We start from the raw sequence: 57,671 nt of genomic DNA, 5'->3' as shown, positions 1-57,671 counted from the left end.
TTCCTCATATGACAGTTGAACAAAATATTTCCTATGTCCCTCATTTACTTAATAAAAAAGATAAAGAAAAAACACATTTAGCTGTTTCTAAGTGGATGAAAATTGTTGGACTTGATGAAGAATTAAAAGAACGTTATCCTTTAGAACTTTCTGGTGGTCAACAACAAAGGGTTGGAATTGCTAGAGCTTTAGCTGCTTCACCAGATATCCTTTTAATGGATGAACCTTTTGGTGCAGTGGATGAAATTACACGTGGACAATTACAGATTGAATTAAAACAAATCTATGAAAAAACAGGAATTACAATCTTATTTGTTACTCATGATATTTCAGAGGCTTTGAAACTTGGGACAAAAGTTTTAGTCATTGATAAAGGAGTTATTCAACAATATGATACACCTCATGAACTTTTAGCTCATCCAGCATCTGATTTTGTAAAACAATTGGTAGAAAAAGAGCGTCATACTTGTCATTTACCTGATGATCAGTTGGTTGATTGTAAATATAGTGGGGCAAGTGGATATTCTAAGCATAGATAAAAAAATTCTGTAACATATAAAACGTTACAGATTTTTTATTTCATATTTTTTAACTTTGGAAAAATTGTTAATGTGACAGCAATATTCAAAAGAAACTCATATGAAAAGATAATAGTTATAACTTGATGAAAGCTTAAAGATAAACCAATGAGTAAGATTAATATTGGAATGCATAACCACATAATAAGAAAACCAATCTTTTTCTCTTTAATTAAAAGATAATAGCCTCCAAGTAAAATACAATCAATAATTAATTTTAAAATATAGAAAAAGGAAAAAGAACGCGATAAATCAATCAATGAAGAACTTCCAATGACAACCATAGCAATATAAATAAACATTATAGAAAAGCTTGTCCCTTTTTCATTCATAGAATCACCTTCTTCTTCATTATAACAAAAAAAGATGGTTTATCAAAATGATAAACCATCAATTTCTTTACTTTTCTTTTTTAGGATCTCTGGCAATTTCGGCAATTGAAGTGACAGCACTAGCTAAACCTTGTAATTCACTAGGAATAATAATCTTAGTTGCTTCACCTTCAGCTAATTTCTCTAAAGCTTTGAAACCTTCTAATGTAACATAAGCTTGTTTTGGAGAAGCTGAATTGATATATTCAATACCTTTAGCTTGCGCTTCATAAACTAATCTTAATGCTTCAGCTTCACCTTCAGCACGAGCAATTTGTGCTTCTTTTTCAGCACTTGCTTCAAGAATCATAGATTCTTTTTTACCTTCAGCAGTTAAAATTGCAGCTGTTTTCTTACCTTCAGCTTGTAAGATAGCTTCACGTCTTTCACGTTCTGCACGCATTTGTTTTTCCATGGCTTCTTGAATATCACGTGGTGGAATAATATTTTTAACTTCCACACGATGAATTTTAATTCCCCAAGGATCAGTTGCTTCATCAAGAATAGAACGCATTCTTGAATTGATAATATCTCTTGAAGTCAAAGTTTCATCTAATTCAAGGTCACCAATAATATTACGTAAAGTTGTTGCAGTTAAATTTTCAATTGCATTTAATGGTCTAACAACACCGTAAGTAAATAATCTAGGATCAGTAATTTGGAAATAGACAACTGTATCAATTTGCATTGTTACATTATCTTTAGTAATAACAGGTTGTGGAGCAAAGTCCATAACTTGTTCTTTTAAAGAGACTTTGTTGGCAATTCTATCCAATAAAGGAATAAGAATGTGTAAACCAACATTACATGTACGGTTATAAGCACCAATTCTTTCAACAACATAAGCATAAGATTGAGGAACAATACGAATTGTTCTTGCAATCACAATAATAGCTAATAAAATTAAAATCACAAGCCATAAATAATTCACTATAAAATCTAACATAATCTATCATCTCCCGTATTTATTTTTTTAACAATAAGATGAGCACCTTCAATAGAAATAACTTCTGCATATTCACCAGCTTTGATATATTCGTTATCTAAGCTTGTTGCACTCCATAAAGTTCCCATCACTTTGACTTCACCTTTATTATCGGCAGTAATTGTTTCAGTAACTAGACAATGTTTACCAATAACACGATCTAGATTGGTTTTTACTGTATTTCCTCTTAAATATTTTTTAGCAAGTGGTCGTGAAACAATAATACAAATAATTGAAACAATTGTAAATAAGACCATTTGAATAAAAGGACTTAAACCAAAGAACTCACCAATTAAAGCAGCAATTGCTCCAATACCAAACCAAATACTAACAAGGTCAATGGTAATCGCTTCGACAATAACTGAAATCACTAGGACAAGCGTCCAAATAAAAGTAATTGACATTGATTTCCCTCCCTCACAGTTGTGCAATCATAATTGAGTGCACTACATCATATGTGACTTTATACTTATAACATTGGTTGTTTTCAAAATCTAATCCAAATTCCTGACTGAGGTCATAAACAAACGATTTATTGGAAATTCGCCCATAACTTTTACCAAGAGAAATCCGATGAAGTTGACTTTCTGGATAAATCTGATCATCTATCTCTTGTTTTGAAACAGGTTTAATTCCAATTTGTCTAGCACTTTTATCAACTCCTAATAAAACATAATTGACATCTTCAAAATGTGTACATGCAGCTTTATTAAGAGTTAAATTTGTTTCATAAATTGTTAGAGTCATTGTTGCAATATCATTTGTTGACCATTCAAAGTTCATTCTTTCACCCTCCTTAATACCATTATATTATTAAAATTATTTTTTTGCAACAAAATTAGATAAATTTATTAAAAGTGTGAGGTATACAATCAAATCAAGATAGTTTATAATAGATAAAAAGGAGAAAAAGATGAAGAAAAAATTAGTCATATTATTATCAATCCTATTTTTATGGGGCTGTGAATCTGTGCCTACCAAGACTTTAAAACAACATGTTACACTTTTGTTCTTTTATATTGATACATGTAGTGAATGTAAAGCTTTTAAAAAAGAAGCGATACCTTATTTAGAAAAGACATTTGGTGATTCGTTGACAATTGATCAATATGATTTGGATGATGATGCAACTGCGCCTATTTATGATAAGGTCATTGATTCATTATCTGATTTTGATGAATCATTATATGGTAATGGACCATTTTATGCAGTTGAAGGATATTTTGCAAAACTAGGATATACTTCTGGAGATGAAGAATATTTAGTAGAAGATATTGAAAAGGCAGTTCTTCATCAAGAATTAGGACAAGAGCTTGGAGGTCTGAGATTCTTATATAAGGAGTCATAAATGAAAAAATTATTATTGGTTCTTTTGTTAGTATTAAGCGGTTGTGGTAAAACGCCACAATACTATTTATATGTTTATTATGCAAAAACTTGTCCAGTTTGCCGTTCTTTTATTGAAACAGTCATTCCTCAACTTGAAGAAAAATATGGCAGTTCAATGAAAATAACGAAAATGGATATAGATGAAGAATCTTCAATTGAAGCTTATGCAAAGACATGTAGCTTATTAGAAGATTATTATGCTGATGAAAATTCAGGAAGTGTACCATTTATTGTTTTAGATGGATACTTTGCAAAATTTGGTTATGAAATTGATGAAGATCAACTCATGATTGAAGCCATTGATGATGCCTTGCAGCATCGTCAAATACCATTAGATTTGAATGATGTTTATTATTTTCAGGAAGGAAAGACATTTCATTAAGGAGGAAATTTATTATGTCAACACCACACAATCAAGCACAAGTAGGAGAAATTGCTCAAACAGTTTTAATGCCAGGAGATCCTTTGCGTGCCAAATTTTTAGCTGAAACATATTTAGAAGATGTGCATCAATTTAATGCAGTAAGAAATATGTTAGGCTATACCGGAACTTATAAAGGCAAGAAAGTTTCTATTATGGGTTCAGGGATGGGGCAACCATCAATTGGGATTTATTCACATGAGTTATTTAGTCAATATGGTGTCGAAGCCATTATTCGTATTGGTTCATGTGGGGCTCTTATTGAGAATGTGCATTTAAGAGATGTTATTATTGCACAAGGAGCTTGTACTGATAGCAACTTTGCTCACCAATTTGAATTACCAGGAACATATTCAGCTATTAGTTCATATGATTTATTAGAAAAAGCCGTGGCTCATGCAAAAGAGAAGAATGTGAATTATCATGTTGGTAATATCATAGCATCAGATATTTTCTATCACTTCAATCAAGGAACAACACAAAAGTGGGCTTCAATGGGATGTTTAGGAGTTGAAATGGAATCTTATGCCCTTTTTGCAACGGCAGCTCGTCTTGGTAAAAAAGCTTTAACTTTATTAACTGTTTCTGATTCTTTGGTGACTGATGAACAAACAACCCCAGAAGAAAGAGAAAAAACATTTACTGCAATGATGGAAATTGCTTTGGAGATTGCTTAATGTTACAAAAAGTCGCTTTATTTGACTTTGATAATACTGTTGCTAGGGGTGATTCTATTGCTTTGTTATTGAAGCATGATCTTAAACATCATCCTTGGCATGCTTTATATTTTATCAAAGTAGGTATTTTATATTTATTGTTTTTACTTCATTTGATTTCATTTGAAAAAGCAAAATCAGCAATTTTATTTCCAATTGATGGAATGAATGATGAACAATTAAAAGTTTTTTATCAAAATGAAGTTGTTCCAACTTATTATTCACATGTTGTTGAAGAAATGAGACAAAAACAACAAGAAGGGTATTTTGTAATTTTATGTACAGCTTCTTGTGAAGCTTATATGCGATATAATGAACTACCTATTGATTGTTTATTAGGTACAAAAACATTAAGAAAAAATCAACATGAAACAAGTGAAATTATTGGGAAAAACTGCAAAGGGGAAGAAAAAATCAATCGTATTTTAGCTTGTTTAAAAGCTCAACATTTAGAAATTGATTATGAACAATCTTATGGTTATTCAGATTCTCGTTCAGATTTACCAATGTTGTCACTAGTAAAACATAAAAAAAGAATTTTATTAAAAACTGGACAAATCGTAGAATTTGAAGAATGAGACGGTATCCGTCTTTTTCTTATGGAGGAAAAAATGGAAGAAGTAGAATTTAAATTAGCAACAATGGATGATTTAAAAAGCATAAGTGCAATCTATGAACATATTCATGAAGCTTTTATGACAACTATTAATTATCCCAAATGGCCTAAAGGTTTATATCCCACAGAAGAATCAGCCTATGAAGCCATTGACAATCAAGAAATGTATATATACAAAATCAATGGTATGGTTGTTGGAAGTGTCATCTTAAATCATCAACAAGATTCTGGTTATGAAAACGCTCAATGGCAAATTCAAGCTAGAGATGAACAGGTTTTAGTTATCCATACCTTAGCTATTGATCCACTTTATCAACATAAGGGATATGCAAGTCAAATGTTAAAATGGATTAAAAAACAAGCTATTTTAAAAGGGTGTCTTGCATTACGTTTGGATATTACTGAAAATAACTTGCCAGCACGTTATTTATATCAAAAAAATGGTTTCTATTTTACTGGAATTACCTCTTTACATCGTGAAGAATCAGGTATTCGTTATAGTGAAATGTTTGAATACAACATTCAAAAACCAAGTGATCAATTAGAATTATTGATTAGTGTCATTGATGATTTTGTAACTCAAAGAGATTGGCATCAATATCATAGTGCTGATAATCTTTCAAAATCAATTATTATTGAAGCAGCTGAATTATTAGAATGTTTTCAATGGGATGATGAACATGATATCGTTCATGTTTGTGAAGAATTAGCAGATGTTATGATTTATAGTATTCAACTAGCCATTCATCTTGATGTTGATATCAAAGAAATTATTTTAGATAAGATGATCAAGAATGCTCAAAAATATCCTGTAAATAAAAAAGTTACCGTATAAATACGATAACTTTTTCTTATCCACGATCTAAATCAGTGAATAATAACATAATATTAATAATTCCGGCAATTCCGACAACCATATAAATAATAGCACTTAACAATGAATTTCCAAAAATGGCTTCAACAAGGTTAAAATTAAATAATCCAATCAAGCCCCAGTTGATAGCACCAATAATTGTAAAGACTAAAGCTATTTTTTGTATCATGTTCATAATTAACTCCTCCTAGTGATAGTATAACCAAAGATTGTTTCTTTATTCATAAAATTTGTAATTATTCATAAAATGTGTCGAGGAGGAAGAATGATGAATAAGAAATATATTGCGATTATTGCTGGTGTGGTGGTCTTACTCATTGGTATCTTTTGTTTTTTTAAATTTAAACCTTCATCATTAGATAAAGTTTTAAAAGAAGCGAATGCTTATAAAAGCTATGAATTGGTTTGTAATATGGAAATGTTAGAAAATGATGAGTTAAAATCTTATCAAGTCACTTCAACATTTGCTCATATTGGTGAAAAAGATTATTATAAGGTTGAACTCTATGATAAATCTTTAAATCAGGCTCAAGTCATTGTGAGAAATGATGATGGTGTATTTGTTTTAACACCTTCATTAAATCAAGCTTTCCAATTTAAAAGCGAATGGCCAAACAATTCGCCTAAACCATACATCTATCAATCATTATTATCATTTTTAAAAGATAATAAACCGGAAAAAGTCAAAGATGGATATTTAGTCAATGGGAATATGGCTTATGAAAATGATGATCGTGTTAAAACTCAAGAAGTGAAGTTTGATAAGAACTTAAAACCAATCTATGTGAATGTTTATGATAAAGATGGAACAGAAGTTATCAAATTAACAGCTAGTTCTTTTAAAGTGAATCAAGATTTAAAGAAAGATCAATTTGCTCAAGAGACAATTATGAAACAAACGCAAAATCAATATACCAGTGCATCTTCGGCTTTACCGCTTTATCCAGTTGCTTTGATGGGATCTACATTAGAAAATGAAAAAGTTTCACAAATTGATAATACAACAAATCATATTTTAAAATTCACGGGTGAGAAATCTTTTACAATTATTGAAAGTGCTCTTTCTAAACAAGATGCTATGAGTGTTCAAACAATTAGTGGAGATATGATTGATTTAGTTGATGGGATTGCTTTTCAAGATGACAATCAAATGACATATGTATCTTCGGGAATTGTTTGTTCATTATATTCTAATGATTTAACAAAAGAAGAAATGTTATCAGTTTTATCAAGTATGCAGGCAACAAATGTGAAATAGGGATGAATCCCTATTTTTTCTTGAAAAAGGAAGATGAATGGACTATACTAGAACATTGAAAAGGGGTGTTATTGTGACACATTATCGTGATACGTATGCACGAATTCAATTAGATTATTTAAAAGATAATGTGAATACGTTATATCAAAAAGTTAAAAAACCAATGATGGCTATTATTAAAGCCAATGCTTATGGTCATGGATATAAAGAAGTTGCGAATAGTTTAAAAGAAAACCCACATATTTCAATGTTTGGAGTAGCAACTTTAAAAGAAGCAATTGATTTAAGAAAATTAGGGATTCAACAAGATATCTTAGTATTAGGCGCTATTCCTTTAGAAAATTTAGATAAAGTTGTGAAATATGATATTAGTCTTTCTTTATTTTCATTGGATTATATGAAAGAAATACAAAGTCTGTTTCATCATCAAAAACCTATCAAAGTGCATATTGCTATTGATACTGGAATGAATCGAATTGGTTTGAAAAGCAAAGAGGAATTTGAAAAAGTTTTAAAACTTTGTTCAACTGATATTTTTCAAATTGATGGTGTCTTTACTCATTTTGCAACAGCAGATGATGATTTACAAAAAGCAGCCTATGAAAATCAATTATCAATGTTTTATGAAATATTAGGTGATCATCAATTTAAATATATCCATTGTCAAAACTCTGCTTCCATGATGTATCATCATGAAACGCGTTCAAATATTGCAAGAATTGGAATTGCTATGTATGGAGTGGATCCGGCGGGTGATGAATGTCTACAGTTAAAGCAGGTGATGTCACTTTATAGTAAAGTTGTCATGGTTAAAAAAGTGCATAAAGGTGAACATATTGGTTATGGCTTTACTTATCAGGCGGATGAAGATGAATACATTGCTACACTACCTATTGGTTATGCCGATGGTTTTGTTCGTGCTAATCAAGGAAGAAAGGTTTATATTAATGGACACTATTATCCAATTGTTGGACGTGTATGCATGGATCAAGTGATGGTCAAAGTGGATGAATCTGTTGCCTTACATGATTTAGTTGAAATCTTTGGAGAACATATTCCTTTGTCACAAATGGCAAAAGAACTTGATACCATTCCATATGAAATTGTTTGTTTAATTAGTGAACGTGTTGAACGTATTTATGAACCAGTCTTAGATAAAATTTATGTTAGTCAATAATAAAAATGTTGTGATAATTTATATCGCAACATTTTTTTAGCTCTTATTAGTGTTCATGTTATGAAAAGTTTTCTCTGATAAAATCATATAATGAATAATATTGTAAGCTACCTTCTTTTTGGGCAACAACTTCACCTTTTTTAATAATAAAAGTTGTAGGATAAGTTACATTTGTTTTAAAAGTCTTTTCTACATATTTTTCTAAATTATCAAAATCTTTTGTATCTAAATAGTAGAAAGGTGTCTTACGATTTTTAGTTGTATATTGTGTCATGATAGATTGATAACCTTGAACTGTTGCATCACTTGAATCACCTAATACAACAACAAAGTCTTTTTTATCCTCAACCATTTGAGTGAGTTCAGATTTCTTGATTGTTTTATAATCTTTAAATGTAGCTTGACGATAAAGAAAAAGACCTAAAAAAACAACAAGAACTAACCCAAAAACACTTAATTCTTTTGCAAATTTTTTAATAAATTTCATGCTCTATGCCTCCTAATGGTCTTATTTTAACAAATTTGCATAAATATGACAATAAGAAATATAATATGTGACGCTTTTCAAATAAGTAAAGTTGATAAACATATTTACTTTTATATAGAAAGCGATTACAATAAAGACAGGTGATAAAAATGGAGTTTCAAGAAATCATGCAACGTTTAGGAATAGACGCAAATCAAGTTCTAGAAGCAATTGTAACATCAGATATGCCATATGTTTTTGTATTTAAAGATATTCATAGTCGTATTCTTTATGTTAATCAACAATTTTACTCAAAACATCCTGAATTTAAAGATCAACCAGATTCAGTCATTGGAAAAACTGATTTTGATTTATTTCCTCTTTTTCCAAAGCATGCTAAACAAGCCTATGAAGATGAACAAAATGTTATAAAAACCAAGAAACCATTGCATATATTTGAAACCGAAGGACAGGATGCAAGAGGTTATACTAAAGTAGCCCATACACGCAAATATCCGCTTTTGAATGCTCAAAAAGAATGTGTAGGAGTTTTTGTTGTGACAGAAGATGTGTCACAAGATGTATCAATTGTAAGAGAGAATATTGAAAAGAATACATTACTGACAAAACTTAATCAAGAATTAACGATTGAAAACACTCAGGATGCATTGAGTGGTTTATATAATAAACGTTTTATTCGAGCACAATTAAATTCATTATATAATGAATATCAAAAAAATAAACAAGACTTTTCAATTATTCTTTTAGATTTAGATGATTTTAAAGTTATTAATGATACGTATGGTCATAATGTCGGTGATGAAGTCATTGTTTATGTTGGAAATATTTTAAAGAATATTCAACATCTTCTTTATACCAATATGTTACCATGTCGTTTTGGGGGAGATGAGTTTTTAGTTATTTTACCTCAATCTAACTATAATGAAGCCATTGAAATTGCCAAAAATATTAAAGAAGCTTTTGATAATCAAAAGATATTACTTGAGACATTTCATGATTCAGTCCATTTGAGTTTAGGCATTGCAACTATTCAGGATGAAACTATTCATGAATTGATTGAAAGATGTGATCATTATTTGTATAGTGCAAAAAAACAAGGAAAATGCCAAATATGTCATGGAGAGTAGCCATCAGGCTACTTTTTTCTTGTCACATATTTTGATTTCTTTTATAATGGGAAAAAGGGGTGAATGGGGATGAATGAACATGATCAAACAAAATATATTTTTGCTCAAAGTATTAAAGATTTAATGGCAAAACAACCTTTAGATAAAATAACAGTGACTGATATTGTTAAGCATAGTGGGATGACAAGACAAACTTTTTATCGTTATTTTCAAGATAAATATGATTTAGTTAATTGGTATTTTGAAAAACTAGCGGATAAATCTTTTCGTCAAATTGGTAATTCATCAACATTAAAAGAAGGGTTAGTTAAGAAGTTTACATTCTTGTTAAATGATCAAATCTTTTTTATGCAGGCTTTTCAATCTAAAGACTATAACAATGTTGAAAATTATGATTATCAATGTATCTTAGAATTTTATAAACAAATTATCCATAATAAAATTGGTGATATTCCAGAAGATATTATGTTTTTGCTTAAAATGTATTGTCATGGTTCTATTACTATGACTGTTGAATGGGCGATTCGAGGGATGAAAGAATCACCTGAAATGATTGCTGATTTATTAATTGATGCTTTACCACCAAAATTAGAAGATTTGTTATCGGATTTACGATGAAAAAGAAGAAAATACCGTTTTCAAAACGAAAAGTGATGGCTATAACTTGGATAAATGAAATTAATAAAGATGAATCAGTGAATATGATTAGAAGTTATAGAAAAAAATTTAAGGTGGATGGTTTAAAAGCTATTGATGAATTACAGAGTTTAGGTGTTCAACTTACACTAGAAGAAATTGAAAAAGAAAAAAGAAGGCTAAAAAAACATGAGGAAAGGCAAATTAAAAAGAAAAACAGAAATCATCAGGAGATGGAAGCTATTGAACAGAATGAATACTTTTATTATATTGCTGGATATACGAGCGGTGGAGCAGCGTATGGTATAACTTGGGAAGAAATGGGATTAGAACCTTTTGAAGATGAAAAGAAAGAATGATTTTAGAAAATGAATATCTGGCTTAAACAATAGAAATATTATGATATACAAATTAGTTAGATTAAAATAATTTTTATATAGTTATTTTTAACTGTTTTTCTAAATTATCTATTAAGGTTTTAGATATTAGAATGGCACAATAGCGATAGAAAAAGAATAGATTGTAAAGATATGTAAAAAAACTTATTATTGAAATGAAAGTTATATGTTTCTTGTACTGAATAAAGTAGTATAATATAAGAAAATGAAAGGCATATCATCATGAAAAAGATACCAATAGGAATAGAAAATGATGAACATAGAAAAGCAATTGGTTAAGGCATTGCGTTTTATAAAAAACGTTGTCAAATAACTCTTACAAACAAATAATGAATTTGAAAAGTGACAAATGGAAGTGTTTGTCACTTGTTTTTATTTTCACAAGAATCTAAAATAAATTTATAGAAATTCACAAATGGAGGAAAAAATATTATGGCAAACAGATTTATTTTAAATGAAACAAGTTATCATGGAAGTGGAGCAATTCAAGAAATCCCTAATGAAGTGAAAGCAAGAGGATTTCATAAAGCAATGGTATGTTCTGATCCTGATTTGATTAAATTTGGTGTGACAAAAAAAGTGACTGATTTATTAGATGAAGCTGGTTTAGAATATGTGATTTATTCTGATATTAAAGCCAATCCAACAATTGAAAATGTTCAACATGGTGTAAAATTTTTACAAGATGCGAAAGCTGATTATATGATTGCAATTGGTGGAGGTTCTTCAATGGATACTGCTAAAGCGATTGGAATTATTGATAAAAACCCTGAATTTGCTGATGTCAGAAGTCTTGAAGGGGTGGCTGATACTAAGAATCCTTGTACACCAATCTTAGCTGTACCAACAACTGCTGGAACTGCTGCTGAAGTAACAATTAACTATGTGATTACTGATGCTCAAAAAGATCGTAAAATGGTATGTGTAGATCCTCATGATTTACCAATCGTTGCATTTGTTGATCCAGATATGATGTCATCTATGCCTAAAGGATTAACTGCAGCAACTGGTATGGATGCATTAACTCATGCAATTGAAGGTTATATTACAGCTGGAGCTTGGGAAATGAGTGATATGTTCCATTTAAAAGCTATTGAATTAATTGCTAAACATTTAAGAGGAGCAGTTGAAAATACACCTGAAGGTAGAGAAGGTATGGCATTAGGTCAATATATTGCTGGAATGGGATTCTCTAATGTTGGATTAGGAATTGTTCACTCAATGGCTCATCCATTAGGAGCTTTATATGATACACCTCATGGTGTTGCTAATGCGATTATCTTACCAACAGTTATGGCCTACAATGCTCCTGCAACAGGAACAAAATATAAAGATATTGCTGAAGCTATGGGAGTTGATACAACTGGTATGGATCAAGAAACATATCGTCAAGCAGCTATTGATGCAGTAAAAAAATTATCTCAAGATGTTGGTATTCCAACTGACTTAAAAGATATTGTTAAAGCGGAAGATTTAGATTTCTTAAGTGAATCAGCTTATGCAGATGCTTGTCGTCCAGGAAACCCTAGAGAGACAAGTGTTGAAGAAATCAAAGAACTTTATCAATCATTATTATAATAGAGCTAACAGATAAGACATTGTCTTATCTGTTTTGCTTATTGGTAAAACTATGTTATAATACTTTCACAAAAGGAAGTGGAAGTATGGAACTCATTAATCAAACATTAATTATGGCTTTTTTAGGAATTATAGCTGCATGTAGTGTAACTTTTCCAATCTTATTTCTTGTACAAAGAAGAAAACAACATAAACAATTGATGGAAGTTTTAAGTCATCAAGAAGAAAAAACATCTGAGAATTAATCATCAGATGTTTTGTTTTGATCAATAAAATCAATAATCATATGAATAAATGTTTCTTGATAGTTCTTATCCATTCTTTCTGGATGCCATTGAACAGCAATAATTTGATGATTTTCAATGCCTTCAATAAAACCATCTTCACTGATTGCATTGATATGAAATAAAGGTGAAACATTATCAATGTTTTGGTGGTGGAAAGAATTGACTTGGGATTGATGAGGAAAATATTTTGCTAAAAAAGTCTTGTCTATAACTTTTATTTGATGATGGGTATGAGAATGATTGACGACTTGAGAAATTGAAGGGATATCTTGAAAGAGGGTTCCTTTAAAAAAGACATTGATGACTTGAATCCCTCGGCAAATCCCAATAATAGGTTTATGAGCATGATAGAATTGTTGTAATAAGGCAAAATCCATAGTTTCTATTAATGGATCTTCTATTGTGTTTGAGGGATGATTTTTTTGGTGATAATAAAATGGGTTGATATCATTACCACCACAAATCAATAATAAATCATTACGTTCAACAATATCTTTATATTGGTGATTACCTCTAGGAACAACAAGTTCAATATTAAAGTATGGTAATAACCAAAGAAAATAGGTTTGATTCATAAAGAAGGTCATATTATCATCCTTTTTTCGTAATGTTATGGCAATTTTTCGCATATTTCCTCCTAAAATTATTTTTGTTATTGATAAATCATAAAAATTGATTATACTATTATATATGTAATCGTATGAAGAATTTGACAATTCTTTCATTTTATATTAATATTGAATAAATTTAGATATAAGGAGAATTTTTATAGATGGACTCGAGTCAGATAGTTATGATTTTTTTATTTATTTTATTAATTGCTATGTCAGCGTTGTTTTCGATGAGTGAGACTGCGTTTATGGCAGTCAATAAAATCAGAGTCAGAACATTAGCTGAAGAAGATGATAATAAGAAAGCCAAGATTGTTGATGCTTTACTTGATGATCAAGAGCGTTTATTAAGCTCAATATTAGTGGGTAATAACTTGGTTAATATTGGTGCTTCATCATTAACAACTTCGTTTGTGATTTCTATTTTTGGTAATGAAGGGACAGGGGTTGCGATTGCAACTGGGATTGTCACTTTGGCTATTTTAATATTTGGGGAAATTACACCTAAATCATTAGCAACTAAAAATGCTGAATCGATTTCTTTTGGAGTTTGTCGTTTTATTAAACTTGTAACAATTATATGTACACCTGTTGTTGCGGTGTTAAATGTGATTTCTAGTGTCTTTATTCATTTGTTAGGTGGAGATAGTGATAATGGGCCAACAATGACAGAAGAAGATTTAAAAACGATTGTGACAGTTTCTCATGAAGAAGGTGTCTTGGAAGATGAAGAAAAAGAAATGATTCATAATGTGTTTGAATTTGGTGAAACTGAAATTAAGGAAATCATGACTCCAAGAATCCATGTTGTTAGTGTTGGTGATGATGTTTCTTATAATGATTTGATGAAAACTTTCAAAGAAAGTCAATTTTCGCGAATTCCTGTTCATTCAGAATCATATGATGAGATTATAGGAGTCTTGCATATTAAAGATTTAATGTTATCGAAGGTTGTTAAGTCTAAATTTGATGTGAAAGAGTTTATGCGTGAGACATTTGTTGTTTATGAATTTAATCATATTTCTGATGTCTTTGAAGCTATGCGTAAAGAACATGTTTCATTAGCGATTGTCTTAGATGAATATGGGGTTATGAGTGGGATTGTAACACTTGAGGATATTGTTGAAGAAATTGTTGGTGAAATTGATGATGAATATGATGAAGTTGAAAATTCGATTGTTGAATTGGAAGAAGGAATCTATCAAATTGATGGAAGTTTAAATATTGATGAAGTGAATGAAACTTGTGGAACAAAGTTTTCTTCTGAAGATTTTGAATCCATTGGTGGTCTTGTTTTAGGACAATGTAATGGAAGTCCAGAATTAAATCAAGTCTTAAAAATTGATAATGTTTTATTAACAATTCAAGAAATTGATAAGAATAGAATTGTATCGTTGAAATTAGAACTTTTAAATGAAGAAGAAAGTGAAGATGATGAAGTAGAGGAAAAGCATGATTAATGTTTTTCCTTTCTTAATCAATGGGAGGGTATCAAATTGTGAAGGCACTTTATGAAAAATGTGTAGATATTTATGATGATTATCGTTCTGTTGTACCACCGTATGCAGCAGCAGCCTTATCATTTTATTTGATTTTGATTTTAATACCAGCATTTTCATTAGTTGCAGTTGTAACATCGTTATTTAATATTAATATGGATATCATTGAAAAAATTATTAGTCAAGTCATTATGCCTCAATATTCATCCATGTTAATAGATGTTTTAGAATCTAAATCTGTTAATACAGTTGCCCTCATTACAATGATTGTATCAGTTTATACTGTTTCAAGAGGCGTTGGTAATATTTACGAAGTTTCAAAAAATATGTATCATCAAGATATTGAAGAAAGTATTATTGGCTATTATATTTATACTTTTAAGATCACTATTTTTATATTGCTGATTTTTATTGGAATTATTGCTGTGTTAGCACTTGGACCTTTGGCCTATATTTTTGATTTTTTATATCGTTTTTTTGGCATTAGGCATATTATCTTATATTTCTTATTGGTTTTTTGTTTGATGAGTATTTATTTGATTGTACCAAGAATTCGGATTCATTATAGTGATGCTTTTCAAGGGGCATTAGTTGCCAGTGCTTTGATGTTGGTTTTATATTATGGTTTAAATATTTATTTTCGTTTTGCTGATTTTGAATCAGTTTATGGTCCATTAGCGTTTATTGTTATGATATTATTTGTCTTTGATTGGGCGGCAGAGATCTTTTATATAGGAATGTACATTACAAATATTTTACACTTAAGGAGAATAGAAGATGAGAAAAGAACGTGTAGAGATTAAAAAGTTAGGAATCAATGGAGAGGGAATTGGATATATTAATAAGAAAATTTGTTTTATTAATAATGCTTTGCCTAATGAAATTGTTGATGTTGAAATTGTTGAAGAAAATAGAAAGTTTTTAAAAGGGAAAGTTGTGTCTTATATTCAAAAGTCAAAAGATCGTGTAGAGTCTATTTGTAAAGAAGATAAGAATTGTCAAGGTTGTTCTTTAACTGCACTTGACTATCAGCAACATGCTCCTTTTAAAAAAGGAATTTTAAAAGATGCTTTAAAAAAATATACTGAATTTGATGTTGATCATTTACCAATTCAACATGTAAGAGCATGTCAAGTTAGTAAAGGATATCGTAAAGTTGTATCTTTACCAATTACTTATTTTAAAGGAAAAGTGAATGTTGGGATTTATCAAAGAGAATCTAAATACTTAACTTTAATGAATAATTGTCCTATGCAAGATCCTCTTATTAATCAATGCTTAGTAAAAATTGAAGATATTTTAAATGAATGTAAAGCAAGAGATTATAATGATAAAGTGAAAAAAGGATTACGTTTTTTAAGATTAAGAAATATTGATGGACAGATTCAAGTATTATTTGTTACTGGACAAGATGGGTTAAAACCAGAAATTGTTGAAAAAATAAGTCAGATTGAAGAAGTCAAAAGTATTTGGTTTACAATCAATACAACAAGACATCAAGAATTTGAATTACAAGGATATAAGAAAGTCTATGGACAATCAACATTACCATTTCATTGCTTTGATCAACAATATCTTTATTCAGTGAAATCAGAATTTCCAATCAATCCAGAAATGGAAAAAACAAAGTTAGAAATCATTCGTTCAATGATTCCTGCACAGGCTACAGTTCTTTCATTAAATTGTGGTATTGGTTTATTAGAATTAGCAATTGATAATGAAGTTGTTGCTATTGATGAAAAGAATTATCATATTAAAGATGCTAAGGATAATGCGAAATTCTTACATAAGAGTGATGTCGAATTTTTATGTAAAAATATTGATGAAGCGACAATTGCGCAATGTAAAAAAAGAAAATTTGATGTTGTGATTGCAAGATGTGAAGAATTATCATTAGCGATTCAACAAAGTTTAATCTTATCTAAGGTGAAAGATGTTATTTTTGTAAGTGATCATCCTTCAGCATTAGCTAAGAATTTAGAAGATTTAAAGAAATACTATGATATTGAAACAATGATTCCATTAGATACATATCCTTATAGTGCTAAGATTGAAACAATAGTTAAACTCAAAAGAAAATAGTGATTAAAGCTTATTTAGAATAGAATTGTTTGTATGATTTGTTCTTTATATATTTTTTTAATGTTTAAAGAATCTTCAAGATGAGAAAAAGATTATGTGGAGAATATAAAAAAAGCCAGTAATGGCTTTTTTAATTTGAATGATTATGAACAATTAATTCATCTTTCGTGAGTTGTTTACCACATTTTTGACAAACATACACGATTTGAATCTGTCCATCACAATCCTTATGTTTTAGGCATTTGTAGCTTCTTGATAAATGACGATCACCCCAAATAATGAGGGCATTGTAGATATCATCAAGATCTTTACTTTTATCTGTTAAAGAATATTGATAACGTGGTGGATGTTGAGAGTAAAGTTCACATTTCAATAAATCATCTTCACATAAAGTCTTTAAACGATTGGATAATAGATTAGTCGGAATACCAGGTAGGTTTTCTTGCAATTCTTTATATGTTGTATATCCTGATTGGATAGCATGGAGAATTAAAAGTGTCCATTTATCACCAATTAAATTTAAAGTTTGAGCTATATTACATTCTATATCATATTGTTTTTTCAAACGGCATCCCTCATTTACAAAAATTTTATAGATTCATTATACCCTTTTTGTGATAAAAATTCTATCTCTATTATACAGCATTAAAGAGATCGTTAAGAGCTTCACTCATAGATGGATGAGTAAAGATGTGATTGGCTACATCTTGATATGTTAAATTTTGATTCATTGCAAGTTCAACAAAATTAATCATTTCTTCACTACGTTCACAAAGAAGGACACATCCTAATATTTGATCAGTATTTTTATCAATAATGGCTTTTAAAACACCTTCTGGTTTTCCATCAACATTAGCACGAGGAATAGAAGCAGTTGGAATTTTTGCGACTTTTATTTCATAACCTTGTTGTAAGGCTTCTTGTTCACTTAACCCAACACGTGAAAATGTAGGTGAGATAAAAACTGAGTAAGGAATATATCCACGATTATTGACAGTGCGTTCTTGTTTGCCAAAAAGATGATCTTTGACAATACGGTAATCATCTAAAGAAATATATGTGAATTGTAGTCCACCTTTGACATCACCCATGGCATAAATGTGAGGAACAGTCGTTTGTAAATAATCATTAACAATCACTTGACCTCTTTGATTCACTTTGACACCAGTGTTTTCTAAACCAAGTTCATCAGTATTGGCAATGCGTCCAGCTGCAAGCAATACAGCATCAAAATGATCAATATAACCAACATCATTTTGAGAGTATTGAATGATTACTTTTTCATTTTGGTTGCTGACTTCTTGAACTCGACTTGAAAATTTAAATTGAACCCCTTGATTTTCTAAGATATGTTGAATTTCTAAAGCAACATCTTCATCTTCACGCATTACTAAACGTTCATTGTATTCAAACACTGTAACCTTGCTGCCATATCTTGCATACATACTGGCAAACTCTAAACCAATATAACCACCACCAATAATAGCTAAATGTTGTGGAAGCTTTTCTTCTTTCATCATTGTGGCACTGTTATAGATATGTTTGGTTTCATTGATTCCTTTGATATGAGGAACAATTGGTGTTGAACCAGTATTGATAAAGATATAATTACCTTCAATCGTTTCTTGATTAATAATTTCAACTTGATGATCATTAACAAAGCGTGCTGTTCCATCAATAATATCAATATTATCAAATTGATTCAATTTATCATAATTCTTTTGACGTAATTGATAAACTAATTTCTCTTTTTATAAAATAGCTTCTTGATATGTTTTTTGATGAGCTTGAACAATTAATGATTTTGAAGGAATACATCCTTCATTTATACAAGTTCCACCATACATTTCCTGAGATTTTTCAATCATTGCAACTTTCTTGCCACGTTTAGCAAACTCTATTGCAAGAGTTTTACCACCTTTTCCAAATCCAATAATAATAGCATCATAATGTTTCATATGTACGACCTCCTTTGTCTACATTGTCACTCTATCATAGTAACTTTATAAAATCAAGTTATATGATTTTTTAAAGTTATAGAGTCCCAATATCTTTTTATGTGTTGCTTATGATATAATAAAATAAATAAAGGAGGTAACAAAAATGATTGTTTCGGCTTTACCATATTATTTAGATTATCAAGTTAAAGAAGATTTGGGACTTATTTATGCTTATGATGATAAGATGATGCTGACTAGAACTATTGAAGATAGTGTTTTAGAAGCACAACGTGTCTTGATGAAAAAGGCAGGGAAAGTAGGGGCAAATGCTATTTTAAATGTACATATGGAAGTTGGCGAAAAATCTCGTGTCTTTATTTGTGGAGAAGCGGTTGTTATTGAGAAAAAAGAAGTTATTTGAAGAAAATAACTTCTTTTCTTTACAGTTATTGGATAAATGATAAAAACTTGTTGGAAAATACATTTTTTTTATTTTCTAATTTAGAAATTAGGTTGTGAAAAGGTTCCCAAAATGAAAAGATAATGTTATAATGGTGAGGAATAAAATAAGATATGGAGGGATACAATGTCAATTTTATCTGGAAAAGGAAAAATTAAACTAGATGGACAAAAAGGTTTAACAAAAGATAAACCAATCTTGTCTATTGAAGCACCAGATGTTGTTTATATTCCCCTTGTTTTAGGAACAGCAACAGATTTTGATGTCCATGTAAAAGAAGGAGATCATGTTTGTATAGGTACAAAGTTGGCTACTCGTAAGAGTATGTATGTGCCAATTTATTCTTCTGTTTCGGGAACTGTTAAGGGAATTGAAAAACGTATGCATGCTTCAAAAAGATTACAGCAGCATATCGTCATTGAAAATGACCATAAGAACGAAAGAGTAAAAGCTTATGAAGTCAAAGATGCTGACCATATGAGTCAAGAAGAAGTCTTTAATGCCATTAAAGAATTAGGTATTGTTGGATTAGGAGGATCAGGATTCCCTACTTATGTGAAATATAGCAATCCAACAAATATTGAAACAATCTTGATTAATGGGGTAGAATGTGAACCATTTTTAACAAGTGATCATCTTGCGATGAAAAGAGATGTTAAAGCTTTATTTGATGGGGCTCACTTCTTAATCAAAGCTGCTGGAGCTAAGAATGCGATTATTGCGATTAAAGAACATAAACCTGATTTAATGGAATTATTAGTTGAAGAAGCAAAGAACTATGATAACATTGAACCACGTGAAGTACCTGATCGTTATCCAATGGGATGGGAAAGAGTTTTAGTGAATACTATCTTTAAAAAAGAATATGATAAATTACCTGCTGAAATTGGTGTTATTGTTAATAACTCATCAACAGCAATTGCTTTATCTAAAGGTATTAGAAAAGGTGAACCAATTACTCACCGTGTTGTCACTTTCTCTGGAAATGGATTAAAAAATCCACAAAACGTTGAAGTTGCAATTGGAACACCAGTTAACTATATTGTTGAAAAACTTGGTGGTTATATTGATGAAGATTGTGATGGATTCTTAGTTGGTGGTGGACCAATGATGGGTAAATCAGTCATGAATGATACATTTGTTATTTATAGTCATAACAATGCTATTACAGTCATGAAAAAAGAAGATATTAAACCTTTACCATGTTTAAAATGTGGTGAATGTACTTTACATTGTCCTGCTCATTTACAACCTGTGCGTATTATGCAAGGTGAAAAAGCAGCTAATGTTGAATTAATTGAAAAATTGGAAGTTGATCGTTGTATTGAATGTGGTATGTGTACTTATGTATGTCCAAGTAAGATTGAAGTGACAGACATGGTAGCAAAAGCAAAACGTCGTTATCAACTTGCACAAAAGAGAAAGAAAGCGTAGGGAGGGTGAAAATTAATGAAGATTACTTTACAAAGAACGTCACCAAACTATAGACAAAAACTCTCTACACATCGTATTATGAGAGATTTAACAATCGGATTATTGGTGATTGTTGCATATTCTTTATATCATTTCTATTATAACTACCCAACAAATGAACCATTGATTGCGGCAGCACTTATTTATGTGGTTTCAATTGTTGTGGGAGTTGCAACTGAAGCAGTGTGGGGACTTATCCATAAAACAAATGTATTAGAACAAATAAAAAATGGGTTTCCTTGGGTAACCGCAATTATTTTTGCCTTGACTTTACCTATTGGTACACCTTTATATGTTGTTGCGATTGGTTCATTTATTTCTATTTTCTTAGGAAAATTAGTTTTTGGTGGATTTGGTCAAAACATTTTTAACCCAGCATTAGTTGGACGTGTTCTTGTTCATTTATCATTTGGTGATAAATTATTACCATATGTTGAAGGAATGGGTGGTGTTCAAGGAATTGTTGATGTCACATCAACAGCAACACCAGCTACAATGCTTGCTGGTACTCATTGGATGGGTGGAACTGATTTTAGTTACACATTGATGGATTTAATTACAGGAAATCATGGTGGAACTTTAGGTGAAACTTGTATCTGGTTAATTTTATTAGTTGGAATTGTTTTAGCTTTTAGAAAAGTTTATGATGCAAGAATTCCAGTAGCTTATTTAGGAACTATTCTTATTTTAAGTGGTGTTTATGCATTAATGAATGGTCTTGATTTAGCAACTTATCCAGTGATGCATTTATGTATTGGTGGGGTAGCATTTGGAGCTATTTTCATGGCAACAGATCCGGTGACATCGCCTACAAGTCCACTTGGTAAGATTGTTTATGGTATTGGACTAGGATTTTTAACAATGATTATTCGTTTAAAAGCGAATTATCCTGAAGGTGTTTTATTCTCTATCTTATTGATGAATATGTTAACACCATTAATTGATTCATTTATTTTAGGTAGAACAAATACAAGAATTGCAAAACAATGGGCTACAATTGCTATTTGTTTAGGTGTGTCTATTGGTTGCGTTTATGGTGCTGGATATAGTATCCAAAGCGATATTGCTGCGGCTGAAGCAAAAGCTGCTGCTGATGCGAAGAAAAAAGAAGAAGCTGAAAAGAAAAAGGCTGAAGAAGAAGCGAATGCTTTCAATTGGAAGGTTGTTAAAGAAGTTGATGGTGGTTTTGTTATGGAAACAACTGGATATAATGCTGATCAACCAATGAAAATTGAAGTTAAAGTATCTGGTGACACAGTTAAATCTGTTAAAGTCTTAGAAGCTCCTGGTGAAACAGAATATTATGGTTCTGAAATTGTTCATGGAACAGAAGTAGCAACTGAAAAAGGTAAAGCATTCCATGATAAGTATTTAACTGGTGAATTTAAAACAAGTGAAGTTGATGGTATTGATACAAAGACTGGTGCGACAATGACAACAAAAGGTATCGTTAATGCAATTAAGGGTGCTATTATCATGTCTCAATTAGATCGTGAAGTCAAAGGTGACACTTATGTTTATACAATGAGTGAAGTTGGATACAATGCTGATCAACCAATGAAAATCAAAATTACTGTAGATAAAGCAAAACAAGTTGTGAAAAAGATTGAATTTATTGATGCATCTGGTGAAACAGAATACTATGGTGCTGAATTAGTTCATGGAACTCCAGTAGCAACAGAAAAAGGAAAAGCTTTCTATGACAAATACTTAGCAAGTGAATTTGGTTTTGCTGATATTGATGGAGTTGATACAAAAACTGGTGCAACAATGACAACGAAAGGAATTGTTACTGCAATTAAAAAAGCAATTGCAGCAACAAAATAAGGAGGAACATCTATGAAAATATTAAAATTAGCTCTTTTCCTTGCAGTCGTTGCTGGACTTTCAGGAGCAGCCTTATCATCAGTGTATGAAATGACTGATCCAGTGATTCAAGAAGCAAAAATTGCTAGTGAAAAAGAAAATTTAGTGAAGATTTATACTTCTGGTGAAGAATTCAAAGCTGTTGAAACAAATCTTTCAGATTATCCTGCTTTACAAGCTGTTTATGAAGCAAGTAGCGGTGGTAGTGTTAAAGGTTATGTTTATAAATGTAGTGTTACTGGTTATGGTGGAGCAAGTACACCAATCGTTTATCTTATTGCTTTAGATAAAGATGGAACTTATAAAGGTTATGAAGTTATTGATGCCAGTGGTGAAACAAATGGCTTTGGTTCAAAAGTTAAAGATCAACCATTTAAAGATGGTATCGTTGGTAAGAATATTGGCGATAGTATTGATACAATAAGTGGTGCAACTATTTCATCTTCAGCAGTTGTTGATGGAATTGAACAAGCTACTCAACATTATGAAGAAAATTTTAAATAAGGAGGGAACATAGATGAAAAAGTTTGATATTTTTAAAAAAGGTTTATTTATTGAAAACCCAATCTTTGTCTTATTGTTAGGTCTATGTTCAGCCTTAGCAATTACGACATCACTAACAAATGCGTTAGGGATGGGGATGGCAGTTATTTGTGTCTTAATTATGAGTAATGTGATTATTTCATTATTAAGAAATATTATTCCAAATGAAATCAGAATTCCTGTTTTCATCGTTATTATTGCAACACTAGTTAAATGTGTTCAAATGATTATGAATGCATATACACCTGCTTTATATGAGTCTTTAGGGGTATTCATTCCATTGATTGTTGTTAACTGTATTATTTTAGGGAGAGCTGAAAGCTTTGCTTCTAAAAATGGTGTTGTTGATTCATTCTTAGATGCTTTAGGAATGGGTCTAGGTTATACATTTGCAGTTTTAGTGATTTCATTCTTTAGAGAATTAATTGGAACTGGTGGATTATCTTTATTTAATCCATTTGATGCAAGTCAAGTGATTTTCCAATTTAGTGCTTTTAGTGAATATGCTGTTTCATTATTTACTCAACCTGCAGGTGCATTTATTACTTTAGGTTGTATCCTTGCTTTTATTCAATTCTTAAAAGTTAGAAAAGAAAAGAAAGCAAAGAATGCGGAGGTGAAATAGGATGGAATTAGTAAGTTTATTTATTGGGTTAACTTTTGTTAATAACGTTGTTTTAAGTAAATTCTATGCTGTTTGTCCATTACTTGGGGTTTCTAAGAAACCTAAGAATGCTTTAAACATGGGTTATGCTGTTACATTTGTTATTTTTGTAGCTTCTATTGTAACTTGGTTACTTTATAACTATGTATTGGTAAAATTAGAAATTACTTACTTAGATTTGATTACTTTTATCTTAGTTATTGCTTCTTTAGTTCAATTCGTTGAAATGTTCTTAAAGAAAACAAGTCCTGACATTTATAAAGCAATGGGTGTTTATTTACCATTAATTACAACAAACTGTGCGGTATTAGGGGTTGCATTAGATAATATCAGTGCTGGATATAACTTAATTGAAGCAGCAGTTGCTGGACTTGCAGTACCTATTGGATTTACAATTGTTATTTATGTCTTTGCAACAATTAGAGAAAGATTAGATATTGCGAACGTTCCTGAAAGTTTTAAAGGAACACCAATTGCACTAATTACTGCTGGGATTATGGCATGTGCTATTGCCGGAATCGCAGGTCTTGTCTAATGAGCATTTGGGCATTTGTATGGATGGCTGCATTGGTGGCTGTCTTTATTGGAACTTATTTAATGAATAAACATACTCCTAAACCAGAGGGGTGTGAAGATATGAGTGAATGTGGTGGTTGCAACAATATTGCTTGTACTCATCATAGTGCTCATCATGAGGATGAAGACAAAGATGAACATTAGTGCAGTTTTGGCATTAGTTGCGATTGGTGCAGTTCTTGGATGTGTTTTAGGAATTGCCAATAAATATCTTGTTGTTGAAGAAGATAACCGTGTTACTGAAGTCATTGAAATGCTTCCTGGAGCAAACTGTGGTGGATGTGGATACCCAGGATGTTCAGGATTTGCAAATGCTTTAGTTGAAGGGGAAACAACTAAGGTTTCTGGATGTGTTGTAAGTAATCAAGAAACAAGAGAAAAAATTGTTTCTTACTTGAATGAAACTCCAGGACCAGATGGAACAACTGTAAAAGTAACTGTTTAAGAGATTGCGAAGCAATCTCTTTTCTTTTGAGCACTTTCTTTGATATCATCTTAAACAAGGAGTAAAATAGCATAGAGGTGAAAAATATGGAGATAGGTAAAGATATTTATTATGTTGGTGTTAATGATCAAGCTTTAGATTTATTTGAGGGACAATATCCATTAAAGCAAGGAGTTACATATAATTCTTATGTAATAAAAGATGAGAAAATTGTTATTATGGATACAGTTGATAAAAGAGTACAAGATATCTGGATGGAAAATATTGAAGAAGTATTAAAAGATAGAGAGCCTGATTATTTGGTTGTTTCGCATATGGAACCAGATCATGGAGCATGTATTCAAGTTTTAGCTGAGAAATATCCAAATATTCAAATTGTCGGGAATATGAAAACATTCCAGATGATTGACCAATTTTTTTGTTTAGATAGTCAGATCAAACGTATTCAAGTTAAAGAAGGGGATACATTATCTTTAGGACGTTATACATTACAGTTTATGATGGCACCAATGGTTCATTGGCCAGAGGTTATGATGAGTTATCTTGTTGAGGCAAAACTTGTTTTTAGTGCTGATGCTTTTGGTACCTTTAATGATGATCAAAATCCTTGGGTTGAAGAAGCAAGACGTTATTATTCAAATATTGTAGGGAAATATGGATTACAAGTTCAAAATGTTTTAAAGAAGCTTAAAGGTCTACATATTGAAACCATTTGTCCATTACATGGACCAGTTTTAAAAGAAAACTTAATGCAATATTTACGTTATTATCAATTATGGAGTTCTTATCAAAGTGAAGAAGCTGGGGTATTGATTGTTTGTGCATCAATTCATGGACATACATACGAAGCTGCTCAGTTTTTAAAAACAGAATTAGAAAAACACGGAGAGAAAGTTATTTTAAGAAATTTATGTCATGAAGATATTTCAGAAGTAATAGGGGATGCTTTTTGTTATGATCGATTGGTATTAGCTGCGTCAAGTTATGATGGCGGAGTCTTTGCTCCAATGGATGATTTCTTACATCATTTAAAAAATAAGAATTTCCAAAATCGTCCAGTTGCTTATATTGAAAATGGTTCATGGGCACCATGTGCTACAAGAACTATGAAAGATATCACAAGTACAATGAAGAATATGGGTGATTTAGGAAATGTGACAATCAAAGGGGCAATGAAAAAAGCTGATGAAGATAATCTTATTCAATTAGCGTTAGCAATTATGGAAGAAGGATGTCTTGATGAAGCTTGTATGTGAGATGTCAACGAAGATAAAAGATTTTGAATGCTCTTTACATTTTTAAAGAATCATGTTATGATATGTTCGTAACCGAACAATGAGGTGATAAAATGTATCGTGATCCTGTAGGACATCGTATTAAAACATTGAACAATTTGATGAAAAGAACAATGGATAAAAAATTTGGACATCGTCCTGATCGAGCAACATTAATGCATACATGGATTATAGGTTTTTTAGATGAACGAGAAGAATTGGGAGTAGATACTTTTCAAAAAGATATTGAGTCTGAATTTTCTATTAATCGTTCAACAACTTCTGAAATGTTAAAGCTTATGTGTAAAAAAGGAATGATTCAAAGAGTTCCGGTTGCTCATGATGCACGTTTGAAGAAAATTGTTTTAACCGATTTAAGTCGAGAGTTTAACAAAAGGATGTCATACAATATGGAACAAATCCATAATCAATTAATTGAAGGATTATCTCAAGAAGAAATTGAAACGTTTATTAAGATTTCTGATAAATTAATTGATAATATCAGAAAAGGGCTATAATCAGGGTAACCTGATTTTTTATTCAATATATAGTTCGTATACAAACAGTTTGGTTACGTACTTTGTGTAAAGGGGTGAAATTATGATTAAGACTTTAATGAAAGAAATTAAACAATATAAAAAAGATTCTATATTGACAATTGTCTTTGCATCTATTGAAGTTTTTATGGAAATTTTAATTCCATTATTAATGGCTGGTTTAATTGATAAAGGAATTGAAGGAAAGAATATGAATGAAGTCATTCATTATGGAATCTTGATGTTTATTATTGCGATTGGAACACTTTCATTAGGTTTCCTGGCAGGAAAATTTGCCGCCAGAGCATCAACAGGTTTGGCTGCCAATTTAAGAGATAGGATGTATACACATATTCAAACATTTTCTTTCTCTAATATTGATAAATATAGTACAGCAGGTTTGGTTACACGTTTAACAACGGATGTAACGAATGTTCAAAATGCTTATCAAATGTTAATTAGGATATGTATTCGTTCACCATTGGTTTTGATTTGTGCTTTATCGATGGCATTGATGATTAATCCGGAATTAAGTATGGTATTCGTTGTCGCAGTTATTTTCTTGGTCTGTGTCCTTGGAATTATCATGCGAATGGCAATGAAATATTTTAATGATGTTTTTCCTAAATACGATGATTTAAATGAAAGTGTCCAAGAAAATGTTGTTGGTATTCGTGTTGTTAAATCATTTGTAAGAGAAAAATATGAAGATGAAAAATTCAAGAGAGCTGCGCAAAATATATATCGATTATTTGTAAAAGCAGAGAGTGTTTTGGCTTTTAATAGTCCCGCTATGATGCTTTCAGTATATAGCTGTATCTTGCTTTTATCTTGGTTAGGAGCAAAAAGCATTGTTGGTGGAAGTTTAACAACTGGGGAATTAACCAGTTTATTTAGTTATACAATGAATATTATGATGTCTTTGATGATGTTATCCATGGCTTTTGTTATGATTACAATGTCACTCGCATCAGCAAGACGTATTAGTGAAGTCATTAATGAAAAGTCAGATCTTGTATCACCAGAAAATGCGATTAAAACGGTTAAAAATGGAGAGATCTATTTTCATCATGTAACATTTTCTTATCAACATGGAAGTCAAGAACCAGTTTTAAGAGATATTGATTTGCATATTGAAAGTGGTGAAACAATTGGTATTATTGGTGGAACTGGGAGTGCTAAGAGTAGTTTAGTTAGTTTAATTAGTCGTCTTTATGATGTTGATAAAGGTTGTGTTGAGGTTGCTGGAGTTGATGTTAGAAATTATGATCTTGAGGTTTTAAGAGATGAAGTTTCCGTTGTTTTACAAAAGAATGTTTTGTTTAGTGGAACAATCTTACAGAATCTAAGATGGGGAAATGAAAATGCAACTTTAGAAGAATGTCAACAGGCTTGTCGTTTGGCTTGTGCAGATGAGTTTATTGAACGTTTTGAAGATGGTTATAATACTTATATTGAACAAGGCGGTTCTAATGTTTCTGGTGGTCAAAAGCAACGTTTATGTATCGCTAGAGCATTGTTAAAGAAACCAAAGATTTTAATTCTTGATGATTCAACGAGTGCGGTTGATACAGCAACTGATGCAAGTATTCAACAATCTTTTGCTAAGCATATTCCCGATACAACCAAGATTATTATTTCTCAACGTATTTCCAGTGTTGAACAAGCCGATCGTATTATTGTATTAAATGATGGTGTTGTAGATGGTTTTGCAACCCATGAAGAATTATTAAAAACAAATGATATTTATCAAAACATCTATGAAACACAAAAGAAAGGGAAGGAGGATGACTAATGAAAAGATTATTAAAAATGTTATGGAAAGAATATAAAATTCATTTAATTATTGTTTTTCTTTGTATTATTGCTAATGCGTATGCAACGGTTCAAGGAACATTATTTATGCAAACTTTAATTGATCATTATATTACACCTTTAATTGGTCAACCTAATCCTGATTTTACTGGTTTGTTTTATGCTTTGATAAGAGTTGCAGCTTTCTTTATGATGGGAGTTATATGTGCTTATGCATTTAGTAGGATTATGGTTAATGTCACACAAGGATTTTTAAGACATTTAAGAATTGAATTATTTGAACATATGGAATCATTACCAATTGCTTATTTTGATCGTACTTCACATGGTGATGTGATGTCTGTCTATACGAATGATATTGATACCTTAAGACAATTAATCAGTCAATCTATTCCACAATTAACATCAAGTTGCATTACCATTATCACAGTCTTTATTTCTATGTTAACATTAAGTATAACTTTAACATGTATCAGTCTTGTTATGTTATGTGTTATGGTATATGTATCACGAAAAATTGGAAGTTTATCGGGACATTATTTTGTTAAACAACAAAATGATATTGGTCGTGTTAATGGATATATTGAAGAAATGATTTCTGGTCAAAAAGTTGTGAAAGTCTTTAATCATGAAGAAAAAGCGATCGAAGATTTTAGAAATATTAATAATGATTTAAGAAATAGTGCTTATAAAGCAAATAAATTTGCGAATATTTTAATGCCAGTAACAATTCAAATTGGAAATTTCTCTTATATTATTTGTGCTGTTATTGGAGCAATTTTATCAATTAGTGGAGTTGTTGGAATTACAATTGGGACATTGGTTTCTTTTCTAACCTTGAATAAAAACTTCAATCAGCCAATTGGACAAATCTCTCAACAGATTAACAGTGTGGCTATGGCTCAAGCTGGGGCAAAACGTATCTTTGATTTACTTGATCAAAAAAGTGAAGATGATCAAGGGATTGTAACACTTTGTCGTGTAGAGTATGTTGATGGTCAAATGCAAGAAACATTAAAGCGTACCGGACATTGGGCATGGCGCCATCCTCGTACAAATGGTGAAATTGAATTGGTTGAGATGAAAGGTGATATTCGTCTTGAAAATGTTGATTTTGGTTATTTTGATGATCGTATGGTTTTACATGATCTCAATGTGTTTGCTGCACCTGGTGAAAAGATTGCTTTTGTTGGGGCGACTGGAGCCGGAAAGACCACAATTACTAATTTAATTAATCGTTTCTATGATATTCAAAAAGGAACGATTACGTATGATGGTATTGATATTAAATTGATTAAAAAAGATGATTTAAGAAAATCATTAGGAGTGGTTTTACAAGATACTCATTTATTTACGGGAACAATTATGGATAATATCCGTTATGGACGTTTAGATGCGACTGATGAAGAATGTATAGCTGCTGCTTCATTAGCTAATGCTGATACGTTTATTAAACATTTACCTGATGGTTATCAGACAATGTTGTCGGGTGATGGAAGTAATTTATCTCAAGGACAGCGTCAATTATTAGCTATTGCAAGAGCAGCAGTTGCTAATCCACCAGTCTTAATTCTTGATGAAGCAACATCTTCAATTGATTCAAGAACTGAAAAATTAGTTCAAGATGGAATGGATAAATTGATGCAGGGACGTACGACTTTGGTTATTGCTCACCGTTTATCAACAATTAAAAATAGTGATTGTATTATGGTATTGGAATTAGGTCGTATTATTGAAAGTGGTAATCATCAATCATTAATGAAAGAGAAAAAGAAATATTATCAATTATATACAGGGGCTATTGAAATGGATTAAGGTCAGTAGACCTTTTTCTTTATTGATAAAGATGGATAGCTATGATAGACTGCTTATATAAGAGAAAGTGAGTAGAAGATATGTCAAAAATATTAGTTTTAGCAGAAAAACCATCAGTAGGTAAGGATATCGCGAGAGTTTTAAATTGTCATAAGAAAATCAATGGAGCTTTAGAAGGCAATCAATATATTGTGACTTGGGCATTAGGACATCTTGTAACTTTAGCTGACCCAGAAAATTATGATCAAAATTATAAAAGCTGGAAGATAGAAGATCTTCCTATTATGCCTAAAAATATGAAATTAGTTGTTATTAAAAAGACGAATAAGCAATATCAAAGTGTGAAAGCACAAATGTTAAGAAAAGATGTTTCCCAAATTGTCATCGCAACAGATGCGGGAAGGGAAGGAGAACTGGTTGCTAGATGGATTATTCAAAAGGCTGGGGTTCAAAAACCTTTAAAACGTCTATGGATTTCATCAGTGACGGATAAAGCTATTCGTGATGGCTTTGCTCATTTAAAAGATGCAAAGGCCTATGAACCTTTATTTTATAGTGCATATAGTCGTAGTGTTGCTGATTGGCTTGTTGGCATCAATGCAACTCGAGCTTTAACCTGTAAATATAATGCGCAACTTGCTTGTGGACGTGTACAAACACCAACTCTTGCTATGATTGCTTTACAAGAAGATAAAATTCGTCATTTCAAACCTCAGGATTTTTATGGTATTCAAGTGAAAACATCAGATATTCATTGGACATGGCATGGTTTGAAGAATGAAACATATTTATTTGATGAAAAACAAATTGATCAAATCATACAAGATAATGAAAATCAATCTTTTCAAGTCAGTGATGTTACAAAAACATCCAAAAAGAAATATTCTCCACAATTATATGATTTAACTGAATTACAAAGAGATGCAAATAAAATATATGGCTATTCAGCAAAAGAAACATTATCAATCATGCAAAGTCTATATGAATATCATAAATTATTAACTTATCCAAGAACCGATTCCCGTTATTTAACAGATGATATCGTTCCAACTTTAAAAGAACGTTTAGAAGCTTCATTAGGTGGAAATCATGATCAAGTGATTCAAAAGATCTTATCTCAATCCATCAAAAAACAAGCACATTTTGTTAATAACAGTAAAGTCAGTGATCACCATGCAATTATTCCTACAGAACAAACAGCTTATTTAGGTGAATTGAATGAAAGTGAATTAAAAATATATGAGTTAGTTTTAAAAAGATTCTTAGCTGTTTTATTACCACCTTATGAATATGAACAAACAACTTTGACTGCTCATTTAGGTCATGAAACATTCATTGCTAAAGGGAAAAGAGAAAAGGTGAAAGGCTGGAAAGAAGTTTATGATATGCAAGATGATGAACAATTATTACCAATTGTTCAAGTAGGAGATAAACTTGAGATTGTTGATATCATCAAAACAAATGGTCAAACTCAGCCACCGGCTTATTTTAATGAAGCAACACTTTTATCAGCAATGGAAAATCCAGTTCGTTTTATGAATCATTCTAACCAAAAATTGAATCAGACATTAATTCAGACAGGTGGACTAGGAACGGTAGCGACTCGTGCTGATATTATTGAGAAATTGTTTAATACTTTTCTAATTGAAAAACATGGTCAAGATATTCATGTCACGCATAAAGGGAGACAATTATTGTCACTTGTGCCTGAGGATCTTCGTTCGCCAGAACTGACGGCTAGATGGGAATTACAATTATCTAAAATAGCGCAAAGAAAACTACACTCTCAAGAATTTATTAAAGAGATAAGACAATATACAGTTCGTATCATTGATGAAATTGAAAAGAGTGATGGTCAATTTAAACATGATAATATGACTCATAAAAAATGTCCTGAATGTGGAGAACCATTATTAGAAGTGAATGGTAAAAAAGGTAAGATGTTAGTATGTTCATCACGTGAGTGTCATTACCGTGAAACCCTGTCAGTTATTACCAATGCACGCTGTCCTCAGTGTCATAAGAAATTGGAACTGGTAGGTAAAGGGGATAAACAAATGTTTGTTTGTAAAACATGTGGATATCGTATTGGTATGAAGGCATTTCAAAAAGAACGTGAAGAAAGAAAGCAAACTGCTGGTAAAAGTGATGTTAAGAAATATTTACAAAAACAAAAGAAAGAAACACAGATGTCAGTTGATGATTCACCATTTGCCGCATTGTTAAATTTAAAAGATCAATTGAAATAGAAAAGAGGAAAACAATGGATATTATTGAAGCTATGAATGCCCGTCATTCTGTTCGTCATTATCAAAAGAAAGCGATCGAACAAGATAAGGTTGAACAGCTTTATCAAGAAATAGATCAAATCAATCAACAACATCATTTACATTTCCAGATGATCTTAAATGAACCACATGCTTTTGAAAGTTTCTTTGTTCATTATGGAAGATTTAAAAATGTACAAAATTATATTGCTTTAGTAGGTCATCAAGACGATCAAGAAAAAATTGGATATTATGGTGAAAGTCTTGTTTTAAAAGCTCAACAGATGGGATTAAATACTTGTTGGGTAGCAGCAACCTATAATCGTAAAAAAGTTCCTTGTCAAATCAATGATCATGAAGAACTCATTTGTATAATCACTATTGGTTATGGGGACAATTTAGGGAAACCACATAAAAATATGCCAATCGAAAAACTTTATACATGTCTTGATGAACCTACAGATTGGTTCATCAAAGGGATGGAAGCTGTCATGTTAGCGCCAACAGCAATGAATCAACAGAAGTTCTTTTTAACGCTTAAAGATGAACATGTTGAAATATCAAGTCATGGCAGTTATGCAAAGATTAATCTCGGTATTATTAAATATCATTTTGAAATCGGAGCTCATAAACAAGCGGATATTTGGATATAATAATTTGAGGTGCACATGAGTTGCGAAAATGCATACTCTATGATAGACTCAATATAGACAAATTGAAGAAGTAGAAAGGATGATATATATGTCAAACGTATTACATGTTAATAGTAGTGAATTTAATGACGTTGTTGCCAACAATGATTTGGTTTTTGTGGATTTCTTTGCAACTTGGTGTGGACCATGCAAAATGTTAGCTCCAAGTGTTGAAAAATTAGCGGATGAACATCCAGAAGCTAAAGTTTTAAAAGTAGATGTTGATCAAGAAAATGCTTTAGCTATGCAATTTGGTGTTCAATCTATTCCAACATTAATTGTATTCAAAAATGGGCAACCAGTTTCTCGTCAAATGGGATTTATGCCTTATGAAGCATTAGAAGATATGTTAAAATAAAAACACTTCACAATGAAGTGCTTTTATTTTACATAAAGGTTTAATCTTTTTTGATAACTCGCTTTTAAAATTATATCAGGTTCAGCCAAATATTGTGCTAACACATCAGCATCTTTTAAAATTTCACTATAAACATCATCAATGCGTTCTTTATCACTATGATTTTTAATTGCATTAGTAATGATGTTTTTTTCTTCTTCATTGAAATCTTCAAGCAAAGGTAAAAGCATTTGACTGCTACGACTGGCATGATCAAATGAAGAATGATTGATAAACTGAGCATAATCATGGAATAAACCAATGATACTAGCTAACTCTATATCAAGGTGTTTTTTTAATGCAAATTCTTGAGTGAGTGTACTGACTTGTAGGCTATGAAAATAAGCTTTTTGTTTATAAATACCATGACATTTTTCTTCAATTGTTTGAAAGAAAATATCTTTTAAGTTTTGATATCGATTCATCGTCTTAACCCCTTTGGATAAAGATTTTTTGCCTGATGTTGACTTTCTTTATAGAAAGAAAGTGGATAATCTTCAACAAAAATCACACCATAACCTTTCTGATTGCTGCCTTCTATTGCTTCTCCATGCATATATTGTCTAACCTTTAAATCATTTTCATGGAAAGTATATGATTGTTTAACATCCTCATGATGTAAAGTCAAGGCTAAAGCAAGACTTGGTTCAAAGCGATTTTTCTTACATTCCCCTAAATATAAACCGTTTCTTAGAACTCTTATCCCTTTGAGTTCGGGAAATTGAGGAAGTAGGGCATAGATATGATTGTTGTTATCGTAGAGATATTGTGGGGCTTTGAGATTGAGGTATTGTGAGTAAAAGTCTTGTACTAACTTTTGATTTTGTTTTGAGATAGTTGGTTTTAAGGCTTTTACTTTTGTAGTAGCAGCTTCACCATGTTTTTGGATCAAGGCGATAAAATGTCCCTCACCTTGATAATGATGAGGATATAAACGAATTGCTTCCTCCATATCGATTCCTGGCATCATACCATGACTCTTTTTAAGAGGAATTAAGGAACAATCATATTGATCTAAAAGATATTGAATTTGTTGTTCATTTTCAATGGTATTATAAGTACAAGTTGAATAAATCAATTGTCCTCCAGGTTTTAATAATAACATAGCTGCATCTAACAATTGTATTTGAATATATGCACATTCATTGACCTTTTCTATTGACCATGTTTCAATCGCCTGATCATTTTTTCTAAACATTCCCTCACCACTACAAGGTGCATCCAAAATAATCTTATCAAAGAAACCAGGGAGAGTCTTAGTCAATTGCAAAGGATCACAATTGGTTACAATCGTATTTTGTAAAGCAAATCTTTCGACATTCTCGGAAAGAATTTTTGCCCGCAAAGAAACAATATCATTAGCAATCATAAGACCTTGCTGAGATAAACGACTAGCAACTGCACAAGTTTTTCCACCTGGAGCAGCACACATATCTAAAATATAGTCATCTTCTTTCACATCTAAAAAATGAGAAACAAGCATTGCACTTGGTTCTTGGATATAATATGCTCCACAAGCAAAAAAAGGAGATTTCCCTAAAGGATAATGCTCATAATCAAAATAATAACCATCCTTCACAACAACATGAGGTTTGATATACTCTTGATTCAAATAATCTAAAACATTCTTTTTTTGTGGATTTAAATAAAATGCTTTAATATTTGGTTGTGTTAAAGAAACCATAAAATCATCATATTCATCTTTTAAGATGTCTTTCATCTGTTTTTCAAATAATTCATTCATCATATTCACCTTTTATCATTATACAAACCAAAAGGGGATGTGTAAATCAAAAAAGTATGTTAAAATCATATTGGTGATAAAAATGACAAGATGTGGATGGGCATATAGTGATGAATTAAGAGAATATCATGATCATGTTTGGGGAATACCACAACATGATGAGGTTCAATTATATAAGATGTTAATATTAGAAGGATTACAGGCGGGATTAAGCTGGGAAATTATTTTAAAGAAAGAAAAGGCATATGAACAAGCAATTGATGGCTTTGATTATTTAAAGATTGCGCAATATGATGAAACTAAATATGAAGAATTAATGCAAACACCTTTATTAATCAAAAATAAATTAAAGATGAGAGCCATTATCAGCAATGCTCAGGCATTTATGAAAGTTCAAGAAGAATTTGGAAGCTTTGATCAGTATATTTGGTCTTATGTTGATTTTCAGCCAATCAAGCATCATTATGCATCATCAAAAGATGTTCCATCATATGATGAACTTTCACAAAAGATATCTCAAGATTTAAAGAAACGTGGTTTTAAGTTTGTTGGACCAACAATTATCTATAGCTATCTACAAGCTATTGGAATTTATAACGATCATGAAATTAATTGTGATTTCTATTGATTTTTATGAAAATATATACTATAATAGATGAGCAAGTTCGTTATGCCCGAGTGGCGAAATTGGTAGACGCACAGCACTCAAAATGCTGCGATCTAGGTCATGTCGGTTCGAGTCCGACCTCGGGTACCATCTATTTAAATAACTGATACGTGATGTATCAGTTTTTTTGTGCTTTGAAATGAAAAAATTGATTGTATTTTATAAATAGTCTTTCAAACATCTTTCATGTTTATTTGACAAAGTTTTCTTTATTATGAGAAATTATAGCAAATTATGAGTAAGAAAATAGACAAAATTATGATGAATTTCTTGAAGATGATACAAATTTCTATGAATTATTTTAAAAACATGTAAAATGAAGTTAGGAGGTGTAGAGATATGCTATTAGAACATATATTAGATTGTGTAAATGATATTTATGAAGATGTGATGGAAGGGGCTTCACCTGAGTTGATGAATGTTTTGAAGCAATTAGAGGAAGAAGCTCATGATTCATCTGTAGATTTAACCAAAAAAGCGATTATGTTATCGATGACATTATGTATGAGTCAATTAGAGTTTGATGATGATTTATTTGAAGGTTTATTGTTAGAAAATCTGGATCATTTTGTTAAACATATACCAGATATGAAAAAGACAATGTCTTTAAGAATTGAATTAAGAGGTCTTGAAAAGAATGTTAATCGTGTGATTAAGGTGCCTTATGGTATGGTGTTAGCTGATTTGGCTTATTTGATTTTAGCGAGTATGAATGCTGAAGGTGAACATTTATTTACTTTTATTAGTGATGAAGGAAAATATGGATGTGATCAATGTGATGGTGAAATGATTGATGGTTATGCAGCAGATATGACAATTGCTGATTTATCATTGCATGAAGGAAGTCATTTGGTTTTATGGTATGACTTTGGCGATGATTATTTCTTTGATATTCATGTTATGGATGTTGATGAACATAATGATATTCAATCATTAGATGATTTAAAGGTTTTAGCTGGTGAAGGTTATGGAATTTGGGAAGATGAACATCAATTGTTAGAACTTTATTATGAAAATCAAGAAGAATTTTTAAGAGTCGTTAGTGAGATGGGATTGAATGAAGATGATTTTATTTTAGAGGACTTTGATGTAGATGATGCTAATGAATTCTTATTAGATAATTATGAATTCTTAAAAACATCTTATGAAGTTTATGATGAAGATGTTTATTAATGATAAAAAAATTTAAAATATACATAACGCCCTTTCAAATCTCAACAACAATTCATCTTTATTTACCACAAGAATATCAACAAAGTCATGAATTATATCCAGTGATTTATATGTTTGATGGTCATAATTTATTTTCTGATTATGATGCGACTTATGGTAAATCATTGAATATGGAAAAATTTTTAAATCAATATTCACAAAAGATGATTGTTGTGGGTATTGAATGTAATCATGAAGAAAATAGACGATTAATAGAATATTGTCCTTATTATGTTAATCATTCTTTACTAGGTGAAATAAAAGGTGAAGGAGATCAGCTGATAAAATGGATTGTCTATGAATTAAAGCCTTATATAGATGAACATTATCGAACAGATATATCACGTGATGCAACGATGATTGCTGGATGTTCAATGGGTGGATTAATGGCTTTATATGCTGTAAGTTGTTATAATCGTTATTTTTCTAAAGCCGCTTGTTTGTCACCATCTATTGGAGTAGGTTTTGAATTATTAAAGAAAGATGCTCAAGATTCTCAAATGGATGAAAATACAAAAATCTTTATGAGCTGGGGAAGTGATGAATCACGTAATAAAACAGGACTTGCCTATGCCACATCCCGTTATCTAGAGCTTTCCTATCTTTATACAAATAAGAATGTAAAGACCTATCCCTATCTATATGTTCATGGAAAACATAATGAAGAATCATGGGGACAACAGCTACAAATTTTTATGGATTATTTATGGAACTAAAAAAAGCGTACACCTACGCTTTTTTTGTTTTCTTGGCTTCTAACCATAACATGTGTAAAACTTCTATAAGCATTTTTCTAGTTTTAGCATCAAGTAAGGTTAACTCTTTAATCGCATTTAAAATATGTTTATAAGAAATATGCGATAAATCAGAAAATGTATAAAGATTTAAAGAATCAAATAATCCAAACATAGATTCAACAAACTGATGTTTTTCTTCATCACTGAGCTTTTCTAAAAACAAGATTACTTTAATTGCAAATTGAACACTTTCATAAGAAAGCTCATCTTCTTTAAAATGATAGGGACCAATATCCCAAGAAAATCCATTATGTTGCAGCATTCCAGTAAAATGACTATGAACAACCGTATATTCTTCTTCATGTCCTAAAACAATTCCAAAGAAAGAATAATGAGGAATATAACTATGAATTCTAGGTAACATTTCTTTATATTCAGATGACAACATAATTTCATCTTGAAAACCAGGACCATCAAAATTATCAATCTTTAAAATTCTTTGCTTAGTTTCTTTTTGACAAAAACATCCGGCATACATTGCTAAATTACCACCTTTAGAATGTCCAACTAACCAAATCGGACGTTTCTTTTGATATTGAAAATGTTTTTTTAAACGTTGCCATAATGATTTATCTAAATATTTATTTTGAAGTGAAGATAACAAACTATGTGACGATTGAAAGGAAGCAACATACTCTAAATATTCAACCGATGAAACTTGAGCTGGCACAACATTCTCACATAACATTAAAAAATCTTCATGCCAACCAATCAAAGAATCATCAGTTCCACGATAAGCAACTACCAGTCTTTGATCTTCTAATAATAAAGTCATGGCAGAAAATTGTTTAATTAAGTTTTTATCAATATCATTAACATAGCTCAGTATTTGAATATTTTGATAACGCGGACTATGGGCCATCTTTTCAAATAATTCATGACTTTCAATTAAAATAGGTCGTAATTCTTCTTCACTTAATTCTTGATTTCTTTTTTCGTAAAGTGAGAAAGCATCTTTTAAAGTTAAAGGATGATGCCAATCTAGATCGATGATCGTATCTAAATTCACATAGGCTAATTCACTAAATATTAAACTGTCAATTTCATTATAGGGGAATTGAATTGGAGAAAGATCACCACGTAAATCTATATAATCAATAATTGTATTTAACATAAGGCACCTCCCTTTATATTGTAGTCATTCTACATGATTTTCTTACAAAAATCAAATAAGCTGTTCATAAGTTATTCATCTCAATGTGAAAATTGTCAAATATAAAAGATTATTTGCTAAAAGGATAAAAATATGATACTCTTACAAAGAAGGAAGTGAATTTATGAAAGTTTTTGATAATAAGTATTTACGAAGAATTGTTATAAGCATTCAATTTATTACAATGGTTTTATTAATGGTGATGGCTTATAATGTTCAGTTTATTCCAATGACATATTTAATTGGAATTGGTGTAGCTTTTTTAGTTGTTTTAATCGGTGAATATTTTTTAATCTTTTGTAAAAAAGAACGTAGTAAACGTTCTTTAATCACACAAATATTGAGTTTGATTTTGAGTTGTTTCATGATTGTTGCTTCTTTTTATGTGTATAGAACAGGAGAAACGGTTAATCTCATGAGTGAGAGTAAATTTCAAACCCGTGCCATCTCAGTCATTGTTTTAAAAGATTCACCAATTAAAAATGAACGTCAGCTTCCCAAACATACAACGGGTTATATTTCATCTATAGATCCAACGAGTATGAGTTATGCAACCAATGAAATTGAAAAAAATGTAGGAAATATTCAATTAAAAGATTTCAAAGACTTTACAGCTTTAGTTAAAGCATTGAATAGTCAAACAGTAGATGCTATTGTTTTAGATGAAGCTTTTAGAAGTTTAGTAGAACAAAGTTTTAAAACTTTTAGTGAAGATACAAGGGTGATCTATCAGGTTAAAAAAGATGAAAGTGCAGTTAATGCTAAGAGTGTGAATGTCACTGAAAAGCCATTTTTGGTTTATATTAGTGGTAATGATGAATATGGTGGTTTATCAGCTGTTTCTCGTAGTGATGTGAATATGTTGGCGGCTGTTAATCCAACAACAAAGCAAATTCTTTTAATCAGCATTCCTCGTGATACATATTATCCTTTACATATGAATGGACAATTAGATAAATTCACGCATGCAGGAATTTATGGTTTACAAGAAAGTATTGATACATTGAAGGATATTGTTAATGAAGATATTAATTATTATGTTCGTATGAATTTTACATCTTTTGTTAAGATTGTTGATGCGATTGGGGGAATTACAGTTAATTCACCAGCTGAATTTACAACTAAGATTGGTAAGTATAAGATTAAAAAAGGTGAGAATAATTTAAATGCTAAACAAGCATTAGCTTTTGTTAGAGAAAGAAAATCTTTTGCTGATGGGGATTTTGCGAGAGGTAGAAATCAACAAAGAATGATTGCTGCAATTGTAAAGAAAGTTGCTTCACCAGCTATCTTGACTTCATTTTCTTCTGTCTTGGATACAGTAAGTCAAAGTGTTGAAACAAATTTATCTAGCAATGATATCAATGCTTTGGTACAAATGCAATTATCTCAAATGCCATCTTGGGATATACAGTCTTATCAAATTTTAGGTGAACCACAATCTCAACCTTGTTATTCAATGGGTGGAATAAGTGCTTCTGTCATTGTTCCACAAAAAGAATCTATTGAACAAGCAACAAAGTATATAGATCAGTTAATGAGTAATGAAAAGGTTGTTACAGAAGCAGGAAATTTAGACCAATAAAGGAGATTTTATGAAAGAAACAATTTTGTTATATCATGTCAATGATGAAATTAAAGTTAAAATTAATGAAATTGCAACATCTTTAAAGATTGATATTCGTATCATTGAAGATGATGAGATTTATGAAACAATGGGATATCTTTTAAAGATGGAGGGTTATGAAAAATCAATTCCACAACAAGTTGATTTTGATATGAGCCAAGAATTTGTATTCTTTGCTGGAATGAGTGATCAACAATTAGATATTCTTTTACAATTATTTAAAATGAATAAAATCCCACCAATTCCTTATAAAGCTATGTTAACTCAACATAATATCAATTATACATTTGTACAACTCTATCAAAGTGTTAGTCGTGAATATCACGAAATGAAACAAATGAATGCTTAAAAACCTCATTGAGGTTTTTTTGTATGAAAAAATCCTAAGCAGTTGCATACTTAGGATCACAAGTTAAATTCATTTGTAAATTACGAAGGGTTGCCATATCTTTATTACTTAAAATAACTGTTGAATGAATTTCACAGTCTTTTAATAATGGTAAGACTTCTAAACATTTTCTTGCATTAGGTTCATCGGATGAAGCAATTGTTAATGTCAATAACACTTCATCAATATCTAATAATGGGTTTTTAATATTTAAATAATTATTCTTTAAAGAAAGAATAGAATGTAACATGTTTGGTGAAATTAATTCAATTTCTTGATTAATGCCTGCTAAATATTTTAAAGCGTTTAATAGCGCAGCACTTGAAGCTCTTAATAAAGAAGAAGTTTTTCCACTAATCAGGCTGCCATCATTTAATTCAATAGCACAAGCTGGAACTTGTCTTTCTTCAGCTAATTTTTTAGCTATAATCGCACATTTACGATTTTTTGCATCAACATTAGCTTGAGACAATAACATTTGCATCTTCTCTAAAGATTTGGTATTAATCTTTCCACTCACATAATCAACTTGAGCGTGATAATAACGTCGAACAATCTCACGACAACTTGCATCTTTTGCTGCTTCATCATCGATAATTGCATATCCAACCATATTAACTCCCATATCAGTTGGTGAAGCATAAGGTGATTCACCAAAAATCTTTTTAAACATTGCATTTAAAACTGGGAAGATTTCTATATCACGATTATAATTGACCGTTGTTTCATTGTATTTTTCTAGATGAAATGGGTCAATCATATTGACATCATTTAAATCAATAGTAGCTGCTTCATAAGCCAAATTAACTGGATGTTTTAATGGTAAGTTCCAAATTGGAAATGTTTCAAACTTCGCATATCCAGCATTAATGCCATGTAAATGTTCATGGTATAACTGTGATAAACAAGTTGCCATTTTTCCTGAACCAGGTCCTGGAGCCGTTACAACAACTAATGGTTTAGAAGTTATAATATAATCATTTTTTCCAAATCCCTCAGGTGAAATAATATGATCAACATCATGTGGATATCCTTCAATTGGATATTGCATAAAGACTTTAATTCCACGATTTTCTAATTTTAGCTTAAAAGTATCAGCTGCATTTTGATGTTGATATTGAGTAATTGTTACACTCCCTACGTATAATCCTACTCTTTCGTATTCACCAATTAATCTAATTACTTCATCATCATAAGAGATTCCCAAATCCCTTCTGACTTTATGTCTTTCTAAATCTTTTGCACAAACAGCAATAATCACTTCAACTTTATCTTTTAAAGTCAATAACATCTTTAATTTACTATCAGGTTCAAAACCAGGTAAAACTCTTGAAGCATGATTGTCATCAAATAATTTTCCCCCAAATTCCAAGTAAAGTTTATTGTCAAATTGAGCAATTCTTTCTTGAATATGTTTTGACTGAAGTTCTACATATAATTCATTACTAAATGCCTTTTTCATTCTCTTTCACTCCTAGCTAACATTATATATAAAATAAGCGGAAAATAAAGATAATAATAATATTTTATTACATTAATAAATAATTATATACATAATTGGTGTGACCTCGATAAATCTTGAATTTATCAAAAGTTTTTTCATCCATGATGGTAACAAAATTTATCGAAAATATGCTTTTTCATTTTTGGCGTGGGTTGTTATTGAGGGGGAAATGTGATATATTGTAAAAGATAAAATACGTATAAAGGAGTCTAATTATGTTTAGTATGGTCTTTTTAAGAATCGTTCTTAATTTTATTGTTGGTTTTATTGTAGTGATGGTAGTTATGCCTAAATCTATTCAATTTTTAAAGAAATTAAAATTTGGTCAAGTTGAAAGGGAAGAAGGGTTAGCGTCTCATAAGGCAAAAGGTGGAACGCCAACAATGGGAGGTATTGTCTTTATTTTAGCTTCTATTGTTGTTGTATATGTTTTAAATTTTTCATTTTTTCAAAATCCTTATGTTAATTTATTGACTTTTGCTTTTCTAGGATTTGGATTAATTGGTTTTTTAGATGATTATTTAATTGTTGTGAGAAAGACAAATGAAGGTTTAAAACCAATTTATAAATATGCTTTGCAATCAGTTGCAGCTATTGCTTTTTACTTATTAGCAAAATATTTTATTCCTGATTTTAATTCTATGATTACTATTCCTTTACTACATATGGAAGTGGATTTAGGATGGTTTTATCCTGTTTTGGTTTATTTTATGTTTACTGCTGGTAGCAATGCTGTTAATTTAACTGATGGGTTAGATGGTTTAGCAACCGGACTTTCAATTACTGCAACATCAGTCTTTGTTATTTTTGCAATTATGAATAAAAATTATGAAATTGCGATTTATGCTATGGTCATTGTTGGAGCTTTGCTTGGATTTATGTATTTCAATTATCATCCTGCTCGTATTTTTATGGGTGATACAGGATCACTTGCTTTAGGTGGTGTTTTAGCTGCTTTAGCTGTGTTAACTCATCAAGAATTGTTATTTATTTTAATTGGTGGGGTTTTCTTGATTGAAACATTGTCTGTTATTATTCAAGTTGTTTCTTTTAAAACAAGAGGAAAAAGAGTGTTTAAAATGGCTCCTATTCATCATCATTTTGAAATGCTTGGATGGAGTGAACAACAAGTGGTTATTTCATTTTGGTTTTTAGGATTTATTTGTGGAATTATTAGTATTGTGTTAGGGGTTATGTAAAATGTTAAAGGGGAAAAAAGTTTTAGTATTAGGCTTAGCTAAGAGTGGTCAAGCTGCTGTTGAATTGTTGGATAAGATGCATGCCACAATCACTGTAAACGAATTTGCATCAAGAGAAAAAATAGCGTGTTATGATGATTATGTGAATCGTGGAATTGAGATGGTCGTTGGTGGACATCCTGATGAACTTTTTGAAAGAGATTTTGATTTTGTTGTAAAAAATCCAGGAATTAACTATCATAAACCTTTTATCTTACGTTTAAAAGAACGTGGTATTCCTGTTTATACAGAAATTGAATTAGGTTATCAATTAGCTAAACATCAAAACTATATTGCAATTACTGGAACAAACGGAAAAACAACAACTGTTACATTAATTGATAAAATCTTACGTGATGCTAAGCATCTAGTCAGTTTAGCAGGAAATGTTGGGACACCATATAGTTCATTAGTCTTAGAAAATAATCTTTTAGAAAATAAAAATCAAGATGTGGTTTTAGAAATGTCAAATTTTCAATTGTTAGATATTGACACTTTCCATCCCCATATTTCTACTATTATTAATTTAACGCCTGATCATTTAGATTATATGGTGTCACTTGATGAATATTATGCTTCGAAAACACGTATTTATATGAATCAGGATCAAAATGATTATTTTTTAGAAAATAAAGATGATCCTATTTTACAAGAATATTTAAAACGTTATCCAGTTCCAGCTTCTATTTTGACTTTCTCACTTGTTGAAGAAGCTGATTGTATGATTCAAGATGAAGCTATTTATTTTAAGGGAGAACATATTATTGATTTAGATGAAATCAAGATTGTAGGTCGTCACAATATTCAAAATATGATGATTGCGATTATGGCTTGTGCATTATCAGGAGTCGATAAGAAATGTATTCATGATACTTTAGTTCATTTTATGGGGGTTGAACACCGTATAGAGTTTGTAAGAGAATATCAAGGGGTCAAATATTACAATGATTCAAAGGCGACTAATACAGATGCAGCTATTATTGCTTTAAAAGCTTTTGAAAAACCTGTTATTTTATTAATGGGTGGTCATGAAAAAGGACTTGATTTATCTGAAATGTCAACTTATCAAGATAAAATACAAGCATTAATATGTTTTGGGGCAGCTAAAGAAAGGTTCGCTAAAGAAATGCATTGTCCTTTAACTTATGTCGAAGAACATATGAAAGATGCAATTTTAAAAGCTAAAGAAATTGCAAAAGATGGAGATATTGTTTTACTTTCTCCTTCGACAAGTTCTTATGATGAATTTAGTGGTTATGAAGAAAGAGGAAATGTATTTAAACAAATTGTGAATGAATTTTAAGAGGATGTGGAAACATCTTCTTTTTACTTACAATTTTGTAAGGTCAAAAGACGTTAAATTCATGTATAATAAAAACAGAGGTGATGATAGTCATGAGAATATTAATTGTGGAAGATGATCAGGATTTATGTCAAGAGTTGAAATTGTTATTGGATAATGCTGGATATGATGGGATGATTTTAAAAGATTTTGAACATGCTAAGGAAGAAATTTTAGCACTTTGTCCAGATCTTGTTTTATTAGATATTACAATTCCCTTTATGAATGGAGAATTGCTGTTAAAGGAATTAAGAAAAGAAACACAGATTCCAATTATTATGGTGACGAGCCAAAATAATGAAGTCGATGAGGTTTTAAGTATGAGCTATGGGGCGGATGATTATATTTGTAAGCCTTATAATCCAACTTTATTATTGTTAAGGATTGAAGCGGTTTTAAGACGGGTTCATCGAAAATTGAATCATTATACTTATCGTGATTTGGTTTTAATACCCGATCGTGGGGTTGTAAAATGTCATGATGAAATGCTGATCTTAACTAAAAATGAGATGCTTATTTTAAAATATTTGATTATTCATCAAGGGCAAATTGCCTCACGTGAAGAAATTATGATGGATTTATGGGATAGTGAAGAATTTGTTGATGATAATACTTTAACAGTTAATGTGAGTCGTTTGCGTCAAAAGCTAAGAAGCATTGGTTATGGTGATGTGATTGAGACAAGGAAAGGATTAGGGTATATATTGGTATGACAATGAAAGACTATCTTCAAGACAAGGCTTTTATATTTTTATTTTATGGTATGATGGTTGTTATGACATTGTTGATGTTATTGGCTTTTCATGTGAATATATCTTTAATTATTTTGATTATGGGAATTGATTTTTGGTTTATAAGTATCATTGAGGTTTTTGATTATCAAAGGAAAAAACAATTTTATACAAATTATTTATCACAGTTAAAGATGTTAGAAGAAAAGTATTTGATTTGTGAACTCATCAAAGAACCTTCTTTTTTAGAAGGAAGAATTCTTTATCAATCATTATATGATATTAATAAGTCTATGTTAGAGAAAATTAATGATTTATCAATGAATATGGAAGATTTTAAAGATTATGTTGAGATGTGGATTCATGAAGTAAAGATTCCCTTATCGCATCTCACTTTGACTGTTCATAATCACAAGAGTGAAGTATCATTACAAATTCTTGAACAAGTTCGTAAACTAGAAAATCAGGTTGATCAGATTCTTTATTATGTACGTAGTCAAAGTGCCCAAAAAGATTATCTTGTGAAAAATAATCATTTGTCACAAATGATAAAAAATGTCATTGTGAAAAATAAAGATTATTTTATTTTTCATCAATTAAAAATAAAATTAAAAGATTTAGATTATGAAGTTGTTACGGATATGAAATGGTTTGAATTTATTGTGAATCAAGTTTTAAATAATAGTTTTCAATACAGCAAAAATACAAGTGATTCCTATATTGAAATTTCTGCTTATGAAAATCAAGAAGCAATTGTTTTATCAATCTATGATAATGGGATTGGGATTTGTGCTTCTGATTTACCACGAGTCTTTGAAAAATCTTTTACTGGAGAAAATGGTCGTAAGCATAAAAAATCTACAGGAATGGGACTTTATATTTGTCATAAGCTTTGTGAATGTCTAGGGCATACTATGACAATTGAATCAAAAGTGAATCAATATACAAAAGTAAATATTATTTTTTATAAGAATCATTATTATCATATGGATGAAGTGACAAAATTGTAAGGTTATGTTAGGAACATCGATGGCAACATATATATAAATTAGACATAATGAAGATGACAAAGGAGGAAGGTTATATGGAACCTATTTTAAGAATTGAAAATATTGATAAATATTATGGTAATAAGTCAAATCTAACAAAAGCTTTAAGTCATTTATCATTGCATGTCAATAAAGGTGAATTTGTTGCGATTATGGGTGCAAGTGGAAGTGGAAAGACCACTTTATTGAATTGTGTATCAACGATTGATAAAGTAACTGCTGGTCATATTTATATTGGTCAAACAGATATTACTCAGTTAAAGGGTAATGCTTTGAATCGTTTTCGTCGTGAGGAACTTGGTTTTATCTTTCAAGATTTTAATTTGCTTGATACTTTAACAGCATATGAAAATATTGCTTTGGCTTTATCAATTCAAAAAGTTGCTGCAAAAACAATTGAAAAGCGAGTTCAACAAATTGCTCAGGCTTTAAATATTGAGGATGTTTTAAATAAATTTCCTTATCAAATGTCAGGTGGACAAAAACAACGTGTTGCTTCAGCAAGAGCTTTGATTACCAATCCACAATTAATCCTAGCTGATGAACCAACTGGAGCCTTAGATTCCCGTTCATCACAAATGCTACTTTCAAGTTTACGTCAATTAAATGAACAATTAGAGGCAACCATTATGATGGTCACTCATGATGCCTTTAGTGCCAGTTATGCTTCACGTGTGGTTTTTATAAAAGATGGTCAAATCTTTAATGAGTTATTAAGAGGCGATAAAAAACGTAAAGAGTTCTTTGATGATATTATTGATGTTGTGACATTACTTGGAGGACAATAAGATGTTATTGAGACTCTCTTTAAGAAATATCAAACGTAGTTTAAAAGATTATACGATTTACTTCTTTACGTTAGTTTTAGGTGTTGCGATTTTCTATTTATTTAATTCTATTGAAAGTCAAAGTGTGATGATGGATGTTTCCTCATCTACTCGTGAAATTATTAAAATGATGGTTAATTTCTTGTCAGGTGTTAGTGTCTTGGTATCTTTTATCTTAGGTTTCTTGATTATTTATGCAAGTCGTTTTTTGATGAAAAGACGTCATAAAGAATTTGGAATCTATATGATACTTGGAATGGGAAAACGACAAATCTCTTGGATTTTATTATGTGAAACTTTTTTGATTGGACTTGTTTCATTGGGGTTTGGTTTATTGATAGGGATTGCTTTATCGCAAGTGATGAGTATTTTTGTAGCAAATATGTTTGAAGCTGATATGACCCGCTTTGAATTTATCTTCTCATCATCAGCTACTTTCAAAACAATTCTTTATTTTGGGGTTATTTATGTTATTGTGATGATTTTTAATACGTTTTCAATTGGACGTCAGCAATTGATTGATTTGTTGTTGTCTAAGCGTAAAAATGAACAGATCAAAGCTAAAAATACTTGGCTTTGTACATTGGTTTTTCTTTTATCTATTGGGATGCTAGGTTATGCTTATTATTTAGTAACAGCAGGAGTGACACAATTAGATAGTGCAGATAAAATTTTTATTCCAATTGCTTTAGGGATTAGTGGGACATATCTTTTGTTTTGGTCATTATCAGGTTTTATTTTGAAAATCATGATGTTTTATAAAAAGCATTATTTCAAAGGTTTAAATAGTTTTGTTGTGAGACAATTTAGCTCACAAATGAATACAACAGTTTTTTCTATGAGTCTTATTTGTTTGATGTTATTTACAACCATTTGTGTTTTATCAAGCGGGATAGCTTTAAAAAATGCTGTGACTTCAAATATGCAAGAATTCACACCAGTGGATATTTATCTTGAAAAGAATTGGGATTTGGCAGGTCAAAATGCGAATGGAAAACAATATACTCAAGGTGAAATTGCTGATTCGCATATAAGTATTGCCGAGACTTTCCGTCAATTAGATTTTTCTATTGATAAATATTTTAAAGATGTTTGTACCGTCAATACATATGCAACCAATGATTTAACGTTGAAAGATACTTTAGGAAAAGCCTTCCCATCAATCAAACAAAAATATACATTTTTAAATACCGATATGGCTGAAAATATTATGCGTATAAGTGATTATAATCAGATTGCTAAAAGATATGGTCAAAAACAATTTCAACTTTCAGATCATCAATATATGATTGTTGCTAATTTTGATAATATGGTAGCAATAAGAAATCAAGGTTTAAAAGCGAATAGTCCTATTCAGCTGCTTAATCAAACATACACTCCTAAGTATCAAACGTGTCAAGATGGCTTTGTTGTTCCTTCTTCCAATGAAAGCAACTCAGGAATTATCTTGGTGCCAGATCAAGCAGTTAATGAAAGTATTCGTGCGCAAAATATTATGATTGCTAATTATAAGGCTAATGATAAAGCCGGGTGTCAAGCAATTGAAGATAAGATTATTGCCCTTGATCAACATCCTTATAGTAAAAATACAAATCTTGATGCAATCACACGTATTTCGATTTATGAAGGGAGTGTCGGAATTGGAGCAATGGTAATTTTCATTGGAATTTATATTGGCGTTGTTTTCTTGATTTCGAGTGCAGCTTTATTGGCATTGAAGGAATTAAGTGAAAGTGCTGATAACAAAGAACGTTATACGATGCTTAGAAAAATTGGAACAGATGAAAAAATGATTCAAAAAGCTTTGTTTAAACAGATTGCTTTATTCTTTGTTGCTCCATTGATGGTAGCAATTGTTCATTCAGTTTTTGGAATTCAATTTTGTACATATATTATTTCAACATTTGGGAAACAAAATTTATTACCATCAATTATAGCTACGGTTATCTTTATCATTTTGATTTATGGTGGTTACATGATGGTGACGTATTATTCAAGTCGAGCTATGTTAAAAGATTAAGAAGATGTCTAAGGCATCTTCTTTTTTGTATGTTCTTTTCATATGTTTAAATGATGGAGGAATCACCATGAAAACAAAAAGAATCATTATTTTAACCTTAATTATCGTCATCTTTGGATTAATAAGTGTTTATAGTTCTTCCCATGTCTGGGCACTTTATAAATATGATGACTCCTTATATTATATTAAACGTCAAGCGATTTTTGCTTGTATTGGGATTATTGCGATGTTTATAACATCACGGATTGATTATCATCTTTATAAAAAATATTATAAACCAATTATTTTAGTTTGTTTTCTATTATTGATATTAGTTTTAATTCCTGGTTTAGGGGTTGTTAGAGGAGGGAGTCGTAGTTGGTTTAATTTTGGTATTTTTGCTTTGCAGCCTAGTGAGTTATTTAAGATTGGAATGATTATTTTTGCGGCTGTATACATTGAAAAAAACTATTATCATATGAAGAAATTGAAATACAGTTTAAAGTTGTTGCTTGTGATGGGACTAGGTTTTTTATTGATTATGTTACAACCGGATTTTGGTAGTGGAATTGTTATGGCATGTAGTATTGTTGTTATGATTATTGTTTCACCTTTTCCTTTTATTTATTTTGTCTTTTTAGGGGTCTTAGGGGTAGTGGGAATTGTTTTTATGATTCTTTCTGCACCATATCGAATGAAACGTATTTTATCTTTCTTAGATCCTTTCCAAGATCCTTTAGGAAGTGGTTTTCAAGCTATTCAAGCTTTGTATGCAATTGGTCCAGGAGGTTTGTTAGGTGTAGGTTTTGATAAAAGTATTCAGAAGCATTTTTATTTACCTGAACCACAGACTGATTTTATTTTTGCGATTGTTGCAGAGGAATTTGGTTTTTTAGGAGGGATTATTTTAATTGGTCTTTATTTATGTTTGTTTAAAACAATTTTACAAGTGAGTAAAAATGTCAAAGATTTGTTTGGAAGTCTTTTGATGATAGGAATTGTTTCTTTGATTGGAATTCAAACATTAATTAATTTAGGTGTTGTTGTGGGATTGTTCCCAGTAACCGGAGTTACATTACCATTGATGTCATATGGAGGAACAAGTTTAACAATTACTTTAATGAGTATAGGAATTTTAATTAATATCTCGAAATCTGCAAATTGTGTGCTATAATAAACAATGGGAGTGATAAAAATGAAGATAATTGTTAGTGCAGGGGGAACGGGTGGACATTTATATCCCGCGTTAGCTCTTGTTGAATATATAAAGACACAAGATATAAAGGCTGAATTTTTATTTGTTGGAACAACGGATCGTTTAGAATCACAAGTGGTTCCACAAAAAGGCTATGCTTATAAAGGATTAAAAGTAAAAGGGTTGGTTGGCAATCCTTTACAAAAAATAAAGAACGCTATGATTTTTGTGAAATCTTTAAAAGAATCTAAAAAAATATTGAAGGAATTTCAACCAGATATTGTTGTAGGATTTGGGGGATATCCAAGTGCTTCAATTGTTTTAGCTGCAGCAAAGATGAATATTCCTACAATGATTCATGAACAAAATTCAATTATTGGATTAACCAATAAAATTTTAATAAAAAAAGTTGATAAGATTGTATGTTGTTATGAAAAGGCGTATAATGAATTTCCTCATGATAAGACAGTTTTATTAGGAAATCCTCGTGCGAGTGTTGTGACTCATCAAAAAATGCAGGATATTCATGATATTTACAACATTCCTTCCTCACGAAAAACAGTTGTTATTGTGATGGGAAGTCTAGGTTCTTCATCAGTTAATAAAGTGATGAAAGAGGCTTTAAGACAGATGCAATATGATGCTTTTGATATTGTTTATGTAACAGGTAAAAATTATTATGATGAAATGAAGGAAGAATTAAAGGATTTAAATGATTCCATTCATTTGGTAAGTTATATTGATGATATGCCTAGCTTAATAGCAAGCTGTGATTTGATTGTTTCACGCGCTGGCGCAACAACTTTAGCTGAAATTACTGCTTTAGGGGCAGCATCATTAATTATTCCAAGTCCATATGTGGTTGCTAATCATCAAGAATATAATGCTAAAGAATTGGTTGATGCATCAGCGGCTCATTGGATTTTAGAAAAAGATTTAACGGCTTCAGGATTTGTCAAAGAAACAAGACATTTATTATCGCATGAGGATGTTTTAAAGAATTTAGCAAGTCATGCAAAGGCTTTAGGAAAACCTCATGCTTGTGAAGATATTTATCAAGAAATATTAAAAACATTAGAAAGGAAATAGATATGGATTTTGATCAAGTATTCTATGATTTGGTTGATTTGGATTTAGGTGAAATCTTAGAAAATGAACCAATGTATAAACATACAACTTTTAAAGTGGGTGGACCTGCTCGCTTTTTTGTGCATATTAAAGATATTGATGCTTTAGGACGTGGTATTCATTATTGTCGTCAACATCAAGTAAAACATATGGTGATTGGTAAAGGTTCGGATTTATTGTTTTCTGATAAAGAATATGAGGGTGTGATTTTTTCTCTATCACAAGGGTTGAATCATGTGCATATTAATGGTTTAGAAATTCGTGCTGGAGCTGGGGTCAGTATGATTTATTTGGCTTATGAAGCAGCCAAAACTGGTCTTTCTGGTTTTGAATTTATGGGTGGAATTCCTGGAACAATTGGTGGAGGCGTTTATATGAATGCCGGAGCTTATAAATATTGTATGGCTGATGTTTTTACTTCAGCAGTTGTTTTAAATGACGAAGGAGAATTGGTAACTTTAAGTAAAGAAGAAATGCAATTTTCTTATCGTAAATCGATTTTACAAGAGCATAAAGATTGGGTTTTGGTGGAAGCAACATTTACAATGGCACCACGTGATCCTCAAGAAATTATGCAAGTTTTAGATAAACGTAAAGAAAAACGGATGACAACACAACCATGGAATTTTGCGAGTGCGGGAAGTATTTTTAGAAATCCTGAAGAAAAACCAGCCTGGAAATATATTGATGAATGTGGTTTAAGAGGATATGAAATTGGTGGGGCACAAGTTTCACCAAAGCATTCTAATTTTATTGTTAATAATGGTTATGCGAGTGCTAAGGATATTTTGGATTTGATTTTATTGGTTGAAAAAACTGTTTTTGATCGTTTTAGAGTGGAATTAGAGAAAGAAGTTATCTTGGTTAACTGGGAGTAGGTGATGTGAATGTCTCATCAACAGGAATACTATTATAATGAACATGATGAGAATCAGGCTATAAAGATTTTAAAAACAAAAAAGAAAAAAAAGTTAAAAAGACGTTTTAAAGTTCTTCTTTATTTGATGGTTTTTGTTTGTATTGGAGCGTATTTTGTGAGTGATTATTCAAAGGTTAAATCTATTGTGGTTACAGGTAATCATGAAGTGAAAACAGCGGATATTTTAAAAAAAATATCGGTTAATAAATCTTCTTATTATTTGTTTGTAAATACTGGGAAAATTGAAGATGAAGTCAAAACAGTTCCTTTGATTAAAAAGGCTTATGTCAGTAAAGATTGGCTTGGACATGTTAAAATAGAAGTTGAAGAAGCTCAAAAAGTAGCTTATTGTATCATTGATAAAACAACTTATGTGATTGATGAATTAGGCAATGTTTCTTTAACCGCTGATCAAAGTATAATTGCTTCGTTACAAGCAACTCCGCAGTTAACAGGTTTTAAAGATTTAAAGTTTTTAAAACAATTTGCTAAAGAATATGTAAAAATTCCTGAATTAATTAAAAGTCAAACGAGTGATATCATTTATTCGCCAATCAAAGCTGATACATCACGTTTGAAGTTTCTGATGGATAATGGCAAGATTCTCTACTTAAGAGTAGAGAGTATGGTTGAGCAACTTTCTAAATTTGATTATGAGGCTTTTATGACAGCTTATAGTGATCGTTGCGAATTTAGTTTTGAAGGAAATCATGTTTATATGAAAAAATGTAAATGATGTATCTTGTCTAACAAGGTACATTTTTGCTTAAAAAAGATTCTTTGTTTCAAGATTATGTGTTTTCTTATCGGGAATTTTATGATACAATGATAAAGAAGTATTTTTTTAAAGGAGAATCATTTATGAAAGATATCTATGCTGTGTTAGATATAGGAAGTGCAACGATTAAACTCCTAGTTGGGGAAGTCGTAAGTGCTAATATAAATATTTTATTTTCGAAAAAAATAACGAGTCACGGAATTCGTAAGGGTAAGATTGAAAATATGCCTAGTGTTGTCAGTGAAATCAAACTGTTGTTAGATGAAGCTTCAAAATCATTAGGGGCAACCATTACGAAAGTCGCTTTATGTATTCCTTCATTTCATGCACATATTTATCAAAGTGATGGAATTACAAAGGTCAATTCTCCTTTAGATCAAATTACAAGTGATGATGTTGTGAGAGCTTTAAAACTTTCTAAACGTTTTGAATTAGATAAAGACGAGGAAGTCATTTCGGTTATTCCTACAATGTTTCAACTTGATACCAAATCAATGAAAGAAGTACCTATTGGGGCAAAGTCTGCATCATTAAAGGCTGAATCATTGATTATTACAACAAAGAAAAAACTTCTTTATGGATATATCAGTGCTGCTGAAAAAGCCGGTGTTGAAGTTTTAGATATTACAATCAACGCTTATGCTTGTGCAAAAGAAGCTTTTGATGCAGTATATCTTCAAGAAGGTGCGATATTGATTGATATTGGTTATAGAACATCAACTGTTGCTTTTTTTGAGGGTGGATATTTAAAATATATTGCCCAAGCTGGGGTTGGTGGATATGATTTGACTAAAAAGATTGCTACATCTTGGCAAATTCCTCTAGATAAGGCTGAGGTGTATAAAGTGAAATATGGAACGTGTGATCTCAATATTGGAGACGAAGATATTATACATACAACACGCGATAAAGAATTTGAAAAACATTACACACAAAAAGATTTGTCAGAAGTTTTATCTGCTGGAGTCAAAGATATCATGGAAGTCATTAAGACTAAAATTGATGTGATTAATGATGGAAGAAGCTATGAAACTGTGATTGTTGGTGGTGGTGGAGAACTTCCTGAAATTGATCGTGTGGCTAGTGAGATTTTACAAAGTGCAGTTAGAACTTATCGTCCTGATACAATTGGGGCAAGAGATATGTCTTTTGTTTCATGTTTAGGAATGATGTATTATTTAAATGATCGTGCAAAGATTTTAGGACATTTAGATCCTTCGGTGGTTTTACCAGATATTTCTAGTACGATGAGTATTCGTTTTAAGGGACTAACGAAAACAAAACCCGTTCATGGGGATAAGAAAAAAGGAAAGTTTTCTAAAGTGATTGAGAATTTTTTTAGCGAAGAAGATTAATATAAAAGTGAGGATAGGAAATATGGATAGTAATTTAGATTTTGTTCAGGTTGCGAAGATTAAAGTTATTGGTGTTGGTGGCGGTGGTTGTAATGCCGTTGCAAGAATGGCTAAAGACGGTGTTAGAGGTGTTGATTTTTATGTTGCCAATACGGATGCTCAAATTTTAAAAGGTATCGATATTGAAAATAAAATTATCTTAGGAAAAGAATTAACACATGGTTTAGGTGCTGGGGGAAATCCTGAAGTTGGACGTAAAGCTGCATTAGAAACTGAAGAAGAAATTAGACAAGCTTTAGCTGGTGCCAATATGGTATTTATTGCTGCTGGTATGGGTGGAGGAACAGGAACTGGTGCTGCACCTGTTGTTGCAAAGATTTCTAGAGAATTAGGAGCTTTAACAGTTGGGGTTGTGACATCTCCTTTTACCTTTGAAGGACCAAAGGTCTTAAGACAAGCTAAAGGTGGTTTGGCTGAGTTAAGAGAAAATGTAGATTCAATTATTGTTGTTTCTAATGATCGTTTATTAGATGCGATTGGTAGAAAACCTATGGGTGAAGCATTTAGAGAAGCTGATAATGTATTAAGACAAGGAGTACAAACAATTACTGATTTAATTGCTATTCCTGCTTTTATTAACCTTGACTTTGCTGATGTATCTTCAGTTATGAAGGATAGAGGTTCTGCATTAATTGGAATTGGAATGAGTGATGGTGAAAATAAAGCTGAAGAAGCAGCATTGCGTGCTATTTCATCACCATTATTAGATGTGTCTATTGCAGGGGCAAAAGATGCAATTGTTAATGTGACAGGTGGAACAAATATTACATTATATGATGCTAATACTGCTCTAGCAACAATTAGAGAAGCTGTTGGTAATGATGTGAATACTGTTTTAGGTGTGGCAATTAATGAACAATTAGATGATCAAGTTATCGTTACAGTTATTGCAACTGGTTTTGAAGATGAAGAAGAAGTTACACCAGTAACGCCTAATCAACCAAAACAAACATCTCCATATGAATCAACAGTAAGACCAACTGTTTATGATGTTGAAGATGATGACGATGATGTACCAGCATTTTTAAGAAATAGAAAATTATAGGCTAACGTTTGTTAGCTTTTCTTGTATAAGGAGGATTTTATGAAAAAATTAGGATTTATTGGTATGGGAAATATGGCAGGGGCCATTGCTCAAGGAATTGTTAAATCAGGATTTTTAAAAGGTGAGGATATTATTGCTTATGATATTGTCAGTTCACAGCTAGATAAAGTTAAAGATTTAGGGTTTGTGATTGCGAAGGATGAAAAAGAAGTTGTTTGTGAAAGTGAAATGGTTTTTATTGGTGTTAAACCGCAAGTTGTCGAGAAAGTATTAGAACCATTGATTGATTTGTTAAAAAACAAAGCATTAATTTCAATTGTTTTAGGATATGACTATGCTCGTTATCAAGAATTGCTAGATTCATCTACAAGACATATTTTTGTTATGCCAAATACACCTGCCCGTGTTTTAGCAGGTATGTCTTTAATCGAAGAAACCCATTCATTGACTTTAGAAGAATTTGATTTTGTTAAAAAAATGTTTTCATCGATTGGCGAGATTGAAGTTGTACCTTCCCATTTAATGGGGGCTGCAGGAACTTTAAGTGGCTGTGGACCTGCTTTTGTTTATATGATTATTGAAGCATTAGCTGATGGTGCAGTAAAGGAAGGTGTTCCTAGAGATATGGCTTATAAACTTGCTTCACAAACGATTGTTGGTTCTGGACTTATGCAATTAGAAACATCATTGCATCCAGGAGTATTAAAAGATCAAGTTTGTTCCCCAGGTGGGTCAACAATTAGAGGAGTAGAAGCGTTAGAAAAAGGGAATATACGTGCTACTTTGATGGATGCTATAACATCTGCTGTTCATTATAAATAAAATGTCAAAAAATGCTGATTCAAAAAACTGCGATGGAATCAGCGTTTTTCAAAGAATCGATAAAAAAGTGCAAAAAAAGTAAAAAAAAGACTTGCAAAGGGAGGGATGAGATGGTATTATAGATGAGCACTCGGCAAGAGGGCAGCAAACGGACATTGAAAACTAAACAGAAAACACGTCAATAAGAAGAAACAAAGAAGAGCTAGAAGACAGAAGTTGTCTTTAGAGATAGACAATG

62 protein-coding genes, 1 tRNA gene and 1 pseudogene (1 of these 64 running past the window's edge) are annotated in these 57,671 nt (G+C 30.9%); 50 read left to right on the top strand and 14 right to left on the bottom strand.

The window, feature by feature from the left end; all coding sequences use genetic code 11:
- Positions 1-539, top strand: partial view of an ABC transporter ATP-binding protein gene (locus EDD60_RS02405; RefSeq protein WP_066446193.1) — the 3' portion only. The gene continues 268 nt to the left of window position 1, outside the view; only the last 539 of its 807 coding nucleotides appear in the window; its start codon lies off the left edge, out of view; its stop codon occupies positions 537-539.
- 35 nt (positions 540-574) lie between these two features.
- On the opposite strand, the gene EDD60_RS02400 is transcribed toward EDD60_RS02405, so the two are convergent.
- The 4 genes from EDD60_RS02400 to EDD60_RS02385 all read right to left on the bottom strand — a co-directional run bounded on the left by EDD60_RS02400 (position 575) and on the right by EDD60_RS02385 (position 2,717).
- A complete protein-coding gene (locus EDD60_RS02400) occupies positions 575-910 on the bottom strand; it encodes a hypothetical protein (protein WP_066446190.1) in 336 nt (111 codons plus the stop codon).
- A gap of 67 nt (positions 911-977) precedes the next feature.
- The gene (locus EDD60_RS02395; protein WP_066446188.1) at positions 978-1,895 is read right to left on the bottom strand and encodes an SPFH domain-containing protein; all 918 of its coding nucleotides are present in this window, start codon (positions 1,893-1,895) and stop codon (positions 978-980) included.
- Positions 1,889-2,338, bottom strand: a complete 450-nt coding sequence (locus EDD60_RS02390) for an NfeD family protein (protein WP_066446185.1) — start codon at positions 2,336-2,338, stop codon at positions 1,889-1,891. Before EDD60_RS02390 ends, EDD60_RS02395 begins: the two co-directional genes overlap by 7 nt.
- A 13-nt stretch (positions 2,339-2,351) precedes the next feature.
- The gene (locus tag EDD60_RS02385) at positions 2,352-2,717 is read right to left on the bottom strand and encodes a hypothetical protein (protein WP_066446183.1); all 366 of its coding nucleotides are present in this window, start codon (positions 2,715-2,717) and stop codon (positions 2,352-2,354) included.
- Positions 2,718-2,847: 130 nt separating this feature from the next.
- Between EDD60_RS02385 and EDD60_RS02380 the strand changes: the two genes are divergently transcribed.
- Genes EDD60_RS02380 through EDD60_RS16695 form a run of 5 tightly spaced genes read left to right on the top strand, consistent with a single transcriptional unit; the run spans position 2,848 to position 5,911 of the window.
- Positions 2,848-3,282, top strand: a complete 435-nt coding sequence (locus EDD60_RS02380; protein ID WP_132226194.1) for a hypothetical protein — start codon at positions 2,848-2,850, stop codon at positions 3,280-3,282.
- Complete coding sequence (locus tag EDD60_RS02375) at positions 3,283-3,705, top strand: YbbN family protein (RefSeq protein ID WP_066446178.1); 423 nt, start codon at positions 3,283-3,285, stop codon at positions 3,703-3,705.
- Positions 3,706-3,719: 14 nt separating this feature from the next.
- Positions 3,720-4,421 (top strand): purine-nucleoside phosphorylase, encoded by a 702-nt coding sequence (deoD, locus tag EDD60_RS02370; protein ID WP_066446174.1) that lies wholly within the window; start codon positions 3,720-3,722, stop codon positions 4,419-4,421.
- Positions 4,421-5,038: an HAD family hydrolase gene (locus EDD60_RS02365; protein WP_066446172.1), complete on the top strand. Its 618-nt coding sequence runs from the start codon at positions 4,421-4,423 to the stop codon at positions 5,036-5,038. The genes deoD and EDD60_RS02365 overlap by 1 nt, the downstream gene beginning before the upstream one ends.
- 33 nt (positions 5,039-5,071) lie before the next feature.
- Entirely contained in the window at positions 5,072-5,911 is an 840-nt protein-coding gene (locus tag EDD60_RS16695) for a GNAT family N-acetyltransferase (protein ID WP_066446171.1), read from the top strand.
- 16 nt (positions 5,912-5,927) lie between these two features.
- On the opposite strand, the gene EDD60_RS02355 is transcribed toward EDD60_RS16695, so the two are convergent.
- A complete protein-coding gene (locus EDD60_RS02355) occupies positions 5,928-6,125 on the bottom strand; it encodes a DUF378 domain-containing protein (protein ID WP_066446169.1) in 198 nt (65 codons plus the stop codon).
- A gap of 93 nt (positions 6,126-6,218) precedes the next feature.
- Between EDD60_RS02355 and EDD60_RS02350 the strand changes: the two genes are divergently transcribed.
- Both EDD60_RS02350 and alr read left to right on the top strand, forming a co-directional pair.
- Positions 6,219-7,208, top strand: coding sequence for a LolA family protein (locus EDD60_RS02350; RefSeq protein WP_066446168.1), 990 nt, complete (start codon positions 6,219-6,221; stop codon positions 7,206-7,208).
- Between the two features lie 37 nt (positions 7,209-7,245).
- Positions 7,246-8,385: an alanine racemase gene (gene alr, locus EDD60_RS02345; protein WP_243646609.1), complete on the top strand. Its 1,140-nt coding sequence runs from the start codon at positions 7,246-7,248 to the stop codon at positions 8,383-8,385.
- A gap of 58 nt (positions 8,386-8,443) precedes the next feature.
- On the opposite strand, the gene EDD60_RS02340 is transcribed toward alr, so the two are convergent.
- Positions 8,444-8,872 carry a hypothetical protein gene (locus EDD60_RS02340; RefSeq protein ID WP_066446165.1) on the bottom strand — a complete coding sequence of 143 codons (429 nt, stop codon included), beginning with the start codon at positions 8,870-8,872 and terminating at the stop codon, positions 8,444-8,446.
- A gap of 149 nt (positions 8,873-9,021) precedes the next feature.
- Here EDD60_RS02340 and EDD60_RS02335 point away from each other — a divergent pair, with 149 nt between their 5' ends.
- The 5 genes from EDD60_RS02335 to EDD60_RS16030 all read left to right on the top strand — a co-directional run bounded on the left by EDD60_RS02335 (position 9,022) and on the right by EDD60_RS16030 (position 12,856).
- Positions 9,022-9,999, top strand: coding sequence for a sensor domain-containing diguanylate cyclase (locus EDD60_RS02335; RefSeq protein ID WP_066446160.1), 978 nt, complete (start codon positions 9,022-9,024; stop codon positions 9,997-9,999).
- Positions 10,000-10,068: 69 nt separating this feature from the next.
- Positions 10,069-10,617 (top strand): TetR/AcrR family transcriptional regulator C-terminal domain-containing protein, encoded by a 549-nt coding sequence (locus EDD60_RS02330; protein WP_066446157.1) that lies wholly within the window; start codon positions 10,069-10,071, stop codon positions 10,615-10,617.
- Positions 10,614-10,994, top strand: coding sequence for a hypothetical protein (locus tag EDD60_RS02325; RefSeq protein WP_066446154.1), 381 nt, complete (start codon positions 10,614-10,616; stop codon positions 10,992-10,994). Before EDD60_RS02330 ends, EDD60_RS02325 begins: the two co-directional genes overlap by 4 nt.
- A gap of 471 nt (positions 10,995-11,465) precedes the next feature.
- Positions 11,466-12,611, top strand: a complete 1,146-nt coding sequence (gene fucO, locus EDD60_RS02320; protein WP_066446151.1) for a lactaldehyde reductase — start codon at positions 11,466-11,468, stop codon at positions 12,609-12,611.
- A gap of 86 nt (positions 12,612-12,697) precedes the next feature.
- Positions 12,698-12,856 (top strand): hypothetical protein, encoded by a 159-nt coding sequence (locus EDD60_RS16030; RefSeq protein WP_165973116.1) that lies wholly within the window; start codon positions 12,698-12,700, stop codon positions 12,854-12,856.
- Here EDD60_RS16030 and EDD60_RS02315 read toward each other — a convergent pair.
- Positions 12,853-13,527: a gamma-glutamyl-gamma-aminobutyrate hydrolase family protein gene (locus EDD60_RS02315; RefSeq protein WP_066446149.1), complete on the bottom strand. Its 675-nt coding sequence runs from the start codon at positions 13,525-13,527 to the stop codon at positions 12,853-12,855. The genes EDD60_RS16030 and EDD60_RS02315 overlap by 4 nt on opposite strands.
- A gap of 143 nt (positions 13,528-13,670) precedes the next feature.
- Between EDD60_RS02315 and EDD60_RS02310 the strand changes: the two genes are divergently transcribed.
- The 3 genes from EDD60_RS02310 to rlmD are packed head-to-tail and all read left to right on the top strand — an operon-like array spanning position 13,671 to position 17,090.
- Positions 13,671-14,969: an HlyC/CorC family transporter gene (locus tag EDD60_RS02310; RefSeq protein WP_066446147.1), complete on the top strand. Its 1,299-nt coding sequence runs from the start codon at positions 13,671-13,673 to the stop codon at positions 14,967-14,969.
- Between the two features lie 38 nt (positions 14,970-15,007).
- Positions 15,008-15,811, top strand: coding sequence for a YihY/virulence factor BrkB family protein (locus tag EDD60_RS02305; protein WP_066446144.1), 804 nt, complete (start codon positions 15,008-15,010; stop codon positions 15,809-15,811).
- Positions 15,786-17,090 (top strand): 23S rRNA (uracil(1939)-C(5))-methyltransferase RlmD, encoded by a 1,305-nt coding sequence (rlmD, locus tag EDD60_RS02300; RefSeq protein WP_066446141.1) that lies wholly within the window; start codon positions 15,786-15,788, stop codon positions 17,088-17,090. Before EDD60_RS02305 ends, rlmD begins: the two co-directional genes overlap by 26 nt.
- 130 nt (positions 17,091-17,220) lie before the next feature.
- On the opposite strand, the gene EDD60_RS02295 is transcribed toward rlmD, so the two are convergent.
- The 3 genes and pseudogenes from EDD60_RS02295 to EDD60_RS02290 all read right to left on the bottom strand — a co-directional run.
- Positions 17,221-17,655 (bottom strand): winged helix-turn-helix transcriptional regulator, encoded by a 435-nt coding sequence (locus EDD60_RS02295; protein ID WP_066446139.1) that lies wholly within the window; start codon positions 17,653-17,655, stop codon positions 17,221-17,223.
- 70 nt (positions 17,656-17,725) lie between these two features.
- Positions 17,726-18,181, bottom strand: coding sequence for a hypothetical protein (locus EDD60_RS16795; RefSeq protein WP_449560092.1), 456 nt, complete (start codon positions 18,179-18,181; stop codon positions 17,726-17,728).
- Positions 18,158-19,048, bottom strand: a pseudogene (locus EDD60_RS02290) (dihydrolipoyl dehydrogenase family protein); the annotation flags it as partial. The gene EDD60_RS16795 and the pseudogene EDD60_RS02290, both read right to left, overlap by 24 nt.
- Before the next feature lie 145 nt (positions 19,049-19,193).
- Here EDD60_RS02290 and EDD60_RS02285 point away from each other — a divergent pair.
- From EDD60_RS02285 to trxA, 15 genes are all read left to right on the top strand, one after another.
- Positions 19,194-19,451, top strand: a complete 258-nt coding sequence (locus EDD60_RS02285) for a hypothetical protein (RefSeq protein WP_066446137.1) — start codon at positions 19,194-19,196, stop codon at positions 19,449-19,451.
- Positions 19,452-19,616: 165 nt separating this feature from the next.
- Entirely contained in the window at positions 19,617-20,924 is a 1,308-nt protein-coding gene (locus EDD60_RS02280; protein ID WP_066446132.1) for an RnfABCDGE type electron transport complex subunit C, read from the top strand.
- A gap of 15 nt (positions 20,925-20,939) precedes the next feature.
- The gene (locus EDD60_RS02275; RefSeq protein ID WP_066446131.1) at positions 20,940-22,790 is read left to right on the top strand and encodes an RnfABCDGE type electron transport complex subunit D; all 1,851 of its coding nucleotides are present in this window, start codon (positions 20,940-20,942) and stop codon (positions 22,788-22,790) included.
- 12 nt (positions 22,791-22,802) lie between these two features.
- Entirely contained in the window at positions 22,803-23,333 is a 531-nt protein-coding gene (locus tag EDD60_RS02270; protein WP_066446127.1) for an FMN-binding protein, read from the top strand.
- Positions 23,334-23,346: 13 nt separating this feature from the next.
- The gene (gene rsxE, locus EDD60_RS02265; RefSeq protein WP_066446126.1) at positions 23,347-23,997 is read left to right on the top strand and encodes an electron transport complex subunit RsxE; all 651 of its coding nucleotides are present in this window, start codon (positions 23,347-23,349) and stop codon (positions 23,995-23,997) included.
- Position 23,998: 1 nt separating this feature from the next.
- Positions 23,999-24,571: an electron transport complex protein RnfA gene (locus tag EDD60_RS02260; protein ID WP_066446124.1), complete on the top strand. Its 573-nt coding sequence runs from the start codon at positions 23,999-24,001 to the stop codon at positions 24,569-24,571.
- Positions 24,571-24,756: a hypothetical protein gene (locus tag EDD60_RS02255; RefSeq protein ID WP_132226193.1), complete on the top strand. Its 186-nt coding sequence runs from the start codon at positions 24,571-24,573 to the stop codon at positions 24,754-24,756. Before EDD60_RS02260 ends, EDD60_RS02255 begins: the two co-directional genes overlap by 1 nt.
- On the top strand, positions 24,746-25,057 hold the full coding sequence (locus EDD60_RS02250) for a (Fe-S)-binding protein (RefSeq protein ID WP_066446121.1): 312 nt from the start codon (positions 24,746-24,748) through the stop codon (positions 25,055-25,057). The genes EDD60_RS02255 and EDD60_RS02250 overlap by 11 nt, the downstream gene beginning before the upstream one ends.
- An 86-nt stretch (positions 25,058-25,143) precedes the next feature.
- Positions 25,144-26,313 (top strand): FprA family A-type flavoprotein, encoded by a 1,170-nt coding sequence (locus EDD60_RS02245; RefSeq protein ID WP_066446118.1) that lies wholly within the window; start codon positions 25,144-25,146, stop codon positions 26,311-26,313.
- 92 nt (positions 26,314-26,405) lie between these two features.
- Positions 26,406-26,849, top strand: coding sequence for a MarR family winged helix-turn-helix transcriptional regulator (locus EDD60_RS02240; RefSeq protein WP_066446115.1), 444 nt, complete (start codon positions 26,406-26,408; stop codon positions 26,847-26,849).
- A gap of 82 nt (positions 26,850-26,931) precedes the next feature.
- Complete coding sequence (locus EDD60_RS02235; RefSeq protein ID WP_066446111.1) at positions 26,932-28,662, top strand: ABC transporter ATP-binding protein; 1,731 nt, start codon at positions 26,932-26,934, stop codon at positions 28,660-28,662.
- Positions 28,662-30,497: an ABC transporter ATP-binding protein gene (locus EDD60_RS02230; protein WP_066446109.1), complete on the top strand. Its 1,836-nt coding sequence runs from the start codon at positions 28,662-28,664 to the stop codon at positions 30,495-30,497. The genes EDD60_RS02235 and EDD60_RS02230 overlap by 1 nt, the downstream gene beginning before the upstream one ends.
- Before the next feature lie 80 nt (positions 30,498-30,577).
- Positions 30,578-32,746 carry a DNA topoisomerase III gene (locus tag EDD60_RS02225; protein ID WP_066446106.1) on the top strand — a complete coding sequence of 723 codons (2,169 nt, stop codon included), beginning with the start codon at positions 30,578-30,580 and terminating at the stop codon, positions 32,744-32,746.
- Positions 32,747-32,760: 14 nt separating this feature from the next.
- Positions 32,761-33,417 carry a nitroreductase family protein gene (locus EDD60_RS02220; protein ID WP_066446103.1) on the top strand — a complete coding sequence of 219 codons (657 nt, stop codon included), beginning with the start codon at positions 32,761-32,763 and terminating at the stop codon, positions 33,415-33,417.
- A gap of 88 nt (positions 33,418-33,505) precedes the next feature.
- Entirely contained in the window at positions 33,506-33,814 is a 309-nt protein-coding gene (trxA, locus tag EDD60_RS02215; protein WP_066446101.1) for a thioredoxin, read from the top strand.
- 23 nt (positions 33,815-33,837) lie between these two features.
- On the opposite strand, the gene EDD60_RS02210 is transcribed toward trxA, so the two are convergent.
- Positions 33,838-34,278, bottom strand: coding sequence for an HD domain-containing protein (locus tag EDD60_RS02210; protein ID WP_066446098.1), 441 nt, complete (start codon positions 34,276-34,278; stop codon positions 33,838-33,840).
- Positions 34,275-35,597, bottom strand: a complete 1,323-nt coding sequence (locus EDD60_RS02205; RefSeq protein ID WP_066446097.1) for an RsmB/NOP family class I SAM-dependent RNA methyltransferase — start codon at positions 35,595-35,597, stop codon at positions 34,275-34,277. The genes EDD60_RS02210 and EDD60_RS02205 overlap by 4 nt, the downstream gene beginning before the upstream one ends.
- An 82-nt stretch (positions 35,598-35,679) precedes the next feature.
- Here EDD60_RS02205 and EDD60_RS02200 point away from each other — a divergent pair, with 82 nt between their 5' ends.
- From EDD60_RS02200 to EDD60_RS02185, 4 genes are all read left to right on the top strand, one after another.
- Positions 35,680-36,225 (top strand): DNA-3-methyladenine glycosylase I, encoded by a 546-nt coding sequence (locus EDD60_RS02200; RefSeq protein ID WP_066446095.1) that lies wholly within the window; start codon positions 35,680-35,682, stop codon positions 36,223-36,225.
- A 44-nt stretch (positions 36,226-36,269) separates the two neighbouring features.
- Positions 36,270-36,354: transfer RNA gene (locus tag EDD60_RS02195), tRNA-Leu, on the top strand.
- A gap of 249 nt (positions 36,355-36,603) precedes the next feature.
- The gene (locus EDD60_RS02190; protein WP_066446093.1) at positions 36,604-37,437 is read left to right on the top strand and encodes an IS1096 element passenger TnpR family protein; all 834 of its coding nucleotides are present in this window, start codon (positions 36,604-36,606) and stop codon (positions 37,435-37,437) included.
- Positions 37,437-38,192 (top strand): alpha/beta hydrolase, encoded by a 756-nt coding sequence (locus EDD60_RS02185; RefSeq protein ID WP_066446091.1) that lies wholly within the window; start codon positions 37,437-37,439, stop codon positions 38,190-38,192. Before EDD60_RS02190 ends, EDD60_RS02185 begins: the two co-directional genes overlap by 1 nt.
- Before the next feature lie 13 nt (positions 38,193-38,205).
- On the opposite strand, the gene EDD60_RS02180 is transcribed toward EDD60_RS02185, so the two are convergent.
- Complete coding sequence (locus tag EDD60_RS02180; RefSeq protein WP_132226192.1) at positions 38,206-39,387, bottom strand: Mbeg1-like protein; 1,182 nt, start codon at positions 39,385-39,387, stop codon at positions 38,206-38,208.
- Positions 39,388-39,550: 163 nt separating this feature from the next.
- On the opposite strand from EDD60_RS02180, the gene EDD60_RS02175 reads away from it, so the two are divergent.
- Positions 39,551-41,011: an LCP family protein gene (locus EDD60_RS02175; RefSeq protein ID WP_132226191.1), complete on the top strand. Its 1,461-nt coding sequence runs from the start codon at positions 39,551-39,553 to the stop codon at positions 41,009-41,011.
- Positions 41,012-41,021: 10 nt separating this feature from the next.
- Complete coding sequence (locus tag EDD60_RS02170; protein ID WP_066446082.1) at positions 41,022-41,402, top strand: DUF3783 domain-containing protein; 381 nt, start codon at positions 41,022-41,024, stop codon at positions 41,400-41,402.
- 34 nt (positions 41,403-41,436) lie between these two features.
- Here EDD60_RS02170 and EDD60_RS02165 read toward each other — a convergent pair whose 3' ends face one another.
- The gene (locus EDD60_RS02165; RefSeq protein WP_066446080.1) at positions 41,437-42,903 is read right to left on the bottom strand and encodes a DUF1846 domain-containing protein; all 1,467 of its coding nucleotides are present in this window, start codon (positions 42,901-42,903) and stop codon (positions 41,437-41,439) included.
- 257 nt (positions 42,904-43,160) lie between these two features.
- Between EDD60_RS02165 and mraY the strand changes: the two genes are divergently transcribed.
- The 13 genes from mraY to proC all read left to right on the top strand — a co-directional run bounded on the left by mraY (position 43,161) and on the right by proC (position 57,433).
- Positions 43,161-44,144 (top strand): phospho-N-acetylmuramoyl-pentapeptide-transferase, encoded by a 984-nt coding sequence (gene mraY / locus EDD60_RS02160; RefSeq protein WP_066446078.1) that lies wholly within the window; start codon positions 43,161-43,163, stop codon positions 44,142-44,144.
- A 1-nt stretch (position 44,145) separates the two neighbouring features.
- A complete protein-coding gene (gene murD, locus EDD60_RS02155; RefSeq protein ID WP_066446076.1) occupies positions 44,146-45,486 on the top strand; it encodes a UDP-N-acetylmuramoyl-L-alanine--D-glutamate ligase in 1,341 nt (446 codons plus the stop codon).
- A 92-nt stretch (positions 45,487-45,578) separates the two neighbouring features.
- A complete protein-coding gene (locus EDD60_RS02150) occupies positions 45,579-46,238 on the top strand; it encodes a response regulator transcription factor (protein ID WP_066446069.1) in 660 nt (219 codons plus the stop codon).
- The gene (locus EDD60_RS02145) at positions 46,235-47,266 is read left to right on the top strand and encodes a sensor histidine kinase (protein ID WP_066446066.1); all 1,032 of its coding nucleotides are present in this window, start codon (positions 46,235-46,237) and stop codon (positions 47,264-47,266) included. Before EDD60_RS02150 ends, EDD60_RS02145 begins: the two co-directional genes overlap by 4 nt.
- 74 nt (positions 47,267-47,340) lie before the next feature.
- Entirely contained in the window at positions 47,341-48,093 is a 753-nt protein-coding gene (locus EDD60_RS02140; protein WP_066446063.1) for an ABC transporter ATP-binding protein, read from the top strand.
- Position 48,094: 1 nt separating this feature from the next.
- Positions 48,095-50,152 (top strand): ABC transporter permease, encoded by a 2,058-nt coding sequence (locus EDD60_RS02135; protein WP_066446060.1) that lies wholly within the window; start codon positions 48,095-48,097, stop codon positions 50,150-50,152.
- Positions 50,153-50,219: 67 nt separating this feature from the next.
- Positions 50,220-51,305, top strand: coding sequence for a putative lipid II flippase FtsW (gene ftsW / locus EDD60_RS02130; protein ID WP_066446058.1), 1,086 nt, complete (start codon positions 50,220-50,222; stop codon positions 51,303-51,305).
- A gap of 21 nt (positions 51,306-51,326) precedes the next feature.
- Positions 51,327-52,415 (top strand): undecaprenyldiphospho-muramoylpentapeptide beta-N-acetylglucosaminyltransferase, encoded by a 1,089-nt coding sequence (gene murG / locus EDD60_RS02125; RefSeq protein ID WP_066446055.1) that lies wholly within the window; start codon positions 51,327-51,329, stop codon positions 52,413-52,415.
- A gap of 2 nt (positions 52,416-52,417) precedes the next feature.
- Positions 52,418-53,332, top strand: a complete 915-nt coding sequence (gene murB / locus EDD60_RS02120) for a UDP-N-acetylmuramate dehydrogenase (RefSeq protein WP_066446053.1) — start codon at positions 52,418-52,420, stop codon at positions 53,330-53,332.
- Between the two features lie 9 nt (positions 53,333-53,341).
- The gene (locus tag EDD60_RS02115) at positions 53,342-54,109 is read left to right on the top strand and encodes a cell division protein FtsQ/DivIB (RefSeq protein WP_066446047.1); all 768 of its coding nucleotides are present in this window, start codon (positions 53,342-53,344) and stop codon (positions 54,107-54,109) included.
- Between the two features lie 125 nt (positions 54,110-54,234).
- On the top strand, positions 54,235-55,506 hold the full coding sequence (gene ftsA, locus EDD60_RS02110) for a cell division protein FtsA (protein ID WP_066446044.1): 1,272 nt from the start codon (positions 54,235-54,237) through the stop codon (positions 55,504-55,506).
- Between the two features lie 22 nt (positions 55,507-55,528).
- Positions 55,529-56,611 (top strand): cell division protein FtsZ, encoded by a 1,083-nt coding sequence (ftsZ, locus tag EDD60_RS02105; RefSeq protein ID WP_066446041.1) that lies wholly within the window; start codon positions 55,529-55,531, stop codon positions 56,609-56,611.
- Positions 56,612-56,650: 39 nt separating this feature from the next.
- A complete protein-coding gene (gene proC / locus EDD60_RS02100) occupies positions 56,651-57,433 on the top strand; it encodes a pyrroline-5-carboxylate reductase (RefSeq protein WP_066446035.1) in 783 nt (260 codons plus the stop codon).
- Positions 57,434-57,671 lie beyond the last annotated feature (238 nt).

This window comes from Longibaculum muris, from assembly GCF_004343035.1.
GTDB classification, from domain to species: domain Bacteria; phylum Bacillota_I; class Bacilli_A; order Erysipelotrichales; family Coprobacillaceae; genus Longibaculum; species Longibaculum muris.
Note: the sequence above shows the minus strand (reverse complement) of the source record. Positions and strands in the feature narration are given on the sequence as shown.

Bases quoted from the DNA above. Each gene is read 5' to 3' on its own strand.
- EDD60_RS02340 (WP_066446165.1), bottom strand. From the start codon at position 8,872: ATGAAATTTATTAAAAAATTTGCAAAAGAATTAAGTGTTTTTGGGTTA.
- EDD60_RS02310 (WP_066446147.1), top strand. From the start codon at position 13,671: ATGGACTCGAGTCAGATAGTTATGATTTTTTTATTTATTTTATTAATT.
- EDD60_RS02380 (WP_132226194.1), top strand. From the start codon at position 2,848: ATGAAGAAAAAATTAGTCATATTATTATCAATCCTATTTTTATGGGGC.
- EDD60_RS02230 (WP_066446109.1), top strand. From the start codon at position 28,662: ATGAAAAGATTATTAAAAATGTTATGGAAAGAATATAAAATTCATTTA.
- EDD60_RS02200 (WP_066446095.1), top strand. From the start codon at position 35,680: ATGACAAGATGTGGATGGGCATATAGTGATGAATTAAGAGAATATCAT.
- EDD60_RS02135 (WP_066446060.1), top strand. From the start codon at position 48,095: ATGTTATTGAGACTCTCTTTAAGAAATATCAAACGTAGTTTAAAAGAT.
- deoD (WP_066446174.1), top strand. From the start codon at position 3,720: ATGTCAACACCACACAATCAAGCACAAGTAGGAGAAATTGCTCAAACA.
- EDD60_RS02280 (WP_066446132.1), top strand. From the start codon at position 19,617: ATGTCAATTTTATCTGGAAAAGGAAAAATTAAACTAGATGGACAAAAA.
- EDD60_RS02245 (WP_066446118.1), top strand. From the start codon at position 25,144: ATGGAGATAGGTAAAGATATTTATTATGTTGGTGTTAATGATCAAGCT.
- EDD60_RS02385 (WP_066446183.1), bottom strand. From the start codon at position 2,717: ATGAACTTTGAATGGTCAACAAATGATATTGCAACAATGACTCTAACA.
- EDD60_RS02390 (WP_066446185.1), bottom strand. From the start codon at position 2,338: ATGTCAATTACTTTTATTTGGACGCTTGTCCTAGTGATTTCAGTTATT.
- EDD60_RS02150 (WP_066446069.1), top strand. From the start codon at position 45,579: ATGAGAATATTAATTGTGGAAGATGATCAGGATTTATGTCAAGAGTTG.
- EDD60_RS02270 (WP_066446127.1), top strand. From the start codon at position 22,803: ATGAAAATATTAAAATTAGCTCTTTTCCTTGCAGTCGTTGCTGGACTT.
- rsxE (WP_066446126.1), top strand. From the start codon at position 23,347: ATGAAAAAGTTTGATATTTTTAAAAAAGGTTTATTTATTGAAAACCCA.
- ftsW (WP_066446058.1), top strand. From the start codon at position 50,220: ATGAAAACAAAAAGAATCATTATTTTAACCTTAATTATCGTCATCTTT.
- EDD60_RS02185 (WP_066446091.1), top strand. From the start codon at position 37,437: ATGATAAAAAAATTTAAAATATACATAACGCCCTTTCAAATCTCAACA.
- EDD60_RS02275 (WP_066446131.1), top strand. From the start codon at position 20,940: ATGAAGATTACTTTACAAAGAACGTCACCAAACTATAGACAAAAACTC.
- EDD60_RS02240 (WP_066446115.1), top strand. From the start codon at position 26,406: ATGTATCGTGATCCTGTAGGACATCGTATTAAAACATTGAACAATTTG.
- EDD60_RS02225 (WP_066446106.1), top strand. From the start codon at position 30,578: ATGTCAAAAATATTAGTTTTAGCAGAAAAACCATCAGTAGGTAAGGAT.
- mraY (WP_066446078.1), top strand. From the start codon at position 43,161: ATGTTTAGTATGGTCTTTTTAAGAATCGTTCTTAATTTTATTGTTGGT.
- EDD60_RS02285 (WP_066446137.1), top strand. From the start codon at position 19,194: ATGATTGTTTCGGCTTTACCATATTATTTAGATTATCAAGTTAAAGAA.
- EDD60_RS02235 (WP_066446111.1), top strand. From the start codon at position 26,932: ATGATTAAGACTTTAATGAAAGAAATTAAACAATATAAAAAAGATTCT.
- EDD60_RS16695 (WP_066446171.1), top strand. From the start codon at position 5,072: ATGGAAGAAGTAGAATTTAAATTAGCAACAATGGATGATTTAAAAAGC.
- EDD60_RS02210 (WP_066446098.1), bottom strand. From the start codon at position 34,278: ATGAATCGATATCAAAACTTAAAAGATATTTTCTTTCAAACAATTGAA.
- murD (WP_066446076.1), top strand. From the start codon at position 44,146: ATGTTAAAGGGGAAAAAAGTTTTAGTATTAGGCTTAGCTAAGAGTGGT.
- EDD60_RS02140 (WP_066446063.1), top strand. From the start codon at position 47,341: ATGGAACCTATTTTAAGAATTGAAAATATTGATAAATATTATGGTAAT.
- EDD60_RS16795 (WP_449560092.1), bottom strand. From the start codon at position 18,181: ATGGGTGATGTCAAAGGTGGACTACAATTCACATATATTTCTTTAGAT.
- murG (WP_066446055.1), top strand. From the start codon at position 51,327: ATGAAGATAATTGTTAGTGCAGGGGGAACGGGTGGACATTTATATCCC.
- EDD60_RS02260 (WP_066446124.1), top strand. From the start codon at position 23,999: ATGGAATTAGTAAGTTTATTTATTGGGTTAACTTTTGTTAATAACGTT.
- ftsA (WP_066446044.1), top strand. From the start codon at position 54,235: ATGAAAGATATCTATGCTGTGTTAGATATAGGAAGTGCAACGATTAAA.
- EDD60_RS02175 (WP_132226191.1), top strand. From the start codon at position 39,551: ATGAAAGTTTTTGATAATAAGTATTTACGAAGAATTGTTATAAGCATT.
- murB (WP_066446053.1), top strand. From the start codon at position 52,418: ATGGATTTTGATCAAGTATTCTATGATTTGGTTGATTTGGATTTAGGT.
- ftsZ (WP_066446041.1), top strand. From the start codon at position 55,529: ATGGATAGTAATTTAGATTTTGTTCAGGTTGCGAAGATTAAAGTTATT.
- fucO (WP_066446151.1), top strand. From the start codon at position 11,466: ATGGCAAACAGATTTATTTTAAATGAAACAAGTTATCATGGAAGTGGA.
- EDD60_RS02170 (WP_066446082.1), top strand. From the start codon at position 41,022: ATGAAAGAAACAATTTTGTTATATCATGTCAATGATGAAATTAAAGTT.
- trxA (WP_066446101.1), top strand. From the start codon at position 33,506: ATGTCAAACGTATTACATGTTAATAGTAGTGAATTTAATGACGTTGTT.
- EDD60_RS16030 (WP_165973116.1), top strand. From the start codon at position 12,698: ATGGAACTCATTAATCAAACATTAATTATGGCTTTTTTAGGAATTATA.
- EDD60_RS02400 (WP_066446190.1), bottom strand. From the start codon at position 910: ATGAATGAAAAAGGGACAAGCTTTTCTATAATGTTTATTTATATTGCT.
- EDD60_RS02220 (WP_066446103.1), top strand. From the start codon at position 32,761: ATGGATATTATTGAAGCTATGAATGCCCGTCATTCTGTTCGTCATTAT.
- EDD60_RS02375 (WP_066446178.1), top strand. From the start codon at position 3,283: ATGAAAAAATTATTATTGGTTCTTTTGTTAGTATTAAGCGGTTGTGGT.
- EDD60_RS02315 (WP_066446149.1), bottom strand. From the start codon at position 13,527: ATGCGAAAAATTGCCATAACATTACGAAAAAAGGATGATAATATGACC.
- EDD60_RS02205 (WP_066446097.1), bottom strand. From the start codon at position 35,597: ATGAATGAATTATTTGAAAAACAGATGAAAGACATCTTAAAAGATGAA.
- alr (WP_243646609.1), top strand. From the start codon at position 7,246: ATGGACTATACTAGAACATTGAAAAGGGGTGTTATTGTGACACATTAT.
- EDD60_RS02365 (WP_066446172.1), top strand. From the start codon at position 4,421: ATGTTACAAAAAGTCGCTTTATTTGACTTTGATAATACTGTTGCTAGG.
- EDD60_RS02350 (WP_066446168.1), top strand. From the start codon at position 6,219: ATGAATAAGAAATATATTGCGATTATTGCTGGTGTGGTGGTCTTACTC.
- EDD60_RS02395 (WP_066446188.1), bottom strand. From the start codon at position 1,895: ATGTTAGATTTTATAGTGAATTATTTATGGCTTGTGATTTTAATTTTA.
- rlmD (WP_066446141.1), top strand. From the start codon at position 15,786: ATGAGAAAAGAACGTGTAGAGATTAAAAAGTTAGGAATCAATGGAGAG.
- proC (WP_066446035.1), top strand. From the start codon at position 56,651: ATGAAAAAATTAGGATTTATTGGTATGGGAAATATGGCAGGGGCCATT.
- EDD60_RS02355 (WP_066446169.1), bottom strand. From the start codon at position 6,125: ATGAACATGATACAAAAAATAGCTTTAGTCTTTACAATTATTGGTGCT.
- EDD60_RS02165 (WP_066446080.1), bottom strand. From the start codon at position 42,903: ATGAAAAAGGCATTTAGTAATGAATTATATGTAGAACTTCAGTCAAAA.
- EDD60_RS02330 (WP_066446157.1), top strand. From the start codon at position 10,069: ATGAATGAACATGATCAAACAAAATATATTTTTGCTCAAAGTATTAAA.
- EDD60_RS02190 (WP_066446093.1), top strand. From the start codon at position 36,604: ATGCTATTAGAACATATATTAGATTGTGTAAATGATATTTATGAAGAT.
- EDD60_RS02325 (WP_066446154.1), top strand. From the start codon at position 10,614: ATGAAAAAGAAGAAAATACCGTTTTCAAAACGAAAAGTGATGGCTATA.
- EDD60_RS02250 (WP_066446121.1), top strand. From the start codon at position 24,746: ATGAACATTAGTGCAGTTTTGGCATTAGTTGCGATTGGTGCAGTTCTT.
- EDD60_RS02180 (WP_132226192.1), bottom strand. From the start codon at position 39,387: ATGTTAAATACAATTATTGATTATATAGATTTACGTGGTGATCTTTCT.
- EDD60_RS02335 (WP_066446160.1), top strand. From the start codon at position 9,022: ATGGAGTTTCAAGAAATCATGCAACGTTTAGGAATAGACGCAAATCAA.
- EDD60_RS02145 (WP_066446066.1), top strand. From the start codon at position 46,235: ATGACAATGAAAGACTATCTTCAAGACAAGGCTTTTATATTTTTATTT.
- EDD60_RS02255 (WP_132226193.1), top strand. From the start codon at position 24,571: ATGAGCATTTGGGCATTTGTATGGATGGCTGCATTGGTGGCTGTCTTT.
- EDD60_RS02115 (WP_066446047.1), top strand. From the start codon at position 53,342: ATGTCTCATCAACAGGAATACTATTATAATGAACATGATGAGAATCAG.